This window comes from Pseudomonas sp. FW305-3-2-15-C-LB1 (assembly GCF_058787615.1).
The window spans coordinates 222,362-276,764 of the sequence record NZ_JBYSZX010000006.1 but is presented as its reverse complement, the minus strand read 5'-3'; the positions used below and the strand labels follow the sequence as shown (position 1 = coordinate 276,764).

General features: G+C 63.1%; 59 protein-coding genes (2 of these 59 cut by a window edge). 39 read left to right on the top strand and 20 right to left on the bottom strand.

Annotation, left to right across the window (positions count from 1 at the left end; genetic code table 11):
• Nucleotides 1–518: the 3' end of an HlyD family secretion protein gene (locus AC3WP7_RS14780; protein WP_071493452.1), read on the top strand. The gene continues 682 nt to the left of window position 1, outside the view; the window shows 518 of its 1,200 coding nt (coding positions 683–1,200); the start codon falls outside the window, past its left edge; the stop codon is at nt 516–518.
• A complete protein-coding gene (locus AC3WP7_RS14775) occupies nt 518–2,047 on the top strand; it encodes a DHA2 family efflux MFS transporter permease subunit (RefSeq protein WP_058423856.1) in 1,530 nt (509 codons plus the stop codon). The genes AC3WP7_RS14780 and AC3WP7_RS14775 overlap by 1 nt, the downstream gene beginning before the upstream one ends.
• Nucleotides 2,048–2,202: 155 nt before the next feature.
• Here the strand turns inward: AC3WP7_RS14775 and lpxH are convergent, their stop codons facing one another.
• Together lpxH and AC3WP7_RS14765 are read right to left on the bottom strand one after the other, a co-directional pair.
• Entirely contained in the window at nt 2,203–2,952 is a 750-nt protein-coding gene (lpxH, locus tag AC3WP7_RS14770; protein ID WP_093123992.1) for a UDP-2,3-diacylglucosamine diphosphatase, read from the bottom strand.
• Nucleotides 2,949–3,452, bottom strand: a complete 504-nt coding sequence (locus tag AC3WP7_RS14765) for a peptidylprolyl isomerase (RefSeq protein ID WP_010209496.1) — start codon at nt 3,450–3,452, stop codon at nt 2,949–2,951. The genes lpxH and AC3WP7_RS14765 overlap by 4 nt, the downstream gene beginning before the upstream one ends.
• A gap of 239 nt (nt 3,453–3,691) precedes the next feature.
• Here AC3WP7_RS14765 and AC3WP7_RS14760 point away from each other — a divergent pair, with 239 nt between their 5' ends.
• A complete protein-coding gene (locus AC3WP7_RS14760) occupies nt 3,692–5,392 on the top strand; it encodes a glutamine--tRNA ligase/YqeY domain fusion protein (RefSeq protein WP_092244897.1) in 1,701 nt (566 codons plus the stop codon).
• Nucleotides 5,393–5,413: 21 nt separating this feature from the next.
• Entirely contained in the window at nt 5,414–6,802 is a 1,389-nt protein-coding gene (cysS, locus tag AC3WP7_RS14755) for a cysteine--tRNA ligase (RefSeq protein ID WP_092244900.1), read from the top strand.
• Nucleotides 6,803–7,153: 351 nt separating this feature from the next.
• On the opposite strand, the gene AC3WP7_RS14750 is transcribed toward cysS, so the two are convergent.
• Nucleotides 7,154–7,702 (bottom strand): dihydrofolate reductase family protein, encoded by a 549-nt coding sequence (locus AC3WP7_RS14750; protein WP_092244903.1) that lies wholly within the window; start codon nt 7,700–7,702, stop codon nt 7,154–7,156.
• Between the two features lie 112 nt (nt 7,703–7,814).
• Here AC3WP7_RS14750 and lepB point away from each other — a divergent pair, with 112 nt between their 5' ends.
• Both lepB and AC3WP7_RS14740 read left to right on the top strand, forming a co-directional pair.
• Nucleotides 7,815–8,483 (top strand): signal peptidase I, encoded by a 669-nt coding sequence (gene lepB / locus AC3WP7_RS14745; protein WP_102591757.1) that lies wholly within the window; start codon nt 7,815–7,817, stop codon nt 8,481–8,483.
• A 50-nt stretch (nt 8,484–8,533) separates the two neighbouring features.
• Nucleotides 8,534–8,992, top strand: coding sequence for an HIT family protein (locus tag AC3WP7_RS14740; protein WP_092244909.1), 459 nt, complete (start codon nt 8,534–8,536; stop codon nt 8,990–8,992).
• Nucleotides 8,993–9,118: 126 nt separating this feature from the next.
• Here AC3WP7_RS14740 and AC3WP7_RS14735 read toward each other — a convergent pair whose 3' ends face one another.
• From AC3WP7_RS14735 to AC3WP7_RS14705, 7 genes are all read right to left on the bottom strand, one after another.
• Nucleotides 9,119–9,457, bottom strand: coding sequence for a Na+/H+ antiporter subunit G (locus AC3WP7_RS14735; RefSeq protein ID WP_028616866.1), 339 nt, complete (start codon nt 9,455–9,457; stop codon nt 9,119–9,121).
• Nucleotides 9,454–9,732, bottom strand: coding sequence for a K+/H+ antiporter subunit F (locus AC3WP7_RS14730; protein ID WP_005789171.1), 279 nt, complete (start codon nt 9,730–9,732; stop codon nt 9,454–9,456). The genes AC3WP7_RS14735 and AC3WP7_RS14730 overlap by 4 nt, the downstream gene beginning before the upstream one ends.
• Nucleotides 9,729–10,217 carry a Na+/H+ antiporter subunit E gene (locus AC3WP7_RS14725; protein ID WP_071493444.1) on the bottom strand — a complete coding sequence of 163 codons (489 nt, stop codon included), beginning with the start codon at nt 10,215–10,217 and terminating at the stop codon, nt 9,729–9,731. The genes AC3WP7_RS14730 and AC3WP7_RS14725 overlap by 4 nt, the downstream gene beginning before the upstream one ends.
• A complete protein-coding gene (locus AC3WP7_RS14720) occupies nt 10,214–11,896 on the bottom strand; it encodes a monovalent cation/H+ antiporter subunit D (RefSeq protein ID WP_092244912.1) in 1,683 nt (560 codons plus the stop codon). The genes AC3WP7_RS14725 and AC3WP7_RS14720 overlap by 4 nt, the downstream gene beginning before the upstream one ends.
• Nucleotides 11,893–12,237 (bottom strand): Na+/H+ antiporter subunit C, encoded by a 345-nt coding sequence (locus AC3WP7_RS14715; protein ID WP_003192163.1) that lies wholly within the window; start codon nt 12,235–12,237, stop codon nt 11,893–11,895. Before AC3WP7_RS14715 ends, AC3WP7_RS14720 begins: the two co-directional genes overlap by 4 nt.
• Nucleotides 12,237–15,158 (bottom strand): monovalent cation/H+ antiporter subunit A, encoded by a 2,922-nt coding sequence (locus tag AC3WP7_RS14710; protein WP_093512851.1) that lies wholly within the window; start codon nt 15,156–15,158, stop codon nt 12,237–12,239. Before AC3WP7_RS14710 ends, AC3WP7_RS14715 begins: the two co-directional genes overlap by 1 nt.
• 213 nt (nt 15,159–15,371) lie before the next feature.
• Nucleotides 15,372–16,301, bottom strand: coding sequence for a DMT family transporter (locus tag AC3WP7_RS14705; RefSeq protein ID WP_093123976.1), 930 nt, complete (start codon nt 16,299–16,301; stop codon nt 15,372–15,374).
• A 92-nt stretch (nt 16,302–16,393) separates the two neighbouring features.
• Between AC3WP7_RS14705 and AC3WP7_RS14700 the strand changes: the two genes are divergently transcribed.
• The 11 genes from AC3WP7_RS14700 to AC3WP7_RS14650 all read left to right on the top strand — a co-directional run bounded on the left by AC3WP7_RS14700 (nt 16,394) and on the right by AC3WP7_RS14650 (nt 27,362).
• A complete protein-coding gene (locus AC3WP7_RS14700) occupies nt 16,394–16,957 on the top strand; it encodes a helix-turn-helix domain-containing protein (RefSeq protein WP_093512847.1) in 564 nt (187 codons plus the stop codon).
• Between the two features lie 155 nt (nt 16,958–17,112).
• Nucleotides 17,113–18,309 carry an SfnB family sulfur acquisition oxidoreductase gene (locus AC3WP7_RS14695; RefSeq protein WP_093512845.1) on the top strand — a complete coding sequence of 399 codons (1,197 nt, stop codon included), beginning with the start codon at nt 17,113–17,115 and terminating at the stop codon, nt 18,307–18,309.
• Between the two features lie 12 nt (nt 18,310–18,321).
• Complete coding sequence (locus AC3WP7_RS14690; RefSeq protein ID WP_071491957.1) at nt 18,322–18,648, top strand: acyl-CoA dehydrogenase; 327 nt, start codon at nt 18,322–18,324, stop codon at nt 18,646–18,648.
• On the top strand, nt 18,648–20,081 hold the full coding sequence (locus tag AC3WP7_RS14685) for an LLM class flavin-dependent oxidoreductase (protein ID WP_092244926.1): 1,434 nt from the start codon (nt 18,648–18,650) through the stop codon (nt 20,079–20,081). The genes AC3WP7_RS14690 and AC3WP7_RS14685 overlap by 1 nt, the downstream gene beginning before the upstream one ends.
• A gap of 112 nt (nt 20,082–20,193) precedes the next feature.
• Entirely contained in the window at nt 20,194–21,096 is a 903-nt protein-coding gene (locus AC3WP7_RS14680; RefSeq protein WP_102591758.1) for an AMP-binding protein, read from the top strand.
• Entirely contained in the window at nt 21,093–21,863 is a 771-nt protein-coding gene (locus tag AC3WP7_RS14675) for an ABC transporter ATP-binding protein (RefSeq protein WP_071491954.1), read from the top strand. The genes AC3WP7_RS14680 and AC3WP7_RS14675 overlap by 4 nt, the downstream gene beginning before the upstream one ends.
• Entirely contained in the window at nt 21,863–22,744 is an 882-nt protein-coding gene (locus AC3WP7_RS14670) for a branched-chain amino acid ABC transporter permease (protein WP_058423839.1), read from the top strand. Before AC3WP7_RS14675 ends, AC3WP7_RS14670 begins: the two co-directional genes overlap by 1 nt.
• A gap of 4 nt (nt 22,745–22,748) precedes the next feature.
• Complete coding sequence (locus AC3WP7_RS14665) at nt 22,749–23,798, top strand: branched-chain amino acid ABC transporter permease (protein WP_102591759.1); 1,050 nt, start codon at nt 22,749–22,751, stop codon at nt 23,796–23,798.
• 21 nt (nt 23,799–23,819) lie between these two features.
• Nucleotides 23,820–25,160: an ABC transporter substrate-binding protein gene (locus AC3WP7_RS14660; protein ID WP_093512834.1), complete on the top strand. Its 1,341-nt coding sequence runs from the start codon at nt 23,820–23,822 to the stop codon at nt 25,158–25,160.
• Nucleotides 25,161–25,163: 3 nt separating this feature from the next.
• Nucleotides 25,164–25,931 carry an ABC transporter ATP-binding protein gene (locus tag AC3WP7_RS14655; RefSeq protein ID WP_093123960.1) on the top strand — a complete coding sequence of 256 codons (768 nt, stop codon included), beginning with the start codon at nt 25,164–25,166 and terminating at the stop codon, nt 25,929–25,931.
• Nucleotides 25,932–25,943: 12 nt separating this feature from the next.
• Nucleotides 25,944–27,362, top strand: coding sequence for an FAD/NAD(P)-binding protein (locus AC3WP7_RS14650; protein ID WP_102591760.1), 1,419 nt, complete (start codon nt 25,944–25,946; stop codon nt 27,360–27,362).
• On the opposite strand, the gene AC3WP7_RS14645 is transcribed toward AC3WP7_RS14650, so the two are convergent.
• Genes AC3WP7_RS14645 through AC3WP7_RS14630 form a run of 4 tightly spaced genes read right to left on the bottom strand, consistent with a single transcriptional unit; the run spans nt 27,354 to nt 31,962 of the window.
• A complete protein-coding gene (locus AC3WP7_RS14645) occupies nt 27,354–28,598 on the bottom strand; it encodes an efflux RND transporter periplasmic adaptor subunit (protein ID WP_102591761.1) in 1,245 nt (414 codons plus the stop codon). The genes AC3WP7_RS14650 and AC3WP7_RS14645 overlap by 9 nt on opposite strands.
• Entirely contained in the window at nt 28,588–30,066 is a 1,479-nt protein-coding gene (locus AC3WP7_RS14640) for a TolC family protein (protein WP_071491948.1), read from the bottom strand. Before AC3WP7_RS14640 ends, AC3WP7_RS14645 begins: the two co-directional genes overlap by 11 nt.
• On the bottom strand, nt 30,059–31,258 hold the full coding sequence (locus AC3WP7_RS14635) for an ABC transporter permease (protein WP_093512827.1): 1,200 nt from the start codon (nt 31,256–31,258) through the stop codon (nt 30,059–30,061). Before AC3WP7_RS14635 ends, AC3WP7_RS14640 begins: the two co-directional genes overlap by 8 nt.
• Nucleotides 31,255–31,962 (bottom strand): ABC transporter ATP-binding protein, encoded by a 708-nt coding sequence (locus tag AC3WP7_RS14630; protein ID WP_102591762.1) that lies wholly within the window; start codon nt 31,960–31,962, stop codon nt 31,255–31,257. The genes AC3WP7_RS14635 and AC3WP7_RS14630 overlap by 4 nt, the downstream gene beginning before the upstream one ends.
• Before the next feature lie 357 nt (nt 31,963–32,319).
• Between AC3WP7_RS14630 and AC3WP7_RS14625 the strand changes: the two genes are divergently transcribed.
• Nucleotides 32,320–33,078, top strand: a complete 759-nt coding sequence (locus AC3WP7_RS14625) for a TetR/AcrR family transcriptional regulator (protein ID WP_092244948.1) — start codon at nt 32,320–32,322, stop codon at nt 33,076–33,078.
• 168 nt (nt 33,079–33,246) lie between these two features.
• Here AC3WP7_RS14625 and AC3WP7_RS14620 read toward each other — a convergent pair whose 3' ends face one another.
• Entirely contained in the window at nt 33,247–34,308 is a 1,062-nt protein-coding gene (locus AC3WP7_RS14620) for an FUSC family protein (RefSeq protein ID WP_092244949.1), read from the bottom strand.
• 90 nt (nt 34,309–34,398) lie between these two features.
• Nucleotides 34,399–36,015, bottom strand: coding sequence for an NADP-dependent glyceraldehyde-3-phosphate dehydrogenase (locus AC3WP7_RS14615; RefSeq protein ID WP_092244952.1), 1,617 nt, complete (start codon nt 36,013–36,015; stop codon nt 34,399–34,401).
• A gap of 138 nt (nt 36,016–36,153) precedes the next feature.
• Here AC3WP7_RS14615 and AC3WP7_RS14610 point away from each other — a divergent pair, with 138 nt between their 5' ends.
• Complete coding sequence (locus AC3WP7_RS14610) at nt 36,154–37,014, top strand: Dyp-type peroxidase (protein ID WP_093123941.1); 861 nt, start codon at nt 36,154–36,156, stop codon at nt 37,012–37,014.
• Here the strand turns inward: AC3WP7_RS14610 and AC3WP7_RS14605 are convergent.
• Entirely contained in the window at nt 37,011–37,433 is a 423-nt protein-coding gene (locus AC3WP7_RS14605) for a winged helix-turn-helix domain-containing protein (RefSeq protein WP_092244954.1), read from the bottom strand. The two genes, AC3WP7_RS14610 and AC3WP7_RS14605, sit on opposite strands and share 4 nt — an antisense overlap.
• Nucleotides 37,434–38,025: 592 nt before the next feature.
• Between AC3WP7_RS14605 and AC3WP7_RS14600 the strand changes: the two genes are divergently transcribed.
• The 7 genes from AC3WP7_RS14600 to AC3WP7_RS14570 all read left to right on the top strand — a co-directional run bounded on the left by AC3WP7_RS14600 (nt 38,026) and on the right by AC3WP7_RS14570 (nt 43,694).
• Nucleotides 38,026–38,187, top strand: coding sequence for a hypothetical protein (locus AC3WP7_RS14600; RefSeq protein ID WP_016969018.1), 162 nt, complete (start codon nt 38,026–38,028; stop codon nt 38,185–38,187).
• Nucleotides 38,188–38,290: 103 nt separating this feature from the next.
• The gene (locus AC3WP7_RS14595; RefSeq protein ID WP_092244958.1) at nt 38,291–39,175 is read left to right on the top strand and encodes a SctD/MshK family protein; all 885 of its coding nucleotides are present in this window, start codon (nt 38,291–38,293) and stop codon (nt 39,173–39,175) included.
• 26 nt (nt 39,176–39,201) lie between these two features.
• Nucleotides 39,202–39,558, top strand: coding sequence for a hypothetical protein (locus AC3WP7_RS14590; protein WP_071491940.1), 357 nt, complete (start codon nt 39,202–39,204; stop codon nt 39,556–39,558).
• Nucleotides 39,558–39,893, top strand: coding sequence for a tetratricopeptide repeat protein (locus tag AC3WP7_RS14585; protein WP_071491939.1), 336 nt, complete (start codon nt 39,558–39,560; stop codon nt 39,891–39,893). Before AC3WP7_RS14590 ends, AC3WP7_RS14585 begins: the two co-directional genes overlap by 1 nt.
• Nucleotides 39,890–42,022: a type III secretion system export apparatus subunit SctV gene (gene sctV / locus AC3WP7_RS14580; protein WP_092244961.1), complete on the top strand. Its 2,133-nt coding sequence runs from the start codon at nt 39,890–39,892 to the stop codon at nt 42,020–42,022. Before AC3WP7_RS14585 ends, sctV begins: the two co-directional genes overlap by 4 nt.
• Nucleotides 42,019–43,299 (top strand): type II and III secretion system protein family protein, encoded by a 1,281-nt coding sequence (locus AC3WP7_RS14575; protein WP_093123928.1) that lies wholly within the window; start codon nt 42,019–42,021, stop codon nt 43,297–43,299. Before sctV ends, AC3WP7_RS14575 begins: the two co-directional genes overlap by 4 nt.
• A gap of 14 nt (nt 43,300–43,313) precedes the next feature.
• Nucleotides 43,314–43,694, top strand: coding sequence for a hypothetical protein (locus tag AC3WP7_RS14570; protein ID WP_071491936.1), 381 nt, complete (start codon nt 43,314–43,316; stop codon nt 43,692–43,694).
• A 206-nt stretch (nt 43,695–43,900) separates the two neighbouring features.
• On the opposite strand, the gene AC3WP7_RS14565 is transcribed toward AC3WP7_RS14570, so the two are convergent.
• Nucleotides 43,901–44,665 (bottom strand): tetratricopeptide repeat protein, encoded by a 765-nt coding sequence (locus AC3WP7_RS14565; protein ID WP_093527882.1) that lies wholly within the window; start codon nt 44,663–44,665, stop codon nt 43,901–43,903.
• A 48-nt stretch (nt 44,666–44,713) separates the two neighbouring features.
• On the opposite strand from AC3WP7_RS14565, the gene AC3WP7_RS14560 reads away from it, so the two are divergent.
• From AC3WP7_RS14560 to AC3WP7_RS14500, 13 genes are read left to right on the top strand one after another with little or no spacing between them, the layout of a single operon-like run.
• Nucleotides 44,714–45,277, top strand: a complete 564-nt coding sequence (locus tag AC3WP7_RS14560) for a type III secretion protein (RefSeq protein WP_102591764.1) — start codon at nt 44,714–44,716, stop codon at nt 45,275–45,277.
• A gap of 12 nt (nt 45,278–45,289) precedes the next feature.
• Complete coding sequence (locus tag AC3WP7_RS14555) at nt 45,290–45,523, top strand: hypothetical protein (RefSeq protein WP_092244980.1); 234 nt, start codon at nt 45,290–45,292, stop codon at nt 45,521–45,523.
• Between the two features lie 9 nt (nt 45,524–45,532).
• Entirely contained in the window at nt 45,533–45,967 is a 435-nt protein-coding gene (locus tag AC3WP7_RS14550) for a hypothetical protein (RefSeq protein WP_093527879.1), read from the top strand.
• A gap of 4 nt (nt 45,968–45,971) precedes the next feature.
• Nucleotides 45,972–46,754: a type III secretion system inner membrane ring lipoprotein SctJ gene (gene sctJ / locus AC3WP7_RS14545; protein WP_092244983.1), complete on the top strand. Its 783-nt coding sequence runs from the start codon at nt 45,972–45,974 to the stop codon at nt 46,752–46,754.
• Nucleotides 46,751–47,365, top strand: coding sequence for a type III secretion protein (locus tag AC3WP7_RS14540; protein ID WP_102591765.1), 615 nt, complete (start codon nt 46,751–46,753; stop codon nt 47,363–47,365). The genes sctJ and AC3WP7_RS14540 overlap by 4 nt, the downstream gene beginning before the upstream one ends.
• Entirely contained in the window at nt 47,362–47,946 is a 585-nt protein-coding gene (sctL, locus tag AC3WP7_RS14535) for a type III secretion system stator protein SctL (protein WP_102591766.1), read from the top strand. Before AC3WP7_RS14540 ends, sctL begins: the two co-directional genes overlap by 4 nt.
• Nucleotides 47,943–49,265: a FliI/YscN family ATPase gene (locus AC3WP7_RS14530; RefSeq protein ID WP_071491929.1), complete on the top strand. Its 1,323-nt coding sequence runs from the start codon at nt 47,943–47,945 to the stop codon at nt 49,263–49,265. Before sctL ends, AC3WP7_RS14530 begins: the two co-directional genes overlap by 4 nt.
• A 16-nt stretch (nt 49,266–49,281) precedes the next feature.
• Nucleotides 49,282–49,728, top strand: a complete 447-nt coding sequence (locus tag AC3WP7_RS14525; protein WP_071491928.1) for a hypothetical protein — start codon at nt 49,282–49,284, stop codon at nt 49,726–49,728.
• Nucleotides 49,725–50,726 carry a type III secretion system cytoplasmic ring protein SctQ gene (sctQ, locus tag AC3WP7_RS14520; protein WP_102591767.1) on the top strand — a complete coding sequence of 334 codons (1,002 nt, stop codon included), beginning with the start codon at nt 49,725–49,727 and terminating at the stop codon, nt 50,724–50,726. Before AC3WP7_RS14525 ends, sctQ begins: the two co-directional genes overlap by 4 nt.
• Complete coding sequence (sctR, locus tag AC3WP7_RS14515; protein WP_017137580.1) at nt 50,723–51,376, top strand: type III secretion system export apparatus subunit SctR; 654 nt, start codon at nt 50,723–50,725, stop codon at nt 51,374–51,376. The genes sctQ and sctR overlap by 4 nt, the downstream gene beginning before the upstream one ends.
• 10 nt (nt 51,377–51,386) lie before the next feature.
• The gene (locus tag AC3WP7_RS14510) at nt 51,387–51,656 is read left to right on the top strand and encodes an EscS/YscS/HrcS family type III secretion system export apparatus protein (protein WP_071491926.1); all 270 of its coding nucleotides are present in this window, start codon (nt 51,387–51,389) and stop codon (nt 51,654–51,656) included.
• Between the two features lie 6 nt (nt 51,657–51,662).
• The gene (gene sctT / locus AC3WP7_RS14505) at nt 51,663–52,475 is read left to right on the top strand and encodes a type III secretion system export apparatus subunit SctT (protein WP_071491925.1); all 813 of its coding nucleotides are present in this window, start codon (nt 51,663–51,665) and stop codon (nt 52,473–52,475) included.
• Between the two features lie 3 nt (nt 52,476–52,478).
• Nucleotides 52,479–53,525, top strand: coding sequence for an EscU/YscU/HrcU family type III secretion system export apparatus switch protein (locus AC3WP7_RS14500; protein WP_102591768.1), 1,047 nt, complete (start codon nt 52,479–52,481; stop codon nt 53,523–53,525).
• A 32-nt stretch (nt 53,526–53,557) separates the two neighbouring features.
• On the opposite strand, the gene AC3WP7_RS14495 is transcribed toward AC3WP7_RS14500, so the two are convergent.
• Nucleotides 53,558–53,980, bottom strand: coding sequence for a hypothetical protein (locus AC3WP7_RS14495; RefSeq protein WP_092245004.1), 423 nt, complete (start codon nt 53,978–53,980; stop codon nt 53,558–53,560).
• A gap of 213 nt (nt 53,981–54,193) precedes the next feature.
• On the bottom strand, nt 54,194–54,403 hold the 3' portion of the coding sequence (locus AC3WP7_RS14490) for an ATP-binding protein (protein ID WP_102591811.1). 2,607 nt of this gene lie beyond the right edge of the window; the window shows 210 of its 2,817 coding nt (coding positions 2,608–2,817); its start codon lies off the right edge, out of view; it ends in the stop codon at nt 54,194–54,196.

The following is a 54,403-nucleotide window of genomic DNA, read 5'->3' as shown; positions in this document are numbered from 1 at the left end:
CCAAGCGCACCGTACAACTGGGCCAGCGCGTACAACCGGGCACCGCATTGATGGCGGTGATCCCGCTGAACCAGCTGTGGATCGACGCCAACTTCAAGGAAACCCAACTGCGTGACATGCGCATCGGCCAGCCGGTGGACATCGAATCGGACATCTACGGCAGCGACGTGAAATTCAGCGGCACCATCGACAGCCTCGGCGCCGGTACCGGCAGCGCGTTTGCCCTGCTGCCGGCGCAGAACGCCACGGGTAACTGGATCAAGATCGTGCAACGGGTGCCGGTGCGTATCCACATCAATGCCGAAGAACTGGCCAAGCACCCGCTGCGCGTGGGCTTGAGCACCCTGGTCAAGGTCGACCTGCATGACCAGAGCGGCCCGGTACTGGCGCAACAGGCGCCGCAGAAGGCCTCGTTCAGCACCAACGTGTATGACCGCCAACTCGCCGAGGCCGACGCCATGATCACCCAGTTGATCCATGACAACAGCCTCGCCGCGCCCAAGGCTGTGCAACGCTGATGAGCAATAACGCCTCCTTCACGCCACCCAGCCTGTTGATGGCCACCATTGGCCTGTCGCTGGCGACCTTCATGCAGGTGCTCGACACCACCATCGCCAACGTGGCGTTGCCGACCATTTCCGGCAACCTGGGCGTGAGTTCGGAGCAGGGCACCTGGGTCATCACCTCGTTTGCGGTGAGCAACGCGATTGCCTTGCCGCTCACCGGCTGGCTGAGCCGGCGGTTTGGCGAGGTCAAGCTGTTCTTGTGGGCGACGATGCTGTTCGTGCTGGCGTCGTTCCTGTGTGGTATTTCCACGTCGATGCCCGAGCTGATCGCTTTTCGCGTCATACAAGGCCTGGTGGCCGGGCCGTTGTACCCGATGACCCAGACGCTGCTGATCGCCGTCTACCCGCCGGCGAGGCGAGGCATGGCCCTGGCGTTGCTGGCGATGGTCACGGTGGTGGCGCCGATTGCCGGGCCGATCCTCGGCGGCTGGATCACCGACAGCTACAGCTGGCCGTGGATCTTCTTCATCAACGTGCCCATCGGTATCTTTGCGGTGATGGTGGTGCGTTCGCAGTTGAAGAAACGTCCGGTGCAGACCAGTTATCAGCCGATGGACTACGTCGGGTTGCTGAGCTTGATCGTCGGCGTGGGCGCCTTGCAGATCATTCTCGACAAGGGCAATGACCTGGACTGGTTCGAATCCAACTTCATTATCGTGGGCGCGGCGATTTCGGTGATTGCCCTGGCGGTGTTCATCATCTGGGAACTCACCGACAAACACCCGGTGGTCAACCTGAAGCTGTTTGCCTACCGCAACTTCCGCATCGGCACCATCGTGTTGATCCTGGGGTACGCAGGCTTCTTCGGCATCAACCTGATCCTGCCGCAATGGTTGCAGACTCAGATGGGCTACACCGCGACCTGGGCCGGGCTGGCGGTGGCGCCGATCGGTATTTTGCCGGTGCTGATGTCGCCGTTCGTGGGCAAGTACGCGCACAAGTTCGACCTGCGCCTGCTGGCGGGCCTGGCCTTCCTGGCGATTGGCTTGAGCTGCTTCATGCGCGCAGGTTTCACCAATGAGGTGGACTTCCAGCACATCGCCCTGGTGCAGCTGTTCATGGGGATTGGCGTGGCGCTGTTCTTCATGCCGACCTTGAGCATATTGATGTCCGACCTGCCGCCGCACCAGATTGCCGACGGCGCGGGCCTGGCCACGTTCCTGCGCACCCTGGGCGGCAGCTTCGCGGCGTCGCTGACCACCTGGATCTGGATTCGCCGGGCGGACCAGCACCATGCCTACATGAGCGAGAACATGACCACCTACGACTCGGCGACCCGCGATGCCTTGCAGGCGCTCGGTGGGGCAGGGCAGAAGGCCTATACGCAGCTGGACCAGATCCTCACCAGCCAGGCATACATGATGTCCACCGTGGATTACTTCACGTTGCTGGGGTGGATGTTCATGGGGTTGATGCTGCTGGTGTGGCTGGCCAAGCCGCCGTTTGGCGCCAAGGCCGGGCCGGAGGCTTCCGGCCACTGATCCGCAAGGGCTGGAATGCAATCAACTGTGGGAGGGGGCTTGCCCCCGATGGCGGTGGCTCAGTCAAAAATATGCTGACAGATCCACAGCCATCGGGGGCAAGCCCCCTCCCACATTTTGATCTCTTTTCACGGGGGATCTGGGGTGTTGGTGGCTCAGGCGCCGGGCAACGCCAATTGCGGATTGACGAAGTCAAACGCCGCCAACTGAAACCCTTGCTCATCCACCTGCAGCGCCCACCCCTGCTTGTCCCAATCCCCCAGCACAATGCGCTTGGCGGCCTGGTCGCCAATCTGCAACTTGTGAATGGCGGGGCGGTGGGTGTGGCCGTGGACCAGGGTGCGCACGCCGAACTGCTGCATCACCCGTGGGACTTCCTCGGGCGTTACATCGACAATGTCGTTGGCCTTCATGCGCGTCTGCGCCCGGCTTTCACTGCGCAGCTTGCGCGCCAGCTTGTGCCGCGTGCCCAGGGGCAGGTTGCGCAGGATAAACAGCGCGATAGGGTTACGCAGGATGCGCCGCAGCTTCATATAGCCGACGTCGCGGGTGCAGAGGCTGTCGCCGTGCATCAACAGCACGGGCTCGCCATGGAGCTGCACGACACTCGGGTCCTTGAGCAAGGTGGCGCCTGCGGCTTTGCAGAACGCCTTGCCGATCAGGAAATCGCGATTGCCGTGCATGATGAAAATCGGAGTGCCGCTGTCGCTCAGTTCGCGCAGGGCTGCGCAAATGGAGCGCTGAAACGGTGTCATCCCATCGTCGCCAATCCAGGCTTCGAAGAAGTCCCCCAGAATGTACAACGCCTGGGCGCCACGGGCGCGGCCGTGGAGCAGATCCAGAAACGCCCGGGTGATGTCCGGGCGCGTATCGATCAGATGCAAATCTGAAATCAGCAATATCACCCAACGATCTCGGCTTTCTCGACGATCACGTCTTCTACCGGAACGTCCTGGTGACCGGCTTTACCGGTGGTCTGCACGCCTTTGATCTTGTCGACGACGTCCTGGCCTTCGGTGACTTTACCGAATACCGCGTAGCCCCAGCCCTGCACGTTCTTGCCGCTGTGGTTCAGGAAGGCGTTGTCGGCCACGTTGATGAAGAACTGCGCGGAGGCCGAATGCGGCTCCATGGTACGGGCCATGGCGACGGTGTACTTGTCGTTGGAAAGGCCGTTGTCCGCTTCGTTCTGGATGCTTGGGCGCTTGTCTTTCTTTTCTTTCATGCCAGGCTCGAAACCGCCGCCCTGGATCATGAAGTTGCCGATGACACGGTGGAAAACGGTGTTTTCGTAGTGGCCGGCGTTCACGTACTCGATGAAGTTGGCGACGGTGATCGGCGCTTTCTCGGCGTTGAGCTCGATGACGATGTCACCGTGGTTGGTGGTCAGTTTGACTTGAGTCATGTTGGCTACTCTTTTCAGGGAATTCGTGGGTTTGGGTGCCCGGGGCACCACGACCGGTATGGCGAAACTGCGGCCAAGGCGCGCAGTTTAGCGTGACCTGCAGGAATTTCGAGGTGGTTTTTTACCACTGGTGCGTTAAATGCACCGCAACCCTGTCAGCGGCTTGACAGCATCAGCTATGATAAGCCCTTTGTTTTGTCGGCCTAGCCCGGCCACGTACTTGTCTGTTCAAGGATCCTATGAGCAAGCCCACTGTCGACCCTACCTCGAATTCCAAGGCCGGACCTGCCGTCCCGGTCAATTTCCTGCGCCCGATCATCCAGGCGGACCTGGATTCGGGCAAGCACACGCAGATCGTCACCCGCTTCCCGCCAGAGCCCAACGGCTACCTGCACATCGGTCACGCCAAGTCGATCTGTGTGAACTTCGGCCTGGCCCAGGAATTCGGCGGCGTCACGCACCTGCGTTTCGACGACACCAACCCGGCCAAGGAAGACCAGGAATACATCGACGCCATTGAAAGCGACGTGAAGTGGCTGGGTTTCGAATGGTCCGGTGAAGTGCGCTATGCCTCGCAGTACTTCGACCAACTGCACGATTGGGCCGTCGAGCTGATCAAGGCCGGCAAGGCCTACGTCGACGACCTGACCCCGGAGCAGGCCAAGGAATACCGTGGCACCCTGACCGAGCCGGGCAAGAACAGCCCGTTCCGCGACCGTTCGGTAGAGGAGAACCTCGACTGGTTCGCCCGCATGCGCGCCGGTGAGTTCCCGGACGGCGCCCGCGTATTGCGCGCCAAGATCGACATGGCCTCGCCGAACATGAACCTGCGCGACCCGATCATGTACCGCATCCGCCACGCCCATCACCACCAGACGGGCGACAAGTGGTGCATCTACCCGAACTACGACTTCACCCACGGCCAGTCGGACGCCATCGAAGGCATCACCCACTCCATCTGCACCCTGGAGTTCGAAAGCCATCGTCCGCTGTACGAATGGTTCCTCGACAGCCTGCCGGTACCGGCGCACCCGCGTCAGTACGAGTTCAGCCGCCTGAACCTGAACTACACCATCACCAGCAAGCGCAAGCTCAAGCAACTGGTCGATGAAAAGCACGTACACGGCTGGGACGACCCACGCATGTCGACGCTGTCGGGCTTCCGCCGTCGCGGGTACACGCCGGCGTCGATCCGCAACTTCTGCGAGATGGTCGGCACCAACCGTTCCGACGGCGTGGTCGACTACGGCATGCTCGAATTCAGCATCCGCCAGGACCTCGACGCCAACGCCCCACGTGCCATGTGCGTGCTGCGCCCGTTGAAGGTCGTGATCACCAACTACCCGGAAGACAAGGTCGACCACCTTGAACTGCCGCGTCATCCGCAAAAAGAAGAACTCGGCGTGCGCAAGCTGCCGTTTGCCCGTGAAATCTACATCGACCGCGATGACTTCATGGAAGAGCCGCCAAAAGGCTACAAGCGCCTGGAGCCAAACGGCGAAGTGCGCCTGCGCGGCAGCTACGTGATCCGTGCCGACGAAGCAATCAAGGACGCCGATGGCAACATCGTCGAACTGCGTTGCTCGTATGACCCGGACACCCTGGGCAAGAACCCCGAAGGCCGCAAGGTCAAGGGCGTGATCCACTGGGTGCCGGCGGCGGCCAGCATCGAGTGCGAAGTGCGCCTGTACGATCGCCTGTTCCGCTCGCCAAACCCTGAAAAGGCTGAAGACAGCGCCAGTTTCCTCGACAACATCAACCCTGACTCCCTGCAAGTACTTACGGGTTGTCGTGCCGAACCCTCGTTGGGCGAAGCACAGCCGGAAGACCGTTTCCAGTTCGAGCGCGAAGGTTACTTCTGCGCGGATATCAAGGACTCGAAACCAGGTCGCCCGGTATTCAACCGCACCGTGACCTTGCGTGATTCGTGGGGTCAGTGATTCTGTCTTAAGGGAATTGTCGTGTTAACGATCTACAACACACTCAGCAAGACCAAAGAAGTCTTCAAGCCGCTGGACGGCAACAAGGTGCGCATGTACGTGTGCGGCATGACCGTGTACGACTACTGCCACATCGGCCACGGCCGCAGCATGGTGGCCTTCGACCTGGTGACCCGCTGGTTGCGTTTCAGCGGCTATGACCTGACCTATGTGCGCAACATCACCGACATCGACGACAAGATCATCAACCGCGCCAACGAAAACGGCGAGTCGTTCGACGCGCTGACCGAGCGCATGATCGCCGCGATGCACGAGGACGAGGCGCGCCTCAACATCCTCAAGCCGGACATGGAACCGCGTGCCACCGACCACATCCCGGGCATGCACGCGATGATCCAGACCCTGATCGACAAGGGTTACGCCTACGCGCCGGGCAATGGCGACGTGTACTACCGCGTCGCCAAGTTCATGGGCTACGGCAAGCTGTCGCGCAAGAGAATCGAAGACCTGCGCATCGGCGCACGTATCGAAGTCGACGAAGCCAAGCAGGACCCGCTGGACTTCGTGCTGTGGAAAGGCACCAAGCCCGGCGAGCCGAGCTGGGAGTCGCCATGGGGCGCCGGGCGTCCGGGCTGGCACATCGAATGCTCGGTGATGTCCACCTGCTGCCTGGGCGAGACCTTCGACATTCACGGTGGCGGCAGCGACCTCGAGTTCCCGCACCATGAAAACGAAATCGCCCAGAGCGAAGCCGCCACCGGCAAGACCTACGCGAACGCCTGGATGCACTGCGGCATGATCCGCATCAATGGCGAGAAGATGTCCAAATCCTTGAACAACTTCTTCACCATCCGCGACGTGCTGGAAAAGTACCACCCGGAAGTGGTGCGTTACCTGCTGGTATCCAGCCACTACCGCAGCGCCATCAACTACTCGGAAGACAACCTCAAGGACGCCAAAGGCGCCCTGGAGCGGTTCTACCACGCGTTGAAAGGTCTGCCGGCCGTAGCGCCGGCCGGCGGCGAAGCCTTCGTGGCCCGCTTCACCGAAGTGATGAACGACGACTTCGGCACCCCGGAAGCCTGCGCCGTGCTGTTCGAAATGGTGCGCGAGATCAACCGTTTGCGTGAGAGCGATCTTGATGCGGCGGCGGGTCTGGCGGCGCGCTTGAAAGAACTGGCCAGTGTGCTTGGGGTTCTGCAAATGAAGCCTGAGGATTTCCTGCAAGCCGGTGCCGAAGGGCGTGTGGATGCGGCGCAAGTGGATGCGCTGATACAGGCGCGTTTGACTGCACGTGCCAACAAGGACTGGGCGGAATCCGACCGACTCCGCGACCAACTCACCGCCATGGGCGTGGTGTTGGAAGACGGGAAGGGTGGGACGACGTGGCGGTTGGCGGATCAGGCTTGATCGGTAAACGCTGAATGAAAAACGCCCCGACTGGTTCGGGGCGTTTTTTTGCACATCGGTTTAACGGCTTACTCGATCGACTGTGGTAGCTGGCAGGGCGTGTGATGAGCGCCCTGTGGCGAGCGGGCTTGCCCCGCGTTGGGCTGTGAAGCAGCCCCAGAACCCGCGGCCGAAGAGTGCCTGATTCACCGCATTCCTCCTTCCAGGGTCGCTTCGCAACCCAACGTGGGGCAAGCCCGCTCGCCACAGTTACGTGCGATATTGAAAGTTGTGCTGATACCATGTTGCGATAACAGAGTGTCTACCATATATCGATTCGCCCACCTCCATTGCACGCTGGCTTTGCAATTGCTACGACAGCGATACTTGATAGCGGCTCTGCACAAATCCATTGTCCGATACATACGTGCCGAGATGACGAAGTTCTTGCTCGCTGCCCATCTGGCTGAACAAACAAACCCCTTTGCCCAGCAACACTGGTATGCGTGTGATGATCAACTCCTCGATCAGGCCCGCTTCAAGAAACGCCTGGATCGTCTGGCCACCGTCGATATAAAGGTGCTTCATACCGCGCTCGGCTAACGTTGCCACCAGTGTGGTCACGTCTCCCGCCATGACCTCGATCTTGCCCTCCAGATGTGTCGGAATCTGCAACTGCTGGCGAGACAGCGCAATCACCGGGATACCCTCATAGGGCCACTCCGCAAAGGACAACACCTTCTCCAGGGTCTTGCGTCCCATCACCAGCGCATCCACCGTGGCGACAAAGCCTTCATAAGTCACACCGTTCAACTCGGCGGTTTCATACTCCGGCCGGTGCAACCAGTCGATATCACCGTCCGGGCGGGCGATGAAACCGTCGACGCTGGCGGCGATAAACACTGAGCATTTGATATCCATGGCGAAAACTCCTTTTTGTGCGCTTGGACGCTAATGTTGATTTAATCCTCGCGTGTAACAACCGGGCGTCTGGGAAACAACCCTGATGCCCCTGTCTGCCGTGCGAGGATGTATGCGAAGTTGGTTGATCCGTTACCGTTACGCAATCATTTTCTGGTTGTGCTTCGGCGTTTTCCGTACCTCCCTGGCGGACTGGAATCCCATTCCCTCCGGCTCCATGCGCCCGACCTTGCTGGAGGGCGATGTAGTGTTGGTGAACCGGGTGGCCTACGACCTCAAGCTGCCGCTCACGGACATTTCCCTGGCCCAGCTCGATAACCCCCGGCGCGGTGATGTGGTGACGTTCTCGTCGCCCAAGGACGGCATGCGCCTGATCAAGCGCATCGTCGGCATTCCCGGTGACACCCTGGAAATGAAAGATGAGGTGTTGTGGGTCAACGGCGTGCCTGCCACCTACAGTGACGCGCAGGACATCAGCGAACCCATCCTGCCCGGCCATACGGTGCCAGGAATCAAGCTGACCGAACGGGCGGCCAACCGTCAGCGCACGGTGCAGTTCATGCCGACGGTGCGGGCACTGCGCAATTTCGGGCCGGTGGTGGTGCCGGCCGACAGTTACTTCATGCTGGGGGACAATCGCGATAACAGCGATGACTCCCGGTACATTGGTTTTGTGCCGCGTCGGCTGTTGATCGGGCGGGCACATCATGTGCTGGCATCGGCGCAGAGCCTGGATCACTGGATGCCACGGTTTCGCAGGTTTGGCTCGCCTATCTTGTAATGGAAGTTGTGCTATTTGAAGGGCACCAAGAACCACTGATGGAGACTCGAATGACGTGTATTTTCTGCAGCATCGTCCAAAAGACTTCCCCGGCGCACATCCTGTGGGAAGACGACCAGCACATGGCCTTCCTGTCGATCTTCCCCAACACCCCGGGTTTCAGCGTGGTAATCCCCAAGCAGCACTACGGCAGCTATGCGTTTGCGCAGTCGGATGAGGTGTTGGCCGGGCTTGCCGTTGCAGCGAAGAAAACCGCGCTTCAGATCGACCGTGCGTTTCCCGATGTGGCGCGCACCGGGATGATCTTGGAAGGGTATGGCGTGGATCACCTGCATGCGAAGCTGTTTCCCATGCATGGAACCGGCGGCGACAGTACCTTCAAGCCGCTGAGTTCGAAGGTGGACAAGTTTTTTGAGGCGTATGAAGGCTATATCTCGTCCCATGACCATGTGCGGGCGGATGATGGCGAGTTGGCGGAACTGGCGACCAGAATCCGATCTTTCGCCTGACACAGTTCAAAATGTGGGAGGGGGCTTGCCCCCGATGGCAGTGTGTCAGCCAGTATATCTGTAGCTGACCCACCGCTATCGGGGGCAAGCCCCCTCCCACATTTGGACCTTTGTGTTTCTGAGGACTCAGCGGCGGCTGCTGACTTCGGCGGGTACATCATCGCCCGCCATGCGCTTGCGGAACAACGCCGTGCGCGCCAACAGCAACGTGGTCACCGGCACGGTGATCGACAGCAGAATCGGAATCAACCACCCGTGCAACACCGGCCCGGACTTGAGCACCGAAAAATAAATGATCGACGCCAACGCCACACACCACGCTCCCAGCGTCGATGCGAGTGCGGGCGGGTGCATGCGCTGGAAGAAGTCCTTCATGCGCAGCAACCCGATCGCGCCAATCAATGCAAATACACTGCTGAGCACCAGCAGCACGGCCACGACGATTTCCATCCATAACGGCATCATTCAATCACCTCCCCACGCAGCAGGAATTTCGCCAGGGCAAACGAGCCGACGAAGCCGAACAGCGCGATCAGCAGCGCCGCTTCAAAGTAGGTGTCACTGGCATACCGGATACCCAGCACCAGCATCATCAACATCGCCAGGATGTACAGGTAGTCCAGCGCCAGTACCCGGTCCTGGGCTGACGGGCCTTTGAACAGGCGGATAAGCGTCAGCACCATGGCCAGGGAGAACAGGAACAGGCTGAACAGGATCGCATTGGAGAGCAGCGCGCTCATTCGAAGATCTCCATCAGGGGCCGTTCGTAGGTGGTCTTGAAGTGCTCGATGAAGGGCGCCTCATCGTCCAGGTCGAATACGTGCAAGAGCAGGATGCTGCGGTCCAGCGCCAGTTCCGACCAGATGGTGCCGGGCACCACGGTGGTGATCATCGACAGCGCGGCGAGGCCGTTGGGGTCGCGCAGGTCCAGGGGAATCCTGATGAAGCGCGAACGCGGTGGGCGGGAGCCGCAGGTCAGCACGCCCCAGGCCACTTGCAGGTTGGAGACGATCACGTCACGGCCCACCAGGAAAAACAGGCGGATGATCACGCCGGGGCGACGGATGCGGATCGGCAGTGGTCGCAACGGTGCCATCAGCAGCGGCGCAAGAAAGCCCAGCAGTGCACCCAGCAGCAGGTTGCCCGGACTGACCGACAGGTTCAGCACCAGCCACAGCACCCACAGCGCCAGGGACAGCCACGGAGCAGGGAACAATCGCTTCATGGTTGCACCTCCAGGGCGGCGGCCTGGGCTTCGGGGCTCGGCACCGGACGCGTGGCCATCACCGCCATCACATAGTGCTCGGGGTTGTTCAGGCTCACGGCAGTGGCCTGGGTGTAGCGCAGCAGTGGTTCCGCCTTGAAGGTCAGCAGGATGCTCAAGCCCAGCAGGAAGAAAATCGGCACGCATTCATAGCGACGCAGTAGCGGCGAAGGGCGTTCTTCCGGGGTCCAGAAGCGCTGGATGCCCAAGCGTGCGAAGGCAATCAACGAGGCCAGGCCGGAGAGAATCAGCAACGCCACCAAGCCCCAGGCGGCTGGCCGGATCGGTTCGTCAATACTCATACCCAGGCCCAGTGGATTGACCAGCGCACTCAACAGACTGAGCTTGCCGATAAACCCGGAGAGCGGCGGCATGCCGATGATCAGCAGGGCGCAGGCGATAAAGCTCAAGCCGAGGAACGCCATGGTCCAGGGAATCACCTGGCCGACCACGGCTTGCTGCTCGTCATCGAGGTTGACGCCAGGGCGCGGGTGCAGGGATTCCATGGCCTTGGGCAACGCATCGATCTCTTCGTCCAGCGGCAGGTCGTTGGCCGAGCGTGACCGTTCGATCAATTCAGCCAGCAGGAACAGCGCGCTCAAGGCCAGGGTGGAACTGACCAGATAGAACAGCGCGCCCGCCGTCAGGCTTGGTTGGGCGAAACCGACGGCGGACAGCAAGATCCCCGCCGACACCAGGATGCTCAAGCTGGCCATGCGCTCCAGGCGCTGCGCCGCCACCATCGCCAGCGCCGCGCAAATGATGGTCGCCATGCCGCCATACACCAGCCAATCCCCGCCAAACAGCGCCGACGCCCCGGCCTGGCCGGAGAACAGCAGGGTCCACAGGCGCAGCACGGTGTACACGCCGACCTTGGTCATGATCGCAAACATCGCCGCCACCGGCGCACTGGCCGAGGAGTAGGCGGGCGCCAGCCAGAAGTTCAGCGGCCACATGCCGGCCTTGGCCAGGAATGCCGTCGCCAGGATCGCCGCACCGGCATGCAACAGGCCGCGATCGGCCTCCGGCACCAGCGGGATTTTCAGCGCCAGGTCAGCGAAGTTCAGCGTGCCGGTGACACCGTAGATCATCGCCGCGCCAATCAGGAACAGCGAAGACGCCAACAGGTTGATCGCAATGTAATGCAACCCCGACGACACCCGCGCACGCCCGGAGCCATGCAGCATCAGGCCATAGGAGGCCGCCAGCAGCACTTCGAAGAACACGAACAGGTTGAACAAGTCCGCCGTGAGGAAGGCGCCGTACAACCCCATCATCTGGATCTGGAACAGTGCGTGGAAGCTGGTGCCCGCACGATCCCAACGGGCCATGGCGAACAGCAGCGCACTCACGCCGATGATCCCGGTGAGTACCAGCATCAGCGCCGAGAGTTGGTCCACCACCAGCACAATGCCGAATGGCACCTGCCAGTTGCCCGGCAGGTAAACCCCAATCGAGCCTGGGCCGCCTTTTTGCGTCCAGTACAGCAGCAGGATGGCGATGCCCAGGCCGATGACGCTGGAGAACAGATTGATTTTCGCCTTGAGCGGGCGGCGCTTTTCGCCAAGCATCAGCATCAGCGCGGCGGTCAGCAATGGCAGCAGGATCGGCGCGACGATCAGTTGATTCACCCAATTCATTCCTTGGGCTCCCGGCCGTCCACATGGTCGGTGCCGGTCAGGCCCCGGGAGGCGAGCAGCACCACCAGGAACAACGCGGTCATGGCGAAGCTGATCACGATGGCCGTGAGCACCAGGGCCTGGGGCAGCGGATCGGTGTAGTTGAGCAGGTCCTGCGGCACGCCGTCCTTGATGATCGGCTCCTTGCCGATAAACAGGCTGCCCATGCTGAAAATGAACAGGTTGACGCCGTACGAAAGCAGGCACAGGCCCATCACCACCTGGAAGGTCCGTGGCCGCAGGATCAACCAGACGCCGGAAGCCGCCAGGACTCCAATGGCAATTGCGATGACTTCTTCCATCAGGCGGCTCCTTCCGTTGCGGCAACCACTTTGGCCTGGTTGCTCGGTTTATGGGCCCGCACGGACTGGTGACCGAGGGCGGTGAGCATCAGCAGCGTCGAGCCGACGACCATGGCGTACACGCCGACGTCGAAGAACAGCGCGCTGGCGATGTGAATGTCGCCAAGCAATGGCAGGCTGAAATGCCAGGTGTGAGTGGTGAGGAACGGGTAGCCGGCAAACAGCGCGCCGAGCCCGGTCAGGGTTGCCGACAGCAGCCCGAAGCCCATCCAGCGCATCGGCCGCAGGCTCATCTGCGCCTCGACCCACTGCGTACCGGCGACCATGTATTGCAGGATGAACGCCACCGACATCACCAGCCCGGCGACAAACCCGCCACCCGGTTGGTTGTGGCCGCGCATGAACAGGTAGAACGACACCACCAGCGCAATCGGCAGCAGCAGGCGCACCAGCACCGCCGGCACCATCATGAAGCCCAGGGCGGTGTCGCTGGCCTGGCGCGGGTTGACCAGGTCGGTGGCCACGTCCGGCGCCAACTGGCGCTGTTGCGGCGGCAACTCCATGCTCTCTTTTGACGGGCGGAAGCGCCGCAGCAGGGCGTACACCGTCAGCGCCACGGCGCCGAGTACGGTGATTTCGCCCAGGGTGTCGAAGCCCCGGAAGTCCACCAGCATCACGTTCACCACATTGCTGCCGCCGCCTTCGGGCAGGGCGCGGCTGAGGTAGAACGAAGAAATATCGTTGGGCGTCTGGCGCGTCAGCATCGCGTAGGACAGCAACGCCATGCCACCGCCCACCACGGTCGACAACAGGAAGTCACGCAGGCGACGGATGCGCGCCTTGCGCAGCGAGCTGGGCAGTGGCGACACCTCTTCGATCCGCCGTGGCAGCCAGCGCAGGCCGAGCAGGATCAGCACGGTGGTGACCACTTCGACCACCAACTGGGTCAGCGCCAGGTCCGGCGCCGAGAACCACACGAAGGTCACGCAGGTCATCAGGCCGCACACGCTGACCATGGTCAGGGCCGCCAGCCGGTGGTACTTGGCTTGCCAGGCGGCGCCGAGGGCACAGGCAATCGCCAGCAGCCACAGGGTGACGAACACGATGGAGCCCGGGATCTTCGGGCGGTCGCCCCAACTGAGGCCACTGTTGAGCATCGGGATCATGCCGCCGATCACCGCCACCAGCACCAGCAGGAACAATTGGGTCTGCAGGCGCTTGGTGCTGATGCGTTTCTCGATCCTGCGCACGCCGCGCATCATCACCACCAGGCTGCGCTCGAAGCCGCGCTTGCCGTTGAAGTAGCTGATTACCGGCGGGTACTTGAAGCGGCCACGCTTGAGTTGCTTGCGCAGCAGCAGGTACAGCACCACGCCGCCGGACATGGCCACCAGGCTCATGATCATTGGTGCGTTCCAGCCGTGCCAGATTGCCAGGCTGTACTCCGGCAGCACGCCACCCACTACCGGCAGCGCGGCGGCGGCGAGGATCGAGCCGACCACCTGGGCCGGGAAGATCCCCACCAGCAGGCAGGTGAACACCAGCAACTCGACCGGTGCGCGCATCCAGCGTGGCGGTTCGTGGGGAGTGTGCGGCAGGTTGGTCGCGGTCGGGCCGAAGAACACGTCGACGGTGAAGCGCAGGGCGTAGGCCACGCTGAAGGTACCGGCGATGGTCGCGATCAACGGCAGGGCGAACTCCACCCAGGCCGTCGAGGTGATGAACACGGTTTCGGCGAAGAACATCTCTTTGGACAGGAAACCATTGAGCAACGGCACGCCGGCCATGGACGCACTGGCCACCATCGCCAGGGTCGCGGTAAACGGGATCAACCGCACCAGCCCGCTGAGCTTGCGGATGTCCCGCGTGCCACTTTCATGGTCGATGATGCCCGCGGCCATGAACAGCGAAGCCTTGAACGTGGCGTGGTTGAGGATGTGGAACACGGCTGCGACGGCCGCCAGCGGGCTGTTGAGACCCAGCAGCAAGGTGATCAGCCCGAGGTGGCTGATGGTGGAGTAGGCCAGCAGGCCCTTGAGATCATTCTGGAACATGGCGCAGTAAGCGCCGAGGAGGAGGGTAAGGGCGCCGGCACCGCCGACGATCCAGAACCATTCTTCGCTGCCGGACAGCGACGGCCACAGGCGGGCCAGCAGGAACACGCCGGCCTTCACCATCGTTGCCGAATGCAGGTACGCCGACACCGGCGTAGGGGCCGCCATCGCGTGGGGCAGCCAGAAGTGGAAGGGGAACTGCGCGCTTTTGCTCAAGGCGCCGACCAGCACCAGGGCCAGCATGACCGGGTACAGCGAATGCGCGCGGATCTGCGCGCCCGCCGCCAGTACCTGGTCCAGGTCATAGCTGCCGACGATATGCCCCAGCAACATTACGCCCGCCAGCAGGCACAGGCCGCCGGCGCCGGTGACCATCAGCGCCATGTACGCCCCACGGCGCGCATCGGCGCGGTGGTGCCAGTAGCCGATCAGCAGGAACGAGAACAGGCTGGTCAGTTCCCAGAAGAACACGATCTGGATCAGGTTGCCGGAGATCACCAGCCCGAGCATGGCCCCCATGAAGGCCAGGAAAAACGCGAAGAAGCGCGGCACCGGATCGTCCGGCGACATGTAATAGCGCGCATACAGCGACACCAGCGTGCCGATGCCCAGCACCAGCATCGAGAACAGCCAGGCAAACCCATCCATGCGCAGCACGAAGTTCAGCCCGAGGCTGGGCAACCACATGAATTCTTCGCGGATCACGCCACCGTGGGCGATCTGGGGGTAGAGCAGGGCGACTTGAATAGTGCCGACCAGGGCCACCAGGCCGGCCAGCAGGGATTCGGTGTTACGTGCATTGTGCGGCAGCAAGGCCGCCAGACAGCTGCCAATGAACGGCAGAAGCAGTAGAACTATCAGGGACATAGGCTTCTAATCTGCGGGAGTTTGGGATGCATCATACGTGCCGCTTTCACGATCACCAAACGGCAAGATGTGGCAGGATCCTACAAGCTAAGCCGAAATCGCCCATTTGGCATTGTTTCAGGTAACCCGATTCGGGCAAGCGACACCGCCCCCCCTGTGGGAGCCGGGCTTGCCCGCGATGGCGATCTGACAGCCACTGCAAGTACTCGGACCTTATCCCTGCTGTTCCTGTTCCCTCTCATCGCGCAATTCCAGGGCCTTCTGCCCCTTGGTCTTCATCTCGCTGACAATCACCGCCAACACAATCAACGCCGCCCCCACCATCGCGATCGGCGGGAAGCGTTCACCGGCAATCCGACCGACCACGCCGGCCCACACCGGCTCACCGGCATAAATCAACGTGGCGCGGGTCGGCGAAACACTTTGCTGCGCCCAATTCATCGCCACCTGGATCACCGCGCTGGTCAAGCCCAGGCCCACCGCGCTGAACAGCAGCAACCACGAAAACCCCGGCAGCGCCTCGCCCATTGGCACCACCATCAGGAACGACAGCAACGACGCCGTGGCCAGTTGCACCACGGTCACCCGACGCACGTCCACCTGCCCGGCAAAGGCGCTGATCAGGATGATCTCCGCCGCGATTGCCACTGCACCGATCAACGTGGCGATTTCACCGGGACTGAAATTCAGCGAAGCCCCCGCCGGCCCGGTCAGCAGCATCAAGCCGGTAAACGCCAGCATAATACCGATGCTCGGCATCAACCCCGGGCGCCGGCCCAGCACCAGCCATTGCAACAGCGGTACGAACGGCACATATAACGCCGTGATAAACGCCGATTGACTGCTCAAGATGGTCTGCAAGCCAATGGTTTGCAGCCCGTAGCCAAACATGATCGCCACACCGATAAACACTCCGGCTTTCAATTCGAACAGCGTCAGGTCGCGCAACGTGCGCAAGGAAAAGAACCCCACCACAATCGCTGCGGCCGCAAACCGCAAACCGACAAAAAACATCGGCCCACTGACCGTCATCGCATGTTGCACCAGCAAAAACGTGCCGCCCCAGATCATGGTGATCACCACCAGGATGCATTCGGCTTTGCTGAAACGGTTGAAACGTGGGGAGGCGGTCGGGGTGGTCATGGCGGCTCGGTCTTGCAAGGGAAAGGCACGGACCGCACAATGCGCCGCACGCTGGGCAGTATACTGCGCACACCCACCCATTGAGCAATATAGTGCACAAAGAAAATCCCCACCGGGCTTCGGTCCTGCAGCACGTCAGCCAGAACGTCCGTCGCCTGCGGCATGCCGCCGACCTGAGCCAGACTGCGCTCTCGGAAAAATCCGGGGTCAGCCGGCGCATGCTGGTGGCCATCGAGGCGGGCGAAAAGAACGTCAGCCTGTCCACCCTCGACCGCGTGGCCGAAGCGTTGGACGTGGCGTTCAGCGACCTGATCCAGGCGCCCGATGCCCCCGACCACAGCCGCATCAATGAACTGGCCTGGGCCGGTGACATTCCCGGCAGCAAGGCGGTGTTGCTGGCCAAGGCCACGGCGCGGCGCGAGGTCGAGTTGTGGGAAATGCAACTGGAGCCGGGCGATCGCTACAGCCCTGACCCCGACCCGGATGGCTGGAGCGTGCAATTGTTCGTGTTCCAAGGCTGCCTCACGCTGCTGGTGGGCGATGAAGAAAAGCGCGTCGCGGCTGGTGAGTTTTATATGTTCGCCAGCCGGAACGTGCATGGTTATCGCAATGACGGCGACATGGCAGTGCGCTTTGTGCGCAACGTGGTGATCTAACTGTTCCTGCGGCAACAGTGGATGGACACTTTGCTGGTTTAAAAAGCGCTCGGCTGCGCTGAAATGCCAGCAACTCGCTGATTTTATTGGCGACTGGATTCAGGCACGACTCCTGCAATCACCCAGGTCATCCCCTCGGAGCCTGGAGTCGGCCCATGTCAGCCCACCCTCAACACCCTGCCCATATCATCCGCTCGGACGCGGAAGCCATCGAGGTCGCCACGCGGCTGGCGGCGCGGTTTGCCGTCGAGGCCAGCGCCCGCGACCGTGAGCGGCGCCTGCCGGTGGCCGAGCTTGACGAGTTCTCCTCCAGCGGCCTGTGGGGCATCACCATTCCCAAAGCGTACGGCGGCGCTGGCGTGTCCTATGTGACCGTGGCAGAGGTGATCAAATTGATCTCTGCCGCCGACCCGTCCCTGGGGCAGATCCCGCAGAACCACCTGGGCGTGGTGGACATCCTGTTGCAAACCGCGACCGAGGCACAAAAACAGTACTACTTCGGCAAAGTCCTCCAGGGCTACCGTTTCGGCAACGCCTTTTCCGAAGCCAAGAGCAAGAACGCCGGCACCTTCGATACCCAGATTCGCTTTCACGGCGATACCGCGCAGATCAACGGCGAGAAGTTCTACTGCACCGGCGCGCTGTTTGCTCACCTGGTGCCCACCGTCGGCAACAATGAAGACGGCCAGGCCTTTATCGCCTTTGTCGAACGCGACGCGCCCGGCCTGAACGTGATCGACAGTTGGGACGGCTTCGGCCAGCGCACCACTGCCAGCGGGGGTGTGACCCTTGATGGTGTGACCGTGCCCCTGAGCGCGGTAATCCCTGCGCACCAGGCCTTCGACCAGCCGACCGCCAATGGTCCGATTTCGCAGATCATCCAGGCGGCGGTCGATACCGGTATCGCCCTCGGTGCCCTTGAACAGGCGAAGATTTACGCACGCCAGGCGCGGCCCTGGATCGACAGCCAACAGGATCACGGCTGGCAGGACCCGTTCACCATCGCCGCCATCGGCGACCTGGAATGGCGTGTGCACGGCACCGAAGCCATCCTCGCCAAGGCGGGGCAAGCCGTAGACCGCGCCCTCGCCGAGCCCAGCGAAGACAGTGTCGCCCACGCCTCACTGGTGGTCGCCCAGGCCAAAGTCCTTTCTGCCGAAACCGCCTTGCTCGCCAGCAGCAAACTGTTCGAACTGGCCGGCACCCGCTCGGTCACCGGCAAGCACAACCTCGACCGCTTCTGGCGCAATGCACGCACCCACACTCTGCACGACCCGGCGCGCTGGAAATACCACCTGATCGGCAACTATGTGCTCAACGGCGTAAAACCTGCGCGCCACGCCTGGAACTGAGGAACCTCACCCATGACTGCACTGACCCTTGCGCGCCAACTGCTGGACAGCACCCGCCGTCACGTTGAAAACAGCACTGACCCCTACGTGATCAGCCGCTTCGGCGACTTGCAGATTCGCGTCGATGTGGCCGCGGCCTTGTTTGAACGCGCCGAAACCCATCCAGGCCCGGTGGCGTTGACCGAAGCGCAAATCGCCGCCGCAGAGGCGCTGATCGCCGCGAGCAACGCCGAGTTCGAACTCACCGGCCAACGCACCGCACTGCCGTCGAGCCTTGATGACCCGCTGCGTACGAAGTACCAGATCGTCGGCAACTACCATCTCAACGGAGTGCTTTGATGTCCCGTGAAATCCGCTTGAACGCCTTCGACATGAATTGTGTCGGCCACCAGTCGCCGGGCCTGTGGGCGCATCCGCGTGACCGTTCGTGGCAGTACAAGGACCTGGAATATTGGACCGACCTCGCCAGGATCCTTGAACGCGGCAAGTTCGACGGCCTGTTTATCGCCGATGTGCTGGGCATCTATGACGTGTACAACGGCAACGGCGACGCGGCGATTCGCCAGGCCACCCAAGTGCCGGTCAACGACCCGCTGTCGCTGATCGCACCGATGGCCTTGGTCACCGAACACCTGGGCTTCGGCCTGACCGCTTCGTTGTCGTTCGAACATCCGTACCCGTTCGCCCGCCGTCTCTCGACCCTGGACCACCTGACCAAGGGCCGCATCGGCTGGAACATCGTCACCTCCTACCTGGAAAGTGGCGCCAAGAATCTTGGCCAGAAGGCCCAGACCGAGCACGATGCGCGCTACGACTACGCCGAGGAATACCTGGAGGTCTGCTACAAACTCTGGGAAGGCAGTTGGGAGGAGGGCGCCGTGTTGCGTGACCGCGAACGGCGGATTTTCAGCGACCCGAGCAAGATCCACGAGATCCGCCACGTCGGCAAACACTTCCAGGTGCCCGGCATTCACCTCTGCGAACCGTCGCCGCAGCGCACGCCAGTGCTCTACCAGGCGGGCGCGTCGAGCCGTGGCAAGCAGTTCGCCGCCGAACAGGCCGAGTGCGTCTTCGTTGCCGCGCCGTCCAAGGTGCTGCTGAAAAAGACCGTGGCCGACATCCGCCGACGTGCGGCCGAAGCCGGGCGCGATCCGAAGAAAATCCTGATCTTCAACTTGCAGACCGTGATCGTCGGCGAGACCGATGCCAAGGCCAAAGCCAAGTTTGAGGAGTACAAATCCTATGTCAGCTATGAAGGCGCCATGGCGCTGATTTCCGGCTGGACCGGCATCGACTTCAGCCAATTCAAACCGGATGAGCCACTCAAGCACGTGCACACCAACGCCATTCAATCGGCGGTAGAAGCGTTCTCTACGGCCGATCCGAACAAGGTCTGGACCCCGAATGAACTGGCCGACTGGGTCGGTATCGGCGGCTTTGGCCCGCTGTTCGTCGGCGGCCCGGAAACCGTCGCGGACCTGTTGCAGGAGTGGGTCGAAGACACCGATGTGGACGGCTTCAACCTGGCCTACGCCCTGACCCACGAAACCTTCATCGACGCCGTGGACCTGTTGGTGCCGGAGTTGCAGAAGCGTGGGGTGTACAAGACCGAGTATGCCCAGGGCACGTTGCGCGAGAAGTTGTTTGGCGACGGCGCAAGGTTGGCCTCCAACCACCCTGGTGCCGGCTACCGCAATTTATCTGACGCGCACATAACCAATGTGGGAGGGGGCTTGCCCCCGATAGCGGCAGTCCAGTCAAAGCACTTGTGACTGACACACCGCCATCGGGGGCAAGCCCCCTCCCACAGTTGATCGGTGTTGATCCAAATAATCCAGCCAGCGGACCACCGCACGCACACACACCAATAGGAGCACTACCCCTATGAGCGTGCACGAACTCAAACGCCCACTGGCCGTGGAGTGGCCCGCCGAATGGCTCGGCCACCTGCCCAAGGCCCTGGAACAACTGCGCCACTGGGCGCAGATCACGCCGCTGCACACCGCCCTGCGCCACAAGCGCCAGGGGCAGTGGTACGCATGGCGCTGGATCGACGCCTTGCGCGATGTGGAGCGTCTGGCCGATGGCTTGCGCCAGCAGGGGGTCAGCGAGCAATCGCGGCTGGCCCTCAGCGGGGCGTTCGAGCCGAACCTGCTGTTGCTGGCCCTGGCGGCGCAATCCATCGGCGCGCAGGTGCTGACCCTGGCCGATGACCTGGAGCCCGAGGCGCTGCAACACCACCTGTGGCGCATTCGCCCGACTCATTCCTATGTGCAGGGCCGCCAGACTGCGCGGCATTGGCAGTCGGCGAACCTGTTGGATTTCGCCCAGTTGCTCGGCCCGTTGGCGCCGACGCAACACTTGGCACGCTGGTGGCAGCCCACGGGGGAAGCCCTGTTGTGGAGCGAAGAGGGCACCCACTGGCAGGGCGGTCTGGCGGTGGTGCTCGAGCAATGGCTGAACAGCGGTCACGGTCTGGCCTTCCCTGAAAGCCTGGCCTCGGCGCGGCGCGACCGCAGCGAAGTCGCACCCACCGGCCTGCTGTTGTCGCCCGCACGCTTGCAGCACCTGGCCGACGAGATCGAAAGCCGCTTGGCGCCCCACGGCACCTGGCGCCGACGCTTATGCGACTGGGCCATCGCCCACCCGCAAAGCGGCCTGCGGCGCCTGCTGAAAAACCGCGTGCGCCGGCTCCTGGGTTTCCAGCGCCTGGCCTACATCTGGCAACCCGTCAAAGCCGCCCCTTCACCGGTGTGGCTGGCGGAATTCAAACGGGACATCGCATGAGCCAGGCCATTTTGCAGGTGCGGGATATCTCGCTGTCGTTCAAGGGGGTCAAGGCGATCAATGCCTTGTCCTTCGAGGTGTTGCGCGGCGAGATCTGCGCGTTGATCGGGCCGAATGGTGCCGGCAAGAGTTCGCTGCTCAATGTGCTCAATGGCGTGTATCGCTTCGATGCCGGCGAGATTGTCTTCGAAGACCAGCACTTCCACCGTATCGATCCGTTGGGCGCCGCGCGCCGCGGCATTGGGCGCACCTTCCAGAACAACGCGCTGTTCAAGAAAATGAGCGTGCTCGACAACATCCTCACCGGCCTGTCGCGGCATATGCGCAGCAGCTTTATCGAACAGGCCCTGGGCTTGCCTCGCGCACGCCGGGAAGCCGAAGCGTTCCGGTTGCGCGCCCAAGGCATTCTCGAATTCCTGGAACTGCAAGCCCACCGCGATGTGCTGGTGGGCAACCTGTCCTACGGCCTGCAAAAACGCGTGGAACTGGGCCGGGCGTTGATCGCAGGGCCGAGCTTGTTGCTGCTGGACGAGCCCATGGCCGGCATGAACGCCGAGGAAAAACAGGAAATGGCGCGCTTCGTTGCCGACGTCAACCGCGACCTCGGCACCACCGTGGTGTTGATCGAACACGACATGGGCGTGGTCATGGGCCTGTCCGACCATGTGGTGGTGCTCGACTACGGGCGCAAGGTCGGCGACGGCACGCCGGCGCAAGTGCAGGCCAACCCCGAGGTGATCGCGGCTTACCTGGGAGTGGTGCACTGATGACGTTTTTCTTTGAAACCCTGCTCGGCGGCCTGCTCGCCGGCACCATGTACTCGTTGGTCGCCATCGGCTTCGTGCTGATCTACAAGGCCAGCGGCGTGTTCAATTTTGCCCAGGGCGCGATGCTGCTGTTTGCCGCACTGACGTTCGTCAGCCTGCATGACCAGGGCGTGCCGTTTGCCCTGGCGTTGCTGCTCACGGTAATTGTGATGAGCGTCGGCGCCTTGTTGATCGAGCGCCTGGTGTTGAGGCCATTGGTGAACCGTTCGCAGATCACCTTGTTCATGGCCACGCTGGGCCTGTCGTTCATTATCGAAGGCCTGGCCCAGGGGTTGATGGGCTCCCAGGTGCGGGCGCTGGACTTGGGCATCGACGACGTACCGCTGTTCGTCGGCCCGCTGATGCTCAGCCAGTTCGACCTGATCGCCGCCGCCGCTGCGGTGGTGCTGGTGACGGTGCTGGCGCTGCTGTTCAACAAGACCCGCATCGGCGTGTCGCTGCGCGCGGTGGCGGATGACACCACGGCGGCGCTGTCCATTGGCATCAACCTCAACCGCATCTGGCAGATCGTCTGGGCGGTGGCCGGCATCGTCGGGCTGGTGGCCGGGCTGCTGTGGGGCGCGCGCCAGGGGGTGCAGTTCTCGTTGTCGCTGGTGGTGCTCAAGGCCTTGCCGGTGTTGATCATCGGCGGCTTTACCTCGATTGGCGGGGCGATTGTCGGCGGGCTGATTGTCGGCGCGGCGGAGAACCTTGCCGAGGTGTACATCGGCCCGTTGATCGGCGGCGGTATCACGCCATGGTTCGCCTATGTTCTGGCCCTGGCCTTCCTGTATATCCGCCCCGCCGGCCTGTTCGGCGAGCGCGCCATCGAGCGAGTCTGAAAGCATGTCGATCCCTCTTGCACAACACACCGCACCGTTGCTGCTGATTCAGCGGCGCATCCCCTGGGCCTTGATTGGCCTGCTGGCACTGGCCTTTATCGGGGTGCCGCTGTGGGGCAATGACTATTGGCTGAACGCGATCCTGATCCCGTTTCTGGTGCTGTCATTGGCCGGGCTGGGCCTGAACCTGCTCACCGGCTATACCGGGCAGACCTCGGTGGGCGCGGCCGGCTTCATGGCCGTCGGTGCGTTTGCCACCTACGGTTTTCTGCTGCGCCTGCCGGAGCTGGGGTTGCCGGTGGCGCTGCTCGGCGGCGGGGTCATCAGTGCGTTGGTCGGCCTGCTGTTCGGCCTGCCCAGCTCGCGGATCAAGGGCTTCTACCTGATGGTCACCACCCTGGCCGCGCAGTTTTTCCTGGAGTGGCTGTTCGTCAAGTTTCCCTGGTTCTACAACTACGGTTCGTCCGGGACCATTTCCGCGCCCAGGCTGGCGCTGTTCGGCCATGACCTCAACACACCGCTGGGCCGCTACCTGCTGACCCTGGTCACGGTACTGCTGCTGACCTGGACCGCGATCAACCTGGTGCGCAGCCAGATCGGCCGCAACTGGATGGCGATCCGCGACATGGACACCGCCGCCGCCGTGGTCGGCATTCCGGTGGTGCGCTACAAGCGCCTGGCGTTCGCGGTCAGTTCGTTCTACCTGGGCATAGCCGGTGCGCTGTGGGCCTTCGCCTACCTGGGCACCGCCAGCGCCAGTAGCTTTGATATCAATCGCTCCTTCCAGATCCTGTTCATCATCATTATCGGCGGCATGGGCAGCATCGCCGGCAACTTTGTCGGGGCGGCGTTCATCAGTTTGCTGCCGATCTTCCTCAGCCATGCCGGGCAGGCGCTGTTCGGCGGCTCGGTGGATGCGGGGCAGTTGCAGAACCTGCAGAAAATCATCTTTGGCGTGTTGATCATCGTGTTCCTGATCAAGGAACCCGAGGGCTTGATTCGCCTGTTGCACAACCTGCGTGACCGCGTGCGGCAGTGGCCGCTGCGTTTCTGACATTCCCTTAAGAGAATCCCTATGCGTGCATCCTTGAAACGTTCCCTGGTCGGCGCTGCCTTTGCGCTGGCAACCTTGGCCGGTGCAGTCCCCCAGGCAATGGCCTCGCCGGACCAGCAATTCATTCCCCTGGCGACCTATCGTGTGGGCGCCTATGCGTCCAGCGGCGTGCAGGTGTGGGCCGGGATGATCGATTACCTGCGTTACATCAACGAGGTCGAAGGCGGCATCAACGGCGTCAAGCTGGTGTGGCAGGAATGCGAGACCGAGTGGACGGCAGAGAAGGGCATCGAGTGCTACGAGCGCTTCAAGCATGGCCTGGATGGCGCGCCGGTCGCGGTGTACCAGCCCAATGGCGCGCCGGCGGCGTATGCGCTGAGCGAGCGGGCCGAGGTGGACAAGATCCCGCTGATCACCCTCGGCTACGGCCGCACCGAAGCCACCGACGGCACGGTATTCCCGTATAACTTCCCGGTGATGCTGACCTTCTACAGCGAGGCGTCGACGCTGGTGAACTACATCGCCGAGCGTGAAGGCGGTTTCGACAAGCTCAAGGGCAAGAAGATCGCCACGGTCTACCACGACTCGGCCTACGGTCGCGAAACCCTCGGCCCGCTCAAGTTGCTGGCGGAAAAATACGGCTTCGAAAACATCCAGATCCCGGTCGCCGACCCCGGCAACGAGCAGTCCGCGCAATGGCGCCAGGTGCGCCAGGCCAACCCGGACTGGGTGTTCCTGCGCACCTGGGGCGTGTCCACACCGGTTGCGGTGAAGACCGCCGCGCGCTTCGGCTTCCCGGTGGACCATATCATCGGCGACATCTGGGCCAGTTCCAGTGAAGACGTATTGCCCGCAGGCGCCGCCGCCAAAGGCTACCTGGCCCTTACGCCATACCCGGCCGGGGCTGATTTCGAGATCCACAAACGCCTCAAGCAATACATCCTCGACAAGGGCCACAGTGACCTCAAGGACCTGAAGAACTTCGGAAGCGTCTACTACAACTCCGGCCTGGTGAACGCCGCCGTGGCGGTGGAGGCAATCCGCACCGGCCAGGCCAAGTTCGGCAAGCGCCCGCTCAATGGCGAAGAAGGCCGCTGGGGCCTGGAACACCTGAACATCGACGATGCGCGCTTGAAGGACATGGGCTACCTGGGCCTGATGCAGAACCTCAAGCTGTCGTGCCGCGATCACGAAGGCGGCGGCTCGGCGCGGGTGCAGCAGTGGGACGGCGCCAACTGGACGCTGATCAGTGAGTGGATCGCCGCCGACCGTGGGTTGTTGCGCCCGTTGATCGATGAAAAATCGGCAGCGTTCGCCAAGGAAAAAGGCCTGACGCCACGCACCTGTACCGGGGACGAATAAATCATGCGCCAGCCCGCCACCGATGCCGCGCAGTCGTCGCTGCTGACGGTCAACGATATCGAAGTGATCTACGACGGCGCGATCCTCGCGGTGGCCGGGGTTTCGCTGAGCGTGCCCAAGGGCGCCATTGTGGCCTTGCTCGGTGCCAATGGCGCCGGCAAGAGCACCACGCTCAAGGCCATCTCCGGGCTGGTACGTGCCGAGCGGGCCGAGGTCAGCCGCGGTGTGATCGAGTACGCCGGCGCCGACCTGGCCGGCATCGACCCCAGCCAGCGCGTGCGCCAGGGCATGGTGCACGTGTTGGAAGGCCGCCATGTGTTCGGCCAACTGAGCGTGGAAGACAACCTGCGCAGCGGCGGCTTTGTGCGACGCCTGAGTCGCCGGGACCTGGAGCACGACCTGGAACGCCTCTACGCCTGGTTCCCACGGCTCAAGACCAAGCGCCATACCCGCGCCGGCCTCACCTCCGGCGGCGAGCAGCAGATGGTCGCCATCGGCCGGGCGTTGATGACCCGTCCTACTTTGGTACTGCTCGACGAGCCGTCCATGGGTTTGGCGCCTATGATCGTGCAGGAGATTTTCGAGATCATCGCGCAGCTCAACCGTGAGCAGCAGGTGAGCTTCCTGATCGCCGAGCAGAACATCAACGTCGCGCTGAACTATGCGTCCCACGGCTACGTATTGGATACTGGGCGCGTGGCCTTGAGTGGCAGCGCCGCTGAGCTGTTGGCGCGGGGCGACTTGCATGACATTTACCTGGGCAAACAGTAAGGGCGACTTCGCATGACTGAATCCATCCGCAACGCTGATGTCCTGATCATCGGCGGCGGCCTGAGCGGCACGATGCTGGCCGTGCAACTGCTGCGCCTGCCGGGCCAGCGCCGGGTGCTGGTGATCGAACCGCGTGCCGAGCTGGGCCGGGGCGAGGCCTACAGCGCCGTCGAACTGGGCCACACCCTGAACGGCAACGCGGCGCGCATGAGTGTCGACCCGGACAACCCTGACGACCTGACCCAATGGCTCACCGACTACATCGGTGCCGGCGGCTGGCCTGAGTCCGACCAGCAACACGTGCCGATCAGCGAACTGTTCCCGCCACGCGGGATATTCGGCTTGTATGCCCAGCAACGTTTGGCCGAGGCGAAGGCGCAGTCCGCATCCAGCGTGGAGCATGTGCGTAGTGAGGTAGTCGACCTGCAAGTGGATGAAGGCTCAACCCTGCTGACCCTCGATAACGGTCAGCAATTGCGTGGCGCGTTTGCGGTACTGGCTACCGGCATGTTCCCGGCGGCGCGTACACCGCAGACTGAATCCAGCGGGCTGAACGCAGCGGCGGTGGACCCGTGGGACCTGAGCGCGATGCGCCGGATCGACCCGCAGGCGCCGGTGCTGATCATCGGTTCCGGGCTGACCATGGTCGACGCCGTGGTGTCCCTGGAACAGGCCGGGCATCGCGGGCCGATCGAGGTGTTCTCGCGTCACGGCCTGCTGCCCCATGTGCGGCGGCAACCGCCGGCCTGGGGGGATTTCCTTGGGGAGGACCACCGCCTGCGCAGCCCTCGGCAGTTGCTGCGCGAGGTGCGCCGGCAATGCGCGCTTGCACGGGAGCAGGGCATCGACTGGCAGGCGCCGCTGGACACCGTGCGCGTGCATATCGCGCGCCTGTGGAGCCAGGCCAGCGAGCGCGAGAAGCGCCAGTTCGTGAGGCATGTACGGCCCTGGTGGGAGAGCCATCACCACCGCTCGCCGCCGTTGAGCGCGCAGTTGGTGGCGCGCTTGCACGAAGAGGGGCGGTTGCGGATCCGGGCGGCGTCGTTCAAGGGGTTGGAACCTTCGGGTGAAGGGGTGACGATTCGCTTGCGTTATCGCGGCGAGCAAGGCATCACCCAGGTCTCGGGCGCAGCGCTGATCAACTCCAGCGGTATCGAATACGACTGGCGCCGCGTGGCGCGGCCGCTGCCCCGGCAGTTGCTCAAGCGTGGGCTGATCCAGCCAGGGCCGCTGGCGTTGGGGATTGCGGCGGATGCGTCGGGGGCAGTGGTGGACGCCCAGGGGCAGGTCAGCCAGCGCTTGTTCGCCATGGGCCCGCCGTTGCGTGGGATGTGGTGGGAAAGCACGGCGGTGACTGATGTAGCGCTGCAAGCCAAGGCACTGGCCGCAAAGCTGATGCCCCTCCCACATAGGGTTTTCCATTTATCTTGAGGTCTTCACAAGGCCGGGTTTCAGGCCGAAGACTTCGACGCCCTGCGCGGTTGATTGCCCCGTGGTCACCTTCACCCGCTCCACCGGCTTATCCATCGTCTCCCGATACTCCACCGTGTTGTCCGCCTGGATTGCCTGGCTGGGAATCACCATCGCCTGGGCATTGTTGTAGGTCACGATGGTCAGCCGCGCACTCATCCCCAGGCGCACCCGTTGCAACTGCTGCGGCGTGAGTCTGGGGATCGACAGGGTCACCGGAAACTGCGCGCTGCCCTGGCTGTCGTTGGCAATTGCCAAGCCGCTGACCACGCTTACCGAGCCGGTCAGTCGCTCGCCATCAAACCCGTCGCCCAGCACTTCCACCGCCTGGCCCTGATGCAACTGGTTGATGTCCAGCTCCGAAACCTTGGCGATGATTTTCAGTCGTTCAATGTTCGCCAGTCCAAACAGCACCTGGCCCTGGCTGACCTTGCTGCCGGCCTGCACCGGGGCATTGTTGTTGCCGCCGCCCTGGGATGAGGTGTTGCCCGGTGGCGGCACCACGATGCCGGAGAACGGCGCCTTGACCTCCTGGCCGTCGAGCAGCTTGTGCAGGGCGTCGTATTTCACCGTGGCGTTGGTCAGCTCCATGTCGGCGATCTGGCGGTACTCGCCCTTGCCCTGGTCGATGGCCTGTTGCAGTTCGCTGCGGGCGGACGCGAGATCCAGTTGCTGCTGCTGGGTCTGTTGCCTGAGGTCGTCCAGTTCATTGCGCGGGATGATGCCGCGCTTGAACAGGTTTTCGCTTTCGGTGAGTTTGCGCTGGGTGTTGCCGGCGGTCATTTCGGCGGTGCGCAGGCTGCGGCGGGCGCGGCTGACGGCGGGGCTGCTGTCCCAGTCCTGCATCTCTTGCACGGTGCGCCGAGCCTTGAGCTGGGCGGAAAGCGCTTCGCGCAATTGCACCTCCAGGGTGGCCGGGTCCATGCGCAACAGCACTTGGCCGGCCTCGACCCGCTGACCTTGCTCCACCAGGTTGGCTTGCACGTTGCCATCGAAGGGCGCGGTGAGGGTGATGGTGGTATCAGGCTCGATCTTGCCTACCAGGCCGATCCGGTGCTCCAGCGCTTCGGGTTTGACGACCAGCCACTGTTCGCTGGCACCGCCCGGATCGGACGCCGGGCTGCGCAAGGCCAGGCCCGCACTGCCCAGCAGGACGATCAACACAGCACCCAGCAGGCGTTTCTGATTAGTAGTCATTGAGGGCGATTTCCCAACTTTCCAGCGTCATGCCCAGGGTCAGGTCGAGCTGGGTCTGGGCGTTCAAATAAGCGATCAGCGCATTCAGTTGCGCGTTTTCGGCGTTGCGCAGGTCGGTCTCGAAACTTAGTACCTGGAAGTTGGTGGAGCGTCCGGCGCTGAGTTTTTCCCGCTCGATCTCGATCTTGCGCCGCGACAATTCCACGGCGCGCTGGGAGATTTCATACTGGCGCCAGCGGGTGCCGAGGTCACGCACCACATCGTTGACGCTGCGTTCCAGTTCCTGGCGTGCATCGGTGATGCGGATGGCCTGGTCCTCCACATTCACTCGCGCGCGCACTTCGGCCTGGCGCGTGCTGATATCCCCGATGGGAATCTGCACTTGCACCCCGGCGTAGCTGTCCCAGGTACGGTTGTTGGAACGGCCGGTATCGTTGTCGGTGTTGGCGCGCACCTGGTTGGCGCCGGCCACCAGGTCCACTTGCCAGCGGCCCGAGTCCTTGGCGATCACCAGGTTGAGGTCGGCCTGCTGGCTGCCGAGCAGGGCGGCGAGGTATTCGGGTTGCTGGGTCTGCGCCAGGTTGAAGGCCTGGCGCTTATCGATCTGCATGGGCCTGGCCTCCAGGGCTTCGGTGGCGCGAATCGGCGTGGACAGGTCCAGGGCCAGCAGGCGCAGCAGCGCCAGGCGGCTGGTGTCCAGTTGGTTTTGTGCTTCTTCCACGCCCAGTTGCTGGGTGGCGATATCGGCTTCGGTCTGCACGATTTCGAATTCGGCCATGCGCCCGGCACTGATCAGCGCCTTGTTCACTTCCAGCAAGGTGCCGGAACGCTTGAGCGCATCCTGCACGATGCTCAGTTGTTCCTGGGCACGCAGCAGTTCGCGGTAGGTGGCAATGATCTGGCTGATGGTTTGCGCGACGGTGGCCTTGAGGTTCAGGCGGTTGGCCTGTTCCGACAGGCGCGACAGGCGCAGCGGCGCGGTGGTGGCGTCCCAGCCGGCACCGCGCAGCAGCGGTTGGATGATTGCCAGGTCCAGGCCGTCGCTGCGGTAGCGACCGGCGCGGTCGGCGTTGCTCAGTTGCTGGGTCCAGGCCATGCTCAGGCGCGTGCCGTACTCGCCAAGCAGGCTGGTGGCGGGCGCCACGTTGGCATTGCGCGTATTGTCGGCGGAGCCCCGGGTGCTGCGGTAGTAACTGTTGAGGGTGAGCTTGGGGTTGAACACATCTTCGGCCACGCGCAGGTCGAACTTCTGTGCCACCCGTTGCAGGTACGCGCTGCGGATCGCCGGGTTGTTGCGCAGGCCCAGGTACACCGCATCCCCGAGGGTCATGGCGGTGGTCTGGGCATTCAACGAAACGCTGCGCTCGTAGCCGCTGCGGGTGGTGCTGGGTGCCGATGGTCTGATGACCACGTCGGCGGCCATGCCGGGCAGGCTGGCGAATGCGAGCAGCCATAGCCATTTACTCATCGCGCAGGGCCTCCACTGGCTGCAACCGCGAGGCCGAGACCGCCGGGTAGATGCCGAAGAACAACCCCACCAGCAACGTGCTGCCCACCCCCAGCGGCAGGGCGGCGACCGCCAGGGCAAATTCCCAGCCCGACAGCCAGGCGTACAGCCAGGCCGCCGTCATGCCCAGCACGGCGCCACACAGGGCACCGACGGCGGTGAGGGTCACGGCTTCGAGCAGGAACAGGTTGCGGATGTCGCGCTGGCGTGCGCCGAGGGCCATGCGAATGCCGATCTCGCGACGGCGCTCCGAGACGTTCATCAGCATCACGTTCATCACCCCGACGCCACCGCCCACCAGGGAAATCGCCCCCAGGGCCAGCAGCAGATACGCAAAGGTGCGGCTTTGCCGGGTCAGGCCGTCGATCATTTGCTGGGGCACCTGGATGTCTGCATCGTGGTCGGAGAGCTGCGAGCTCAGGGCGCCAGCCACGTCCTTGGCAAGGCGTTCCATGTCCTGGCCGGGCGTGGCGCGGATGATCACGTTGCCGATCTGCGGTGTGGCATAGATGCGGCGCATGCCTTCGGCGGGGATGAACAGCGACTCGTTGGCCTGCACCGGCATCAGCATCGCCCGGGGCTGGTTGCGCAGGATGCCGATGATCAGGAACAGATAGTCGTTGATGCGCACACGGTCGCCCAGTTGCAGCGGGTCACCTGGCGCACCGAGCGCCTGGGCCAACTGGTCGCCGATCACGCCGTAGGTTTCATTGGCATCGAAGCTCGACAGGAAGCGCCCCTGCTGCATCACCAGGCGCATCGCGTCCTTGATGTCCGGCGTGCTGCCGACGAAGTTGGCGTTGGTGGTGCGACCGTGGAACACGATCGGCCCGCTGAACAGCGTGAGGGCGCCGATATGGGCAATCCCCGGCACGGTTTGGCGCACCGCGTCCAGGTCGAGGCGGGCAGGCATGGGGATACTGCTGCCGTCCTTGGGCGGGAACTGGGCGATCAGGGTGTCGGTGCCCATGTCCTTGAAGATCATCGCCGCGTCGGTGGCGGCGTTGTGGCCGATATTGATCAGCGCCACCACCGACGAACTGCCGATGACGATGCCCAGCAAGGCCAGGACCGAACGCTTGCCCAGCGTGCGCAGGCTGACGAACGCTTCATGCAGCAGTTGGCTGAGGCTTTGTTCGACCCGCAGGTTCATAGGCTCCCGGCCTCTTGCACCAAACCATTGCGCACCAGGATCTTGCGCTCCAGGCGCTCGGCGATATGCGGGTCGTGGGTGACGATGATCAGCGTGACTTGCTGTTCGCGGTTCAACGCCAGCAGCAGGTCCATGATCTCCTTTGCAGTGGTGCTGTCGAGGTTGCCGGTGGGTTCGTCGGCGAGGATCACCGAAGGCTTGCCCACCAGTGCCCGCGCGATGGCGACCCGTTGGCGCTGGCCGCCGGAGAGGTCGGCGGGGCGATGGTGGGCGCGGTCGGCCAGGCCGACCTGATCCAGCATGCGCAGGGCCTGTTCCACCGACTCATGCCGCGACACGCCGCGATAACTCAAGGGCAGGGCGACGTTGTCCAGGGCGCTGAGGCGCGGCAGCAGGTTGAAACTCTGGAACACGAAGCCGATCTGCTGGTTGCGGATAGCCGCCAACTGATCCGGTGTGGCATTGAAAATATCGTGGCCGGCGAAGTGGTACTGGCCGCAATTGGGCAGGTCCAGCAGGCCGAGGATATTCAGCAGGGTACTTTTGCCCGAACCGGAGGCGCCAAGGATGCCGCAGCTGTCGCCACTGGCGATGGACAGGCACACATCATCGAGAATGGCCAGGTGTTGCCCGGCCAGCTGATAGCTTTTACCGATGCCTTGCAGGGAGATCAAGCCTGGGTGCGCGGGGGTATCTGTCATCATGACTACGCCTGCAGTCTCGACGATGCCGTGCTGCCCCCGGAAAAGCATTGTTACAAGTTCGGGAGCGGCCTGGCGTGCGTCACGGACTGGTTTTATTTCTTGTTTTTAAAATATTGTTTGAATACTAACCGTGTTCCCGCTGCTTCGCCAGCCATGGATATAGAGCGGTTTCATCCTTTGAAACGATTTCCTCCAGGGGCCTCCAGGCCGCTCAAAATTCATCCGACCAGTCTCAAAGAGCCCGTGGGCGCAGGCTTTTGATCATATGGCGCAGTGTCACTACTTGCTTTCAGGCGGCGGCCCCGGTATAAAAAATCAAATTATTTTTTAAAACAATATTTCCCACGTGGAACTTCTATGGTCGCGAAGAAAGTCAGCGCTCCAAACATTACCAAGACTCGATTGCTGGATGCGACAGAGGCTCTCTTCATCAAGTACGGATATGACGCGGTTTTGTTACGGCAGATTACCGAGCGTGCCCAGGTCAACCTGGCGGCGGTGAACTACCACTTCGGGGACAAGGATTCCCTGATGCAAACCCTGCTCAAGCAGCGCCTGGAACCGCTCAACGAGCAGCGCCTGGAACTGCTGGCGCGGTGTGAGGCCGAGTCCGACGGCCCGCTGGACTGCGACACCTTGCTCGGCGTGCTGTTTGCCCCGGCCATGGGCCTGGAGCGCAGCGACCCGGCCAGTGCCAATGGGGAAGGGCGTTCGTTCATCCGTTTCCTGGGCCGGGTCTACAGCGATACGTCGCCGTTTATCCAGGAATACCTCAAGGTGCATTACCAGCCGGTGTTCCAGCGTTTCTTCGAAGCCTTCGCCCTGGCCTTGCCGGACCTGCCGCGCAATGAACTGGGGGTGCGCCTGCAATTTGCCCTCAAGGCGATTTCCGGGGTGATGGCCGGCACCGAGCTGCGCCTGCTGATGAACTCCATGAGCCTGGGCCGCCCGGCCACGGATGCCGAGGTGATGGCCAAGTTGATCACCCTGGTGTCGGCGGCGATTCGCGTGCCGCAGCAGAGCCCGGAAGCGGAAACTGCATTGGCCAAAGTGCTGGACACCCAGCGGGCCATTCGCGAACAAGCGGCAGCTCCCGCTGCCAAGGCTTCACGCTAGGTCAAATCCGATACAAAAAAAAGCCCGCTGGGGCGGCGGGCTTGATATGCAACGTTTGTAACGGATGAGGCTTCACCCTACGTTTCGGGATGTGAATAAAACGTGAAAAATATGTAAGAGAAAGTGTGAAAGTGTTGACTCTGGTAAATGCGGCAACAGGCCACCTCTCTAGATCTTCCAGCGTCCGGCAGTTTTGGCCAGGCGTTGGCGCATCGCATCCACGTTTGCCGCCAGTTGTACCGTCAACAACCGATAGCCATCCAGCGCGCTGTAGACCGGCGTATCCAGTGCTGGCTCGGTGCCTGTGATAGGGCTGGGCCGCTGCAACCGCTCCGTCACCCCCGACTTCAACGCCCGCGCCATCCCCACCAACTGCACCCGGATCTGCCGATGTTCGGTCCTCAACATCACCTGCATCCGCGCCATCGCCTGTTCATCCCGTGGATCGGGCCGGGTATTGCCAAGAATCTCCAGGGTACTGATGCACATACGCAGATGCCGCTGGATCGCGTCCAGCTCGGTCATGGAAATCCGCACTTCCTTCGACACCGACGGCATCAGCGAACGCAGTTGCACCATCGACGCATTCAAGCGGTTGAGCAGCTTGACGTGCTCATCATCGGTGACCGACTGGCCATTGATGATCCGGCTGTAGATCGCCGCACAATCGCGAAGCGCACTGGCCAGGTTGTAGCGCCACGAATACACGGCGTACAGCGGCAGGGCGAACGAAAACGCCAAGGCCAGCACAATGCCGATCAAGATATCGACGGTGCGCCATAGCCCATCGGAGATCGGGTTGTCCCCGTGGCCGGCGACGATAAACACGGTGATCGCTGACAACAGGGCGATGTAGCCGCCCTTGCCGATGGCGTGATAGGAAAAGAACCCGCACACCGCCGACATCAACAGGTAGGTCAAGAAGGGCAGGCCGAAGTAGGCCTGCTGCACCACCACCACCAAGCCGACGCTGGCGCCGATCAAGGTGCCATAGGCACGCTCCACGGCTTTCTTGCCGATATTGCCGTGGTGCTGCAAACCACCGATCACGATCAGCATGGTCACCGACGCCCACTCACCGTGGGGCAGGTTGATACCGGTGGTCAGCAGGATTGTCGCCAGCAAGCCGATGGACACGCGCACGGCGTGAATCAGCTTGGCATGGCGGTAGCGGCGGTACGGGTCGAGCAGTGGGCGCAACAGGCGCCGGGCGAAGAAGGGCAGGTTCATCGGTAGTAAAGTGGCCTCGAAATTCAGGGGGTACGCGGTCCAAATGTGGGAGGGGGCAAGCCCCCTCCCACATTTGGGTCTGTAGCGTTTTCAGAAGATGTAGTCGGTAGTCAGGAAGCTTGAATCGCGGTTACGCAATATGTCGCTGACCAGCGCCTTGTTGCTCTCCTGGAACTTGGTCGCCACCAAAGTGCGGATCGAGAACACGCGCAAGGCGTCATGTACCGACAGCGTACCCTCGGCCGAGTTCTTGCGCCCGTTGAACGGGAAGGTGTCCGGGCCGCGCTGGCACTGGGCGTTGATGTTGATACGGCCGACCTGATTGGCGAAGGCGTCCACCAGGCGCCCGACTTCCACGGCGTTGGTGCCGAAGAGGCTCAGTTGCTGACCGAAATCGGAGTCGAGCACGTACTCGATCACGGTCTCCAGGTCGCGGTAAGGCACGATCGGCACCACCGGGCCGAACTGCTCTTCGTGGTACACGCGCATCTGCGGGTTCACCGGGTACAGCACCGCCGGGTAGAAGAACGAACCGCGACTTTCACCGCCATGCTCATTCACCACCTTGGCGCCATGTTGCGCGGCATCGGCTACCAGGCTGGTGAGGTAAGCCACCTTGCCCACTTCGGGCAATGGCGTCAGCGCCACGCTGTCTTCCCACGGCATGCCGGGCTTGAGCGTGGCCAGTTTCTGGTTGAATTTCTCGATAAAACTGTCGACGACATCTTCATGCACGAAGAGGATTTTCAACGCGGTACAGCGTTGGCCGTTGAACGACAGCGAACCTGTAACGGCTTCGCTGACCGCATTGTCCAGGTCCACCTCGGGCAGCACGATGCCGGGGTTTTTCGCATCCAGGCCCAATGCCGCGCGCAGGCGGTGTGGTTTCGGGTGTAGTTTTTTCAGGTCGCTGGCGGCCTTGTTGGTGCCGATAAACGCAAAGATATCGATCTTGCCGCTGGCCATCAGCGCACTGACGGTTTCACGGCCGCTGCCGTAGATCACGTTGATCACCCCGGCCGGGAAGCTGTCGCGGAACGCCTCCAGCAACGGGCGGATCAGCAGCACGCCGAGCTTGGCCGGCTTGAACACCACGGTGTTGCCCATGATCAGCGCCGGGATCAGCGTGGTGAAGGTTTCGTTCAGCGGGTAATTGTAGGGGCCCATGCACAAGGCCACGCCCAGCGGTACGCGGCGGATCTGGCCGAGGGTGTCCTGTTCCAGCTCGAAGCGGCTGGAACGGCGGTCCAGTTCCTTGAGCGCGTTGATGGTATCGGTGATGTAGTCGCAGGTGCGGTCGAATTCTTTCTGCGAGTCCTTGAGGTTCTTGCCGATCTCCCACATCAGCAGCTTGACCACCGCGTCGCGCTGTTCACGCATGCGCCGCAGGAACGCTTCGACATGCTGGATGCGCTCGGCCACGCGCATTGTCGGCCATTCGCCCTGGCCGCGGTCATAGGCACGCACGGCGGCGTCCAGGGCGGTAAGGGCGGTCTCGGCGTCCAGCAGCGGCGTGCTGCCGATATGCACGCGCTCGTCGCCAAACTGCACCGGGCTTTGCACCTTGGCCAAGGGGCCGTTCCATACCTGCAACTGGCCGTCGACCAGGTAATCACGCTGTTCAATGGGCGCTCCGAGCTGGAACTGCTCGGGAACTGCGGCGGCGGAGGCGGGAAACAGCTGGGCGAGCAGGTTGCTGGTGGTCATGGCGCTACCCCTGGAATAGTTGCAAAACATGACTAGAGAGTCACCCAACAACAGGCTCTATGGCAAGGCTTGCGCGCTTTCTTGTACGCAGGGCTGTGCCCGGCGGTTAAACTGCGCGGCTTTTCAGAAGGAGTTCACATGAGTCAGTACCAGCCGGGCATTCTTGCCGCACCGGTGCCGTTGCAGGCACGCCATCTGTTTTTTGCCGTGGAGGCTCTGGCAGCCGTACCCGCTGCGTTGGACGCACTGGTGCAACTGACCGATTCGGCGGCAGTGGTCGGTCTTGGCGAGCCGCTGGTTGCCGCACTGGGCGCACGCGTTGAAGGCTTGCGCAGTTTTCCGGCCATCAGCGGGCCGGGCGCGCATAACCCGTCCACACAGCAGGCGCTGTGGGTGTGGCTGCATGGCGTGGATCGCGGTGAACTGCTGTTGCGCAGCCGTGCATTTGAAAAGGCCCTGGCTCCGGCATTTCGCCTGGTGCAGATGACCGAAGGTTTCCGCTACAAGACCGGCTTCGACCTCACCGACTACGAAGACGGTACCGAAAACCCCCACGACGACGCCGCGGTCGACGCCGCCCTGACCGACAGCGGCGCCAGCTTCGCCGCGATCCAGCAATGGCAGCACGACCTCGATGGCTTCGCTGCGCTGCCGGCTCAGGAGCGCGACCACATCATCGGCCGCCGCCATGGCGACAACGAAGAACTCGACGACGCCCCCGAGTCCGCCCACACCAAGCGCACCGCCCAGGAAAGCTTCACCCCGGAAGCCTTCGTGGTGCGCCGCTCCATGCCCTGGGCCGAGAATGGTCAGGCGGGCCTGATGTTCCTGGCGTTCGGCCATTCCTTCGATGCGTTCGAAGCGCAACTGCGCCGCATGAGCGGTCTGGAGGACGGGATTGTCGATGGCCTGTATCGCATCAGCATCCCCTTGACCGGTGGCTACTACTGGTGCCCGCCGATCAAGGATGGCCACCTGGACCTGAGCGCCCTGGGCTAAAGCACGCCGCTGGCCACACGTTCACCGCCTCCCGACGGTCTCATCGCCCGCGGGTGCGCCGCCCGCTCGAACCAGGTGGGCGCGACAAAACGATAGCCCATGCCCGATGCCGTGGCGATGTACGGCACATCGTCATCGCCCAGCGTGCGGCGCAGAGTCTTGATCTGTGTGCGCAGGTTGCATTCCTCGACCACCCGTTTCGGCCAGGCAATGTCGAGCAATTCGGTTTTCTGCAGCAATTCGCCGGGCCGCGAGGCAAGGGCGATCAGCAGGGTCAGGGCGCGGTTGCCAAGGTTTACCGGCTGGTCATGCCTGAGCAGTTGGTGGCGCTTGGGCAGCAGTCGGTAAGGGCCGAAGTGAATCTCAACGCAACCGTCGTCTTTGAGGAGAGTGGTGGGTGAATAATTCATGTCGGTCATAGATCACCTGGAAGATTTCTATATAGCCGGCCTGAAAGCGAGTCCTTTGGTTATTAGTGCAGTTGCACTAGCAGGCGCGGAGGAAAGTTGCTCGCCAAGCAATTGGGGTGCTTGGGACGAGTTATCAAACGCGATGATTAAGTCGCTTCTGTTACAAATCAAAATGTCTGGGAAGTTGGGCAAAAGGCTATTAGCGAAAAATGTGAAGTAATCGCGAAAATAAATGCCGGGTGTCGCTAGGTGGCGCGTTTCAAAAGAGGCTTATTGTTCGGCATTGTTCAGTGGGTATTAGCAGAGTGCCCGTAAACATTGGTCTTGAGCGTGTTTTTGTTTTTCTCTGAAAGTTCCATGTCACTCAGTCGATGAATTTTTTTCAACGCCAGATTGAGCCAAACCTTTCACAACCTGTATCTGAAACGTTTCACAAGCTTTCACAGCGAAGGCGTTTTGATCGTGAGTAGTATGGGGCCCATGCAAACCAACAACGGTTCGAAGGCGCATTGTCTGACGTTTTGGGTCTTCATCGGTTTGCATACTTTCAGCGTGCTGTTGCGCAACTGAATAACTTCCCTATCGATGCAAGGAGATGAACATGGCTGATGTCCCACCAGTAAAAGCAGGCGGCGCCGACGACGCTATCGCGAAGATGGAAGCGACCTTCAACATGGCTATCGAGAAGTCGGCCAAGATCACCGAAATCAGCACCGCGAAAAAAGCCGAGCTGGACGCCACCAAACAGCGTCCGCAGAACTGATTCGCCAAACGGGCGGCGCTGGCGCTGCCCGTTTACCTCTCGATTCCCGTTTTTATCCTGATTCTTGACCCCGTTGCACAGGCTCAAAGGGGCAAACCCGACTATGACAGCCCTGATTTCCCTGGGCCCGGTCGCCGCAACTGGCGCACCGACCCTGACGGTGACCGGCGGTTTGCATCAGGGCAGTTCCCTGGTGCTCGACCAGCCTGTCTACACCCTCGGCGCCGATCTGGCGGCTGATTTGGTGCTCAGCGATCCCGGCGTTGCCGGCCTGCACCTGCGCCTGCGTTTTGAAGGCGGCCAGGTGGCGGTCGAAGCCTTGGGCGGTGACGTATTGATCGCCGGCAATGTGCGCATTCCCCAAGGCAACGGTCATCGCGCGCGGCTGCCGGTGCAGCTGCGCATCGGCACAGCGGGGGTGAGCCTGGCAATGCCTGGCGGTGCTGAAAAACCAGTGCCCGCGCCACGCACATTGGCCCCCTGGATCGTCGCGACCGCGCTGCTGTTTATCTGTGCTGGAGCGCTGGCGTTTCGCAGTGAAGCACCACCGCAGCCGACAACCGCCGTTGCCGCCGTTGCACCGTTGAAAACACCTTCCCGCGAACAGGCCAAGGCCTGGCTGGAGCAGCAGTTGCAAGCCGCCCGACTGGATACCGTGAAGGTCAGCAACAGCAACGGCCAGCTCAGCGCCACGGGCACCTTCGAACAGTCGCAAAAACCGCAGTGGCTGGCGGTGCAGCAAGCCTTCGACCAGCGTTACGGCCAGCAGATCGTGCTCAACCCGCGCGTCGCCGTGCGGGCCGATGCGGCGGCGCCGCGCGTGCGCTTGCAGGCCGTGTGGTTCGGGCCTCATCCGTACGTGATCAACGACAGTGGCAAGCGCCTGTACCCCGGCGCGGCGCTGGCGGACAACTGGGTGCTGGAACGTATCGAAAACAACCAAGTGATCCTCGCCCGTGGCGAGGAGCGCTTCACCTTCACGTTGTGACCACGCTCTTAAGCTAAGGCCCAGGGATGAAAGTCGAACCCCGCCCGTTGATCCCCAGTGACGTACGCAGTGCGCCGGTCGAAGCTGTGCGCCCGGTCAATTCGCGCCAGGCCACCGCCTTCGAAGCGGTGCTCAAGACCCGCAAGACCCACACCCGTCGCTCCCTGCGCAGCGACCTCGAAGAACTCACCGGCGCCGCTGGCGTCGACTCGCTGTTGTTCGGCAGTGCTCGCTCCCTGGAACTGCTGGAGCATGTGATGGAACACATCCTGCCAAGCCTGGACGCCGAGCCACACATCAAGGCACTGGCCGTCGAGCTGATCGGCGAAGAGATCGAGATGCGCCGCACCCTCGCACAGCAACGCTCGGAGGTACACGCCTGATGGCCCGCGATAACGACGACGCCGTGCAACTGCTCAAGGGCATCGGCGAGCTGTACCGGCGCAATGGCCAGTCCCAGCGCGCCCTGGTGATGCTGCTGATCGCGGTCAACGTCGCCCCCGATGACGGCGTGTTGCTGCGCTCGCTGGTGCTGGCTTTCACCGACAGCGGCGACGCGTCCCGCGCCCTCGGCGCCCTGGACCGTCTGGTGGCGCTGGAAGGCGAGTCCGCCAGCCTGTTGCTGTTGCGCGCCCGCGCCTTGTGGTACGGCGAGCGCAAGGACGACGCGCGCCAGTGCTTCAAACGCTATCTGGCTGCACGCAGGGCCGGCGCATGAGTGCGCTCAACCGCCTGAACAACCTGGCGCGCCTGGCTGCCCAGCGCACCGACGTGATCATCGTCGCATTCATGCTGATGGCGATTGTGATGATGATCATCCCGCTGCCCACCTACCTGGTGGACGCGCTGATCGGCCTCAATATCGCCCTGAGCATCCTGATCCTGATCGTGGCCTTCTACATCGGCCACTCGGTGGAGTTCTCCGCGCTGCCGCCGCTGATCCTGCTCAGTACGCTGTTTCGCCTGTCGCTGTCGATCACCACCACCCGTTTGATCCTGCTGCACGGCGACGCCGGGCATATCGTCAAGGCCTTCGGCGACTTCGTGATCGCCGGGCAAGTGGTGGTGGGCATGGTGGTGTTCCTGATCATCACCGTGGCGCAGTTCGTGGTGATCACCAAGGGGGCCGAGCGCGTGGCGGAAGTGGCCGCGCGCTTCACCCTGGACGCCATGCCCGGCAAGCAGATGAGCATCGACAACGACCTGCGCAATGGTGATATCGACCAGGCCGAAGCCCGTCGTCGCCGCTCTCGATTGGAGCGTGAAAGCCAGATGTTCGGCGCGATGGACGGCGCCATGAAGTTCGTGAAGGGCGACGCCATCGCCGGCCTGGTGATCCTGGCGGTCAACCTGCTGGGCGGCATGCTGATCGGCATGATCGAGCGCGACATGCCGTTTGGCGTGGCGGTGCACACCTACTCGTTGCTCACCGTGGGTGACGGCCTGATTGCACAGATCCCGGCGCTGCTGATTTCGGTGGCGGCGGGCACCGTGGTCACCCGCGTCAACAGCGACGGCGAAGCAGGGGACCTGGGCAGCGAGATCATCAAGCAACTGGGCGCCAGCTACCGCGCTCTGGGGTTGACCGCGTTGATCATGATCGGCGTGAGCCTGCTGCCGGGGTTTCCGACCTGGGTGTTCCTCGGCTTGTCCCTGGTGTTCGGTGGCGCGGCATTCATGATGTATCGCCGGCATCACCGCCAGCCGGAACTTGAAGTGCTGGTCGAGACGCCGGAGCCGGTGGTCGAAGTCCAGGCCGAACGGGATGACAACCTGTTGCCCGATACCCGCGTGCTGCTGACCCTCGGCAGCGGCGTGTCCCAAAGCGCGCCGCGCCAACTGCTGCGCCAGCGCGTCGAAGCGCTGTGCCACGACCTGCGCACTGAACTCGGCGTGGATATACCGGTGCCGGGCATCTACATGGAAGCCAAGGCCACGCCTGGCAGTTTCCGCGTGTCCCTGGAAGGCGTGCCGGTAAGCGAAGGCGAGTTGCCGACCAACTGCCTGCTGGTGCAGGACGATCCGGTGCATGTGCAGTTGCTCGACCTCGCCACGGTGCAGGCCGATTCGCCGCTCACGGGCCGCAACGCCCACTGGGTCGAGCGCCAGCACGAAGACACGCTGCGCAACGCCGGCATCGGTTTCCTGCTGCCCGACGAGGTGTTGCGCGGTGTGCTGGAACGCAGCCTGCGCCGCTATGCCGCCGACTTTCTCGGCATCCAGGAAACCCGCCTGCTGCTGGAGCGCACCGAGGCCACCTACGGCGAACTGGTCAAGGAAGCCCTGCGCCTGGTGCCGTTGCAGCGGGTGGCCGAGACCCTGCGTTTGCTGGTGGGCGAAGGCGTGTCGATCCGCAACCAGCGCGCCTTGCTCGAAGCCATGGTGGAGTGGGGCGCCCGTGAAACCGATGCCGGGCGCCTGGCCGAGCACCTGCGCGCCGCGTTGGCACGGCAGATCAGCCATCAGTACGCCGACCGCAACCGGGTGATCGGTGCGCTGGTGCTGGCGCCGGGCCTGGAAGACCAGTTGCGCGGCTCCCTGCGTCGCCAGGAACCGCAGCGCGAGCTGATCCCCGAGGACGTCAGCCGCGCCTTGCTCGCCCAACTGCGCCAGGCGTGCGAGCACACCCGCGAGGTCAACAGCGCGGTGTTGCTGGTGCACCCGGAACTGCGCCGCAGCCTGCGCCGCCTGGTGGTGCGCGGCGAGCTGGAACTGGCGGTGCTGTCGTTCCGCGAGCTGGCCACCGAGTACAACCTGCAAGCGCTGGTGACCATCAGCCTGACCGAGATTTCCAATCGCCGCGGGCCTGCCGCGGCTTCCGTCACTCCCCTGGCGTCTGCCTCATGATGCGTTTTTGTGTGTTGTTGCTGACTGTATTTTCGTGTGTGAGCCAGGCTCAGGAAATCGCCGCCGGTGCCGGAGGTTCTATCGCCCTGGCCTCCGGCGAAGGGCGCATCCTGCATTTTGTCGCCCCCGTGGACACGGTGTTGGTGGCCGAACCGAATGTGGCCGACTTGCAGGTGGTGTCACCGGGCACCCTCTACATCTTCGGCAAGGCGCCGGGCAATACCAGCCTGATCGCCCTCGGCAGTGACGGTCAGCAACTGGCGAGCCTGAGCCTGGCCGTCAGCAGCGCCAGCCAGGCGGTGACGGCGCCGATGCAGGCATTGCATCCCGGCAACGCTGCGCAGATCAGCGGCGCGGGTAACCGTCTGATCGCCAAAGGCACCGTGGGATCGGTAGCGGAAGCCACGGACTTGAACGCGCTGCTCAATCCCCAGGGGCAGGGTTTCCAGAGCGCGATCAACACCACCGAGTACGCAGGGGCCGCCCAAGTGAACTTGCGGGTGCGCTTTGCCGAAGTGTCGCGTTCGGAGTTGCTGCACTACGGCGTGAATTGGAACGCGATGTTCAACAACGGCACGTTCTCGTTCGGCCTGATCACCGGCGGGCCATTGGCCGCAGCTTCGGCGGGTGGCTTGGCCGCAGCGGGCGCAGGCTCAGGCAATGTGAATATCGACGGCATGCTCGACGCCTTGCAGGCCAACGGTGTGCTGCAGATTCTCGCCGAGCCGAACATCACCGCCATGACCGGCCAGACCGCCAGCTTCCTCGCCGGTGGCGAAGTGGCGATCCCCGTGCCGGTCAACCGCGACCTGGTGGGCATCGAATACAAGTCGTTCGGCGTGTCGCTGTTGTTCAACCCGACCCTGCTGCCCAACGGCCGCATCGCCCTGCAAGTGCGCCCGGAAGTCAGCAGCGTGGTCAGTGGCGGCACCGTGGATTTCGGCAACTTTCATGTGCCGTCCTTCAGCGTGCGCCGCGCCGATACGCGGGTGGAAGTCGGCAGTGGGCAGACCTTCGCCATCGCCGGGCTGTTCCAGCGGGAAAGCAGCCAGGATATCGAGAAACTGCCGCTGCTGGGTGACCTGCCGATCCTCGGCAATCTGTTCCGCTCCAAGCGCTTCCAGCGCAATGAAACCGAGTTGGTGATCCTGATTACGCCGTACCTGGTGGAGCCGGTGCGCGGTCGCACCCTCGCCACGCCCCTCGACGCACCACCGGCTACCGCAGCGACCACCGGACCGCGCAGCGGCGGGGCGTTCGGTTTCTACATGAATTGATCAGGGGGCCTGCCATGAATGTTTTACGTGTGTTGCTGCTGTTGCCCCTGGCGCTGATGGGTTGCCAGACCCACCTGGCGCCGACGTACTACTCATCCGAATACCGCGCCGATGGCTTGCCGACCCAATGCCAGCAACCCCCGGCGACGGACACCATTGGGCTGGGCGAGGATTTCAAGCCGACGTTGGCGCTGGGCTGTGCGAACAATTTGAACCTGATGCAGATGGTCGAGCGCAAGCAGGACCTGACCCAAGGCCGCCCCACAGGGCCGGCCATGGCCGCGCCAGTGGGCCGCGCTGCCCAGGTGTACATCGAAGGGTTTGACCGCGAGCAATTGCAGCGGCGCAAGGATCAGCAGGAAGCCAAGGCCGATGCGGCGGGGGGCAAGCAATGACCTGTGTTGCTTGTTGTGGCGAGCGGGCTTGCCCCGCGTTGGGGCGCGAAGCGGCCCCTGTCAAATTCACCGCATTCCAACAGACAGTTCTCAGCGCCTGGTTTTGGGGCTGCTTCGCAGCCCAACGCGGGGCAAGCCCGCTCGCCACAACAGGCCCGCTCACCACAACAACCCTGCTCACCACAGAACGCTCATCCACAACAGATTCAACGCGAATCAACCAACCCCAGCTCTCGTGCCTGGGCCAGCGGATCACTGATCGCCTTGATCCGCTTGGCTTCATCCACCAACCGCGCCCGTTCGGCTGCGGGAATATCGTCCAACGGCAGCGCAGCGACGCGGTCTTCATGTCCTGTCAACACCATCACCAACAACTCATTGCGCTGATGCCGCGCCAAGGCACGGGGCGACTGGGTAACGGGAGCGATGGTGTCCAACGCCTGCTGCGACTGCCCGCCCAGCGCATACGCCAGGGCCAGGTTGCAGCGGTTGTCGAGGTCGTCGGGCTTGAGGCTCAGGCTCCTGGCGAACGCGGTTTGCGCCGCAGCGGCCTGGCCATTGAGGATCTGCGCGACACCCAGGCGGGTGTACGCAACCGGCAAGCCGCTGATCCCGGCCGCCTGGCCCAGGGCAGTGACGGCGCGCTGAGTCTTGCCCACTTGCAATTGCGCGGTGCCCAGGCCGAGCAGGGCTTCGGCATTGCGGGCGTCGAACCCCAGGGCCTGCTGGAAGGCGCGTTCGGCGCCCGCCGCATCCTTGGCGTCGAGCCTGGCCTGGCCGAGCTTGAGCCACAGCTCAATACCCGCGCCGGGTTGCTGCGCCGCCCGCTCGTACAGCGCTGCCGCACTGGCGTAGTCGCCGCGCTGGCTCAGGTCATTGGCCAGTTGCAGGGACTTGTCGGCATCGGTCGCAGGTGGGTGGGCGCAGGCGGTCAGCAGCAGGGTACTGGCGAGCAGAAATCTAGGGGTCATCATCACAACTCGTCTGGCGAAGGCGGAGGCCATGTAAGCATATTTTTGATGGCTGTCCTATGCCTGTTCAGCACCAGTTTCGCCCACGCTGCCCAAGAGCCTGACTGGTTCTCCCAACCCTACGCCTACGTGCTGGTGGACCAGGACGTGCGCAGTGCCCTGGAAGAATTCGGGCACAACCTTGATGTGCCGCTGGTGCTCTCCGACAAGGTCCGTGGCAAGGCCCGCAGCACGATTCGCGCGGCCACCGCCGGGGAGTTCCTGCAAACCCTGTGCAGTACCAACGGCCTCACCTGGTACTTCGACGGCAACCTCTTGTACCTCAACGCCAGCGATGAAATCAGCACCAGGCTCTTCAAGGCCAGCGCCCTGGACCTCGACCAGTTGCAGGCCTACCTCGGTAACCTCGATGTGTTCGGCCAGCAGTTGTCCATGCGCAACGGCCCCGAGGGCGATGAAGTGTTCGTGTCCGGGCCACCGCCGTACCTGGCGCTGGTGCAGCAGCATGTCGATCACCTGCAACCCAAGGTCGCCGCCGCCCCGGTGGCGCGCGAGCGCGGTGTGCGGGTATTCCGTGGCGCCCAAGTCAGTACCGAAACCCCAACCCAGTAAAGGAGCAGCACCATGTCCGTAACGGCCGTAGACAGCAATCTCGCCCCTGGTGGCGCCAGCCCTGAAGCCAGGTTCAACGCGGCGGTGGATAACGCCAAGGCCGCCGATAAGCCCGCCGAGCCCACCGACGCCGAACTCACCGATTCGTTCATCACCCAGGCGGTCACTTACGGCGGCCAGTTCATCATCATGCCGAAGATGCAGGAACTGCTGAACGACGCCATGTCCGATGACGACGAAGAGTAGGAAGCCCCTATGACTATCAGTCTCGCCGCCGGCGCTTCGGCGCTGCCGCCGTCTGCCGGCGCGGGGCCCGCCGGGGCCTCGCAGAACCTGTTCGAGCACATGGCCAACACCGCCAAGGGCATGCCCGAAGGCGCCAGCCCGCACCAGATCGGCTCGGGCCTGATGGAGCGCATGAACAGTTTCATCGACCGTACGCGGGCGTTTTCCGAGCGCGCCGACCTGCTCACCAATAATCCTTCGGCACCGCCGCCGGCCCAGGCAGAAATCCGTACCGCCAGTGCTTCGATCCAGGGTGAACCCGGGAAAAAAGTCGGCGAGCAACAGGTCGACCAGATCGTCCACTCCCTGGGCAAGATGTTCGATTACTCCATCGAAACCCAGATGGTGGTGCGCGGTGCGACGCAGATTTCCGGGTCCGCCAACACGCTGCTCAAGGGGCAATAACATCATGCCAAGCCCAAACCGTGCGCTGCGCCTGTTGCTGATTGGCCTGCTCGCCAGCCTGTTGCAGGCGTGCAACACCGACCTCTACACCAACCTCAGCGAGCGCGACGCCAACGCCATGGTCGCGGTACTGCTGCGCGGTGGCGTCCCGGCCGAGCGCAAGGCCCAGGACAACGGCCAGCTCAAGGTGGTGGTCGATGAGTCACGCTTTGCCGAAGCCATGACCCTGCTCGACAACGCCGGCCTGCCGCAGCAGAGTTTTTCCAACATGGGCGAGGTGTTCAAGGGCAATGGCCTGGTGTCGTCGCCGGTGCAGGAGCGGGCGCAGATGATCTATGCGCTCAGCGAAGAGCTTTCGCATTCGGTGTCGCAGATCGACGGCATCGTCGCTGCCCGCGTGCACGTGGTGCTGCCGGACAACGACCTGCTCAAGCGCGTGATCTCGCCGTCATCGGCCTCGGTACTGGTGCGTTACGACCCGGGCACCGACATCAATACGCTGATCCCGCAGATCAAGACCCTGGTCGCCAACGGTATTTCCGGGCTGAGTTACGACGGCGTTTCGGTGACGGCGATCAAGGCCGCCGTCGCCATCAGCCAGAACCCGGCGCAACCGCGCCTGGCGCGCTTCATGGGCCTGTGGCTGCTGGAAGACAACGTGGCCCAGGCGCGGCTGATGTTCGGGGCCTTGTCGCTGATCGCACTCGGTGCGGTGGGTGTGCTCGCCCGTCAGCAGTGGGCGCGTCGTCAGTCCCAGGCGTTGTATGTGCTCAAGGAGGGTGAATGAGTTTGTTCGAACGCTGGCAGGGACTGATTGCCGAACCGCTGCGGTTTGTGCGCGGGCCGAGCCTGGGTGCATGTTTTACCGATGAATTGCCAGACGCCGTGCTGCAGGCGATGCGGGGCCAGCCACGCTTTCGCCAGCGCCTGGAGCAGTTGCTGGTCAGCCATTATCAACTGGCACCCATGGCGCAATTGACCACGCCAATGGCGGCGGACTTGGCGGTGCTGTTGTTATCGCCGGCACAGTTTGCCCGCTTGCCGAGGTTGTGCGGCGCCATCTGGCACGCCCCGACCCTGAGCCGCGAGATCCGTCGCGAGGTGGTCAACGAATTGCGCGAAGGCCTGGGCGCTGAGGTCTTCGTGAGCGCCCTGGCCTTGCGCCAACTCGGTGGTGCGGCGGATCTGCTGCGCGAGCCGGTCGAGTTGGTCGACGCCGTCGACCGCGATGGCCAGGGCTGTGTCGCGGCCTGGCTGCACGCCCAGCACGCCGACTGGCAGGGCTGGCTGCGTTTGCGCTTTGCCTTTCCCCAGGGCCACGGCGCCCGTGTACCGCGCGACCTGGAAATCGTCCAGGCCGCCGCTGCGTGCCTGCTGGCCGAGGAGATCACGCCATGAGTGAACTGCCAAGCCGTCCCACCGCCCGCATCCTGCGCGCCGAAGACGCCGCGTTGTGGAGCGATGGCTTTGCCTTCCTGCAAGCGGCCAAGGCGCAGGCCGAGCAGATCCGCGCCGACAGCGAGCAATGGTTGAGCAGTGCCCGCGCAGAGGGCTTTGAAAGTGCCCGGCAAGCCGGCGCTGAACAGGTGGCGCAACTGCTGCTCGCTACCCAAGCCCAGGTGCAGCATTACTTGAGCAGTCTGGAAACGTCCCTGGTCAACCTGGCCCTGGGTATCGTGCATGAAGTGCTGGGGGAGTTGGACAACGCCGAGCGTGTGGTGCGCAGTACCCGCCAGGCGTTGAGTGCGTTTCGCCAGGACCAGGCCCTGACCTTGTGGGTGCCGCCGGCGGACGTGGATGCCCTGCGCCAACGCCTCAAGCTGGAGGGATTGGCGATTGCGGTGGATGCGGATGAACAGCTGAGCGCCGGACAGGCTCGCCTGAACAGCCCGGCCGGCTCCGTGGAGCTGGGCCTCGACGCCCAATTGCAGAACCTGCGTCGCAGCCTGCTGCCCTTTGCCGAAGAGGGCCTGGCATGAACCTGGAACAGCTGCTGCCACGCCTCTGCGAGCGCCTGGCCCAGGCGCGCCCGCGGCCGATGCACGGCACCGTGCTGAGCATTCGCGGTGTATTGCTGCGCGCCAGTGTGGCCGGGGCGAGCATCGGTGAGCTGTGCCAGCTGCGCGACCCCGGCAGCGCCCGCAGCCTGAGCGCCGAGGTGATCGGTTTTGACGGTGACGAGGCCATCCTGTCGCCCATCGGCTCCATGGAAGGCCTGTCCACGCGCACCCAAATCACCGCCACCGGCGAGACCCTGGGCGTGGCCGTCGGGGATGCGCAGCTCGGCCGGGTCATCAGCCCCATGGGCGATTTCCTCGACGGCGACGGCATGCCGCCGACCGTGGCCTTGCAGCACTACCCGCTGCACGCTGAACCCCCGGCAGCGTTTTCGCGACAGTTGATCGTGCGTTCCATGGCCCTGGGCATTCGCTCCATCGATGGCCTGCTGACCCTGGCCCAGGGCCAACGCATGGGCATCTTCGGTGAGCCCGGTGTGGGCAAGTCGTCGCTGCTCGCCAGCATCATCCGCAACAGCGAAGCCGATGTGATCGTGATCGGCCTGATCGGCGAGCGGGGCCGGGAAGTGCGTGAATTGCTCGATGTGCAGCTCGACGCCCAGGCCCGTGCGCGCACGGTGGCGGTGGTTGCCACTTCGGATCGCCCGGCGGCCGAGCGGGTGCGTGCGGCGTTTGTCGCCACCACCCTGGCCGAGTACCACCGCGACCAGGGCCGCAACGTATTGCTGTTGATGGACAGCCTCACGCGTTTCGCCCGGGCCCAGCGCGAGATCGGCCTGGCGGTGGGCGAGCCGCCAACCCGGCGCGGTTATCCGCCGTCGTTCTTTTCGGCCTTGCCGCGTTTGCTGGAACGCGCCGGCCCCGGGCCCACCGGCAGCATTACCGCGCTGTACACCGTGCTGACCGAGGGTGATGCCGCCAGCGATCCGGTGGCCGAAGAGGCCCGTTCGATCCTCGACGGTCACATCGTCTTGAGCGCCGAGTTGGCCCAGCGCAACTACTTTCCGGCGGTGGATGTGTTGCGCAGTCGCAGCCGTTTGATGGAGCAGGTCGCCGGTGAAGAGCACAAGCGGCTGGCGATGCGCATGCGGGAATTGATGGCGCGGTATGGCGAGATCGAAATGCTGATCCGCGTGGGGGAGTACTCCGCCGGCAGCGATCCTTTGGCCGATGAAGCGATCAACCGCCACGCCGCTATCGAAGCCTTCCTGCGCCAGAACGCGGGTGAGCCGAGCAACCTGGAACAGACCCTGGCCCACATGCGCCGGGTACTGGCATGAACAAGGAGCAAATCCAATGAAAACCCAACAACTACGCACCCTGCAAACCCTGCGGGTGTTGCGTGAACAGCGGGCCGCCAGCCAACTGGCCGCGCAGCAGCAACGCTGCGAGCAGACCCACGGTGTGCTGACTGACGCCAAGGAGCAATTGCGCCTGCACCGTGAGGCGATTGCCGAAGAAGCGCGGCAGGTTTATGCGTCCCTGACCGAAGGCCTGTCGGTCGCCAGTTGGCAGGCCGCCCAGGATCGCCTGCGCGGCCTGTCGGATGACCAGCAGCAACTGGAAAACGATGTGGCTCACGTGTCCACCACGCTGCGAAGCCAGGAGCGCGAGCGCGATGTGTTCCGTCAGGAGCGCCTGAGCCGCCAGCGCCAGTCCGAGGCCTGGCAAAGCCTGCTTGAGGGCCGTGAAAGCGCCGAGCGCCGGGTGGGCGAGCTGCGTGATGAAGGCGCCGGCACATGATTCCAGCCCTTGCCGATTCGCTGTCGCCGTGGCTGACCCACTACGACCCGGCGTTACTGGCTCTGCACAACCAGTTGCACCGCCGCTGCCGTCCCTGGCAGGGCCGTTGCGGCGGGCAGGACTTGCGCGTGAGCTGGGCCGCCGCAGCGCGCCGCCTTGACGCGCCGCGTCATGTGCCGCTGTCGCTTGGCGGTGCCGCGATGCGCCTGAGTTTGCCCGCTGCGGCGCTGGAGCAACTGATGCTGCCGTTGGCGTTGCCGTTCGATGTGCAGCCGTTGCCTGCGCTGCCGCGCGCGTTGTTGCTGGAGCTGGCGTTGCTCGACCTGATCGAAAGCCTGGAGCCGTTGCTCGGTCACCCGCTGCAGGTGCTCGAAGCCGCTGATGAGCAGGGCGTGTTTGCCCTGCGGCTGGCGCTGGAATTGACCTTCGGCCACCAGCCCGCGATGAGCGCCCAGTTGGACCTGAGCGAAAGCGCCGCCGTACTGGTCACGCAACTGCTGGCGCAATACGCCGAGGTCGAACCCGACCCCTTGCCAGGCCTGCGCCAGACCCTGGCGGTGGTGGCGGGGCGCCAGTGGCTGTCCCTCGGTGAACTGCGCAGCCTGCGCCCCGGTGATGTGCTGATGCTGGAGCAAGGCCCGGGCCTGTTGCTCGACCTCGATGGCCGCCTGCAGGCGCGCTGCCAATACCAGGGCGAAGTCCTGCGCCTGCAGGAAGCCTTGAAAGCCCCCTTTGTGGAACCGGAGAACCCCATGACTGATGTTGATGCCGCCGTTGCGCTGGATGCCCTGCCGTTGAAACTGGTGTGCCAGGTGGGCAGCCTGGAACTGACCCTGGCGCAATTGCGTGAACTGGGCGCCGGCAGCCTGTTGCAGCTCGACACGCCGGGCGTGGACAGCGTCGACCTGATGGTCAACGGCCGCCGCGTCGGCCAGGGCCAACTGGTGAAAATCGGCGACGGCCTGGGTGTGCGCCTGCTGAGTTTTGCCACCCCATGACCGGTTATCAGCCGAACCTGATCGAGATCATCCTGGTCGTTGCGACGATCGGGCTGATCCCGCTGGCGGTGGTGACACTCACCGGGTTCATGAAGATCTCGGTGGTGCTGTTCCTGATCCGTAACGCCCTTGGCGTGCAACAGACGCCGCCGAACCTGGTGCTGTACGGCATCGCGTTGATCCTGTCGGTGTACGTGACCACGCCGTTGATTGGCGACATGTACCGGCAGGTGGAGGGGCGCGACCTCAACATCGAGCATGTGGAGCAACTCAAGGATTTGGGCGATGCATTGCGTCCACCGTTGCAAGCGCACCTGAAGCGGTTTGCCAATGAGTCCGAGCGCGGTTTTTTCGTGCAGGCCACCGAGACCATCTGGTCGCCTGAAGCACGCGCCGATTTGCGTGACGACGACCTGGTGGTGCTGATCCCGGCGTTCGTCAGCTCGGAACTGACCCGCGCCTTCGAGATCGGCTTTCTGCTGTACATCCCGTTCCTGGTGGTGGACTTGCTGGTGTCCAACGTGCTGATGGCCATGGGCATGTCGATGGTCTCGCCGAACCTGATCTCCATTCCGCTGAAGATTTTTTTATTCGTGTCCCTGAGCGGCTGGTCGCGCTTGATGCACGGTTTGATTCTGAGTTACGGCTGAGGCACGACCCATGGGCCAGGACGTATTCCTGTCATTGATGAAACAGGCGCTGATGACGGTGCTGATGCTCTCCGCACCGGCGCTGGGCGTGGCGATTATCGTGGGCTTGAGCGTGGGCCTGTTCCAGGCGCTGACGCAGATCCAGGACCAGACATTACCCCAGGTGGTGAAGCTGGTTGCGGTGTTGCTGACCATCGTGTTCCTGGGGCCGGTGCTCGCCGGGCAGGTGGCGGAACTCGGCGGCCAGGTGCTGGACAACTTTGCGATGTGGACGCGCTGACCGCCCATGGATGCCAGCCTGACCGCGCAGTTCCTCGAAGTTGCCTACCCGGTGATCAGCTCCGCGTCGCTTGCCGCTTGCCGTGCCATGGGCGTGGTGGTGATCACCCCGGCGTTCAACCGCCTGGGCCTCACCGGCATGATTCGCGGCTGTGTGGCCGTGGCGATTTCCATCCCGATGTTCTTCCCGGTGTTCGACGCGCTGACATCGATGCCGGAGCACGGCAGCCTGTTTATCGCCGGGTTGCTGATCAAGGAATTCCTGATCGGTATTTTGATCGGCCTGCTGTTCGGCATTCCGTTCTGGGCCGCCGAGGTGGCGGGGGAGTTGATCGACCTGCAACGCGGCTCGACCATGGCGCAACTGGTGGACCCGCTGTCGTCCGGGGAATCCAGCGTGATGGCGACCCTGCTCACGGTGATGCTGATCACGCTGTTCTTCATGTCCGGCGGGTTCATCCTGATGGTCGACGGCTATTACCACAGCTACCAGCTCTGGCCGGTCACCGCGTTCACGCCGGTGTTCGCCAGCTCGGCGCTGCTGGCGGTGTTGTCGATCCTTGACCAGATCATGCGCGTCGGCGTGCTGATGGTCTCGCCGTTGCTGATCGCACTGCTGGTGACCGACCTGATGCTCGCCTACCTGTCGCGCATGGCGCCGAACCTGCATATCTTCGACCTGTCGCTGCCGGTGAAAAACCTGTTTTTCACGATCCTGATGGTGGTCTACATCGGCTTCCTGATCCCGCTGATGCTCGACCAACTGGCGGAGTTTCGCGGCACGGTCGAACTGCTCAAGACCCTGGCCGGCATGGAGTAGCCCATGGCCGATACCAGCGAAGAAAAATCCCAGCCGGCCACGGACAAGAAGCTCCAGGACGCACGCAAAAAGGGCCAGGTTGCCAAGAGCCAGGACCTGGTGTCGGGCATGGTCATCCTGTTCTGCACGCTGTGCATTTCCATTCTGGCGCCACGGGCCAAGGCCCAGGTCACGGCGCTGATCGACCTCACCGCGCTGATCTACGTCGAACCGTTCGCCACGGTGTGGCCACGGGTGCTCGACCATGCCGAGCAACTGGTGATCGGCATCACGTTGCCGGTGATGGCGGTGACCACCGGCGTGGTGATCCTGACCAATATCATCACCATGCGCGGGTTTGTGTTCTCCACGGACCCGATCAAACCCGAGTTCAAACGCATCAACCCGGCGGAGGGCATGAAGAAGATCTTTGCGCTGCGCAACCTGGTGGAGTTCATCAAGGGTCTGATCAAGGTGCAGGTGCTGGCAATCGCGTTCTACGTGGTGGGCAAGCATGCATTGCAGGCGCTGATGGAGTCGTCGCGCTGCGGTGCCGAGTGCATGCAGTCGACATTCTTCCTGGTGCTCAAGCCGCTGGTGTTTACCGTGCTGTGCGCATTCATCCTGGTGGGCGGGGTGGACGTGATGATGCAACGCTGGCTGTTCGGCCGCGACATGAAGATGACCCGCAGCGAGACCAAGCGCGAACGCAAGGACATCGACGGCGACCCGCTGATCAAAAGCGAACGCCGCCGCCAGCGCAACGAGATGCAGGCTCTGGCGACCAAGTTGGGTTTGGGCCGTGCGTCCTTGATGATCGGCACCACCGACGGTTGGGTGGTTGGCGTGCGTTATGTGCGCGGGGAAACGCCGGTGCCGGTGATCGTGTGCCGGGCCTCCCCGGAGGAGGCGTTGTTGATGCTGCAGGAGGCGTATGACCTGGGGATTCCCCATGCGCCGGACAAAACCCTGGCAGCGGACATCGCAAAAAAGGCGGTGGCTGGCGACCCGGTACCTGATGCCGCATTCCAGGCAGTAGCGGACTGGTTGGTGGCAGCCCGTCTGATCTGAAGTAAAGGCGGTGTCATCGCCTTTACTTCAGATCAGACGCGCATGGCTCCAGAGGTTGGGGCCGCCGCCACAACGGGTAAGACAGGCGCAACCGGATTGGCTGCGCCTACGACTGTTGGCGCCTTTTCGAGGGCGGTATCGACTGAGGGTCCAGGTGAATCGACAGAGGTCGCCTCTTTCACGGCAGGTTTTTCCGGGGGGCGCAGATGTTCGGGGACCTCGTTTTTCAAGGCTTTCCAGGACGGCTCAAGCGATACCGGCGGTTTTTTGGGGGGCGCGGCGGCTGGTTCCTTGTCGGGTGCTGGTTTAGCCGTCTTGTCACCTGCTATGGCTTTAATCGCTTTACCTGTGCCGTAGGTGGCGCCGGCAGTGGCCACACCGGTGACGGCACCGACAGCGATTGCTTTGCCAGCGCCAATCAAGGCGGGAATGATTGCAGCAAGAAATGGAAACATAGGTAGGGTCCTTCATTAGCCGGGACGGAAGCCGATCATGAGTGTCCAGAGCGCCTCCATCAGTTCCATTTCTTATTGCTGGGTTCAATCAATTCCGACATCGTGGTTGTCGTTGGTCCACTCCGACGGTTTGAGCGAGTACTTATCCTGGTCTGCCTGACAGGGTCATTTCACCGCTGTAAAAGCTTGTGCGATTCATCCCATGTTCAATCACTACCGGTGCTGGAGCCGCGGCAACGAGGCAATGCGCAACTTGGGTTCCTGCAACCGCGCCAGGTCGGTCGCGATCTGCGCCCGCCAAAAATGCGCGCCCGCCAACTGCGCGTCCACCCAGGCCTGGCGCAGCAGCACGGTGGCCTTGTCCACCGAGCCGTAGTGCGCCTGGCGCAGGATCAGTTGCGCCTTGATCCGCAGTATTTGCGG

Excerpts from the sequence above, each read along its gene's own strand:
- AC3WP7_RS14530 (WP_071491929.1), top strand. The coding sequence starts at position 47,943 with ATGAACCTGGAACAGCTGCTGCCACGCCTCTGCGAGCGCCTGGCCCAG.
- AC3WP7_RS14765 (WP_010209496.1), bottom strand. The coding sequence starts at position 3,452 with ATGACTCAAGTCAAACTGACCACCAACCACGGTGACATCGTCATCGAG.
- AC3WP7_RS14655 (WP_093123960.1), top strand. The coding sequence starts at position 25,164 with ATGCGCCAGCCCGCCACCGATGCCGCGCAGTCGTCGCTGCTGACGGTC.
- AC3WP7_RS14625 (WP_092244948.1), top strand. The coding sequence starts at position 32,320 with ATGGTCGCGAAGAAAGTCAGCGCTCCAAACATTACCAAGACTCGATTG.
- lepB (WP_102591757.1), top strand. The coding sequence starts at position 7,815 with ATGCGAAGTTGGTTGATCCGTTACCGTTACGCAATCATTTTCTGGTTG.
- AC3WP7_RS14565 (WP_093527882.1), bottom strand. The coding sequence starts at position 44,665 with ATGACCCCTAGATTTCTGCTCGCCAGTACCCTGCTGCTGACCGCCTGC.
- sctT (WP_071491925.1), top strand. The coding sequence starts at position 51,663 with ATGGATGCCAGCCTGACCGCGCAGTTCCTCGAAGTTGCCTACCCGGTG.
- AC3WP7_RS14660 (WP_093512834.1), top strand. The coding sequence starts at position 23,820 with ATGCGTGCATCCTTGAAACGTTCCCTGGTCGGCGCTGCCTTTGCGCTG.
- AC3WP7_RS14725 (WP_071493444.1), bottom strand. The coding sequence starts at position 10,217 with ATGAAGCGATTGTTCCCTGCTCCGTGGCTGTCCCTGGCGCTGTGGGTG.
- AC3WP7_RS14685 (WP_092244926.1), top strand. The coding sequence starts at position 18,648 with ATGTCCCGTGAAATCCGCTTGAACGCCTTCGACATGAATTGTGTCGGC.
- AC3WP7_RS14760 (WP_092244897.1), top strand. The coding sequence starts at position 3,692 with ATGAGCAAGCCCACTGTCGACCCTACCTCGAATTCCAAGGCCGGACCT.
- AC3WP7_RS14550 (WP_093527879.1), top strand. The coding sequence starts at position 45,533 with ATGACTATCAGTCTCGCCGCCGGCGCTTCGGCGCTGCCGCCGTCTGCC.
- AC3WP7_RS14575 (WP_093123928.1), top strand. The coding sequence starts at position 42,019 with ATGATGCGTTTTTGTGTGTTGTTGCTGACTGTATTTTCGTGTGTGAGC.
- AC3WP7_RS14555 (WP_092244980.1), top strand. The coding sequence starts at position 45,290 with ATGTCCGTAACGGCCGTAGACAGCAATCTCGCCCCTGGTGGCGCCAGC.
- AC3WP7_RS14665 (WP_102591759.1), top strand. The coding sequence starts at position 22,749 with ATGTCGATCCCTCTTGCACAACACACCGCACCGTTGCTGCTGATTCAG.
- AC3WP7_RS14560 (WP_102591764.1), top strand. The coding sequence starts at position 44,714 with ATGGCTGTCCTATGCCTGTTCAGCACCAGTTTCGCCCACGCTGCCCAA.
- sctQ (WP_102591767.1), top strand. The coding sequence starts at position 49,725 with ATGATTCCAGCCCTTGCCGATTCGCTGTCGCCGTGGCTGACCCACTAC.
- AC3WP7_RS14675 (WP_071491954.1), top strand. The coding sequence starts at position 21,093 with ATGAGCCAGGCCATTTTGCAGGTGCGGGATATCTCGCTGTCGTTCAAG.
- AC3WP7_RS14525 (WP_071491928.1), top strand. The coding sequence starts at position 49,282 with ATGAAAACCCAACAACTACGCACCCTGCAAACCCTGCGGGTGTTGCGT.
- AC3WP7_RS14605 (WP_092244954.1), bottom strand. The coding sequence starts at position 37,433 with ATGACCGACATGAATTATTCACCCACCACTCTCCTCAAAGACGACGGT.
- AC3WP7_RS14670 (WP_058423839.1), top strand. The coding sequence starts at position 21,863 with ATGACGTTTTTCTTTGAAACCCTGCTCGGCGGCCTGCTCGCCGGCACC.
- AC3WP7_RS14495 (WP_092245004.1), bottom strand. The coding sequence starts at position 53,980 with ATGTTTCCATTTCTTGCTGCAATCATTCCCGCCTTGATTGGCGCTGGC.
- AC3WP7_RS14720 (WP_092244912.1), bottom strand. The coding sequence starts at position 11,896 with ATGAATTGGGTGAATCAACTGATCGTCGCGCCGATCCTGCTGCCATTG.
- AC3WP7_RS14630 (WP_102591762.1), bottom strand. The coding sequence starts at position 31,962 with ATGATGACAGATACCCCCGCGCACCCAGGCTTGATCTCCCTGCAAGGC.
- AC3WP7_RS14510 (WP_071491926.1), top strand. The coding sequence starts at position 51,387 with ATGGGCCAGGACGTATTCCTGTCATTGATGAAACAGGCGCTGATGACG.
- AC3WP7_RS14730 (WP_005789171.1), bottom strand. The coding sequence starts at position 9,732 with ATGAGCGCGCTGCTCTCCAATGCGATCCTGTTCAGCCTGTTCCTGTTC.
- sctV (WP_092244961.1), top strand. The coding sequence starts at position 39,890 with ATGAGTGCGCTCAACCGCCTGAACAACCTGGCGCGCCTGGCTGCCCAG.
- AC3WP7_RS14680 (WP_102591758.1), top strand. The coding sequence starts at position 20,194 with ATGAGCGTGCACGAACTCAAACGCCCACTGGCCGTGGAGTGGCCCGCC.
- AC3WP7_RS14740 (WP_092244909.1), top strand. The coding sequence starts at position 8,534 with ATGACGTGTATTTTCTGCAGCATCGTCCAAAAGACTTCCCCGGCGCAC.
- AC3WP7_RS14500 (WP_102591768.1), top strand. The coding sequence starts at position 52,479 with ATGGCCGATACCAGCGAAGAAAAATCCCAGCCGGCCACGGACAAGAAG.
- sctR (WP_017137580.1), top strand. The coding sequence starts at position 50,723 with ATGACCGGTTATCAGCCGAACCTGATCGAGATCATCCTGGTCGTTGCG.
- AC3WP7_RS14590 (WP_071491940.1), top strand. The coding sequence starts at position 39,202 with ATGAAAGTCGAACCCCGCCCGTTGATCCCCAGTGACGTACGCAGTGCG.
- AC3WP7_RS14595 (WP_092244958.1), top strand. The coding sequence starts at position 38,291 with ATGACAGCCCTGATTTCCCTGGGCCCGGTCGCCGCAACTGGCGCACCG.
- AC3WP7_RS14705 (WP_093123976.1), bottom strand. The coding sequence starts at position 16,301 with ATGACCACCCCGACCGCCTCCCCACGTTTCAACCGTTTCAGCAAAGCC.
- AC3WP7_RS14775 (WP_058423856.1), top strand. The coding sequence starts at position 518 with ATGAGCAATAACGCCTCCTTCACGCCACCCAGCCTGTTGATGGCCACC.
- AC3WP7_RS14710 (WP_093512851.1), bottom strand. The coding sequence starts at position 15,158 with ATGTCCCTGATAGTTCTACTGCTTCTGCCGTTCATTGGCAGCTGTCTG.
- AC3WP7_RS14610 (WP_093123941.1), top strand. The coding sequence starts at position 36,154 with ATGAGTCAGTACCAGCCGGGCATTCTTGCCGCACCGGTGCCGTTGCAG.
- AC3WP7_RS14735 (WP_028616866.1), bottom strand. The coding sequence starts at position 9,457 with ATGATGCCGTTATGGATGGAAATCGTCGTGGCCGTGCTGCTGGTGCTC.
- AC3WP7_RS14585 (WP_071491939.1), top strand. The coding sequence starts at position 39,558 with ATGGCCCGCGATAACGACGACGCCGTGCAACTGCTCAAGGGCATCGGC.
- sctJ (WP_092244983.1), top strand. The coding sequence starts at position 45,972 with ATGCCAAGCCCAAACCGTGCGCTGCGCCTGTTGCTGATTGGCCTGCTC.
- AC3WP7_RS14640 (WP_071491948.1), bottom strand. The coding sequence starts at position 30,066 with ATGAGTAAATGGCTATGGCTGCTCGCATTCGCCAGCCTGCCCGGCATG.
- AC3WP7_RS14650 (WP_102591760.1), top strand. The coding sequence starts at position 25,944 with ATGACTGAATCCATCCGCAACGCTGATGTCCTGATCATCGGCGGCGGC.
- sctL (WP_102591766.1), top strand. The coding sequence starts at position 47,362 with ATGAGTGAACTGCCAAGCCGTCCCACCGCCCGCATCCTGCGCGCCGAA.
- AC3WP7_RS14570 (WP_071491936.1), top strand. The coding sequence starts at position 43,314 with ATGAATGTTTTACGTGTGTTGCTGCTGTTGCCCCTGGCGCTGATGGGT.
- AC3WP7_RS14635 (WP_093512827.1), bottom strand. The coding sequence starts at position 31,258 with ATGAACCTGCGGGTCGAACAAAGCCTCAGCCAACTGCTGCATGAAGCG.
- AC3WP7_RS14540 (WP_102591765.1), top strand. The coding sequence starts at position 46,751 with ATGAGTTTGTTCGAACGCTGGCAGGGACTGATTGCCGAACCGCTGCGG.
- AC3WP7_RS14645 (WP_102591761.1), bottom strand. The coding sequence starts at position 28,598 with ATGACTACTAATCAGAAACGCCTGCTGGGTGCTGTGTTGATCGTCCTG.
- AC3WP7_RS14715 (WP_003192163.1), bottom strand. The coding sequence starts at position 12,237 with ATGGAAGAAGTCATCGCAATTGCCATTGGAGTCCTGGCGGCTTCCGGC.
- AC3WP7_RS14750 (WP_092244903.1), bottom strand. The coding sequence starts at position 7,702 with ATGGATATCAAATGCTCAGTGTTTATCGCCGCCAGCGTCGACGGTTTC.
- AC3WP7_RS14695 (WP_093512845.1), top strand. The coding sequence starts at position 17,113 with ATGTCAGCCCACCCTCAACACCCTGCCCATATCATCCGCTCGGACGCG.
- AC3WP7_RS14690 (WP_071491957.1), top strand. The coding sequence starts at position 18,322 with ATGACTGCACTGACCCTTGCGCGCCAACTGCTGGACAGCACCCGCCGT.
- AC3WP7_RS14620 (WP_092244949.1), bottom strand. The coding sequence starts at position 34,308 with ATGAACCTGCCCTTCTTCGCCCGGCGCCTGTTGCGCCCACTGCTCGAC.
- AC3WP7_RS14615 (WP_092244952.1), bottom strand. The coding sequence starts at position 36,015 with ATGACCACCAGCAACCTGCTCGCCCAGCTGTTTCCCGCCTCCGCCGCC.
- AC3WP7_RS14600 (WP_016969018.1), top strand. The coding sequence starts at position 38,026 with ATGGCTGATGTCCCACCAGTAAAAGCAGGCGGCGCCGACGACGCTATC.